50 protein-coding genes and 1 pseudogene are annotated in these 56,425 nt (G+C 73.2%); 18 read left to right on the top strand and 33 right to left on the bottom strand.

Annotated elements, in window-relative coordinates; genetic code table 11:
- The 3 genes and pseudogenes from AB0G14_RS19510 to AB0G14_RS19520 form a co-directional block, all read right to left on the bottom strand.
- A pseudogene (locus tag AB0G14_RS19510) lies at window positions 1-431 on the bottom strand (bifunctional 3'-5' exonuclease/DNA polymerase); the annotation flags it as partial.
- Between the two features lie 60 nt (window positions 432-491).
- Entirely contained in the window at window positions 492-1,712 is a 1,221-nt protein-coding gene (locus AB0G14_RS19515; RefSeq protein ID WP_357699223.1) for an MFS transporter, read from the bottom strand.
- A 75-nt stretch (window positions 1,713-1,787) separates the two neighbouring features.
- Window positions 1,788-2,270 carry a hypothetical protein gene (locus AB0G14_RS19520; protein ID WP_350686732.1) on the bottom strand — a complete coding sequence of 161 codons (483 nt, stop codon included), beginning with the start codon at window positions 2,268-2,270 and terminating at the stop codon, window positions 1,788-1,790.
- Window positions 2,271-2,433: 163 nt separating this feature from the next.
- Here AB0G14_RS19520 and AB0G14_RS19525 point away from each other — a divergent pair, with 163 nt between their 5' ends.
- Together AB0G14_RS19525 and AB0G14_RS19530 are read left to right on the top strand one after the other, a co-directional pair.
- Complete coding sequence (locus AB0G14_RS19525) at window positions 2,434-4,122, top strand: ABC transporter ATP-binding protein (RefSeq protein ID WP_357699335.1); 1,689 nt, start codon at window positions 2,434-2,436, stop codon at window positions 4,120-4,122.
- Window positions 4,119-5,849: an ABC transporter ATP-binding protein gene (locus AB0G14_RS19530; RefSeq protein WP_357699226.1), complete on the top strand. Its 1,731-nt coding sequence runs from the start codon at window positions 4,119-4,121 to the stop codon at window positions 5,847-5,849. Before AB0G14_RS19525 ends, AB0G14_RS19530 begins: the two co-directional genes overlap by 4 nt.
- Window positions 5,850-5,912: 63 nt before the next feature.
- Here the strand turns inward: AB0G14_RS19530 and AB0G14_RS19535 are convergent, their stop codons facing one another.
- From AB0G14_RS19535 to AB0G14_RS19555, 5 genes are read right to left on the bottom strand one after another with little or no spacing between them, the layout of a single operon-like run.
- Window positions 5,913-6,842: a carbohydrate ABC transporter permease gene (locus AB0G14_RS19535; protein WP_357699228.1), complete on the bottom strand. Its 930-nt coding sequence runs from the start codon at window positions 6,840-6,842 to the stop codon at window positions 5,913-5,915.
- Window positions 6,842-7,750 carry a sugar ABC transporter permease gene (locus tag AB0G14_RS19540; RefSeq protein ID WP_357699230.1) on the bottom strand — a complete coding sequence of 303 codons (909 nt, stop codon included), beginning with the start codon at window positions 7,748-7,750 and terminating at the stop codon, window positions 6,842-6,844. Before AB0G14_RS19540 ends, AB0G14_RS19535 begins: the two co-directional genes overlap by 1 nt.
- Before the next feature lie 20 nt (window positions 7,751-7,770).
- Window positions 7,771-9,207, bottom strand: coding sequence for an N-acetylglucosamine/diacetylchitobiose ABC transporter substrate-binding protein (gene ngcE, locus AB0G14_RS19545; RefSeq protein ID WP_357699232.1), 1,437 nt, complete (start codon window positions 9,205-9,207; stop codon window positions 7,771-7,773).
- A gap of 26 nt (window positions 9,208-9,233) precedes the next feature.
- Window positions 9,234-9,983: an SIS domain-containing protein gene (locus AB0G14_RS19550; RefSeq protein ID WP_357699234.1), complete on the bottom strand. Its 750-nt coding sequence runs from the start codon at window positions 9,981-9,983 to the stop codon at window positions 9,234-9,236.
- On the bottom strand, window positions 9,980-10,942 hold the full coding sequence (locus AB0G14_RS19555; RefSeq protein WP_357699236.1) for a MurR/RpiR family transcriptional regulator: 963 nt from the start codon (window positions 10,940-10,942) through the stop codon (window positions 9,980-9,982). Before AB0G14_RS19555 ends, AB0G14_RS19550 begins: the two co-directional genes overlap by 4 nt.
- 191 nt (window positions 10,943-11,133) lie before the next feature.
- Here AB0G14_RS19555 and AB0G14_RS19560 point away from each other — a divergent pair, with 191 nt between their 5' ends.
- The gene (locus AB0G14_RS19560) at window positions 11,134-12,123 is read left to right on the top strand and encodes a BadF/BadG/BcrA/BcrD ATPase family protein (RefSeq protein WP_357699238.1); all 990 of its coding nucleotides are present in this window, start codon (window positions 11,134-11,136) and stop codon (window positions 12,121-12,123) included.
- A 415-nt stretch (window positions 12,124-12,538) separates the two neighbouring features.
- On the opposite strand, the gene AB0G14_RS19565 is transcribed toward AB0G14_RS19560, so the two are convergent.
- From AB0G14_RS19565 to ngcE (AB0G14_RS19575), 3 genes are all read right to left on the bottom strand, one after another.
- Window positions 12,539-13,447: a carbohydrate ABC transporter permease gene (locus AB0G14_RS19565; RefSeq protein ID WP_357699240.1), complete on the bottom strand. Its 909-nt coding sequence runs from the start codon at window positions 13,445-13,447 to the stop codon at window positions 12,539-12,541.
- A complete protein-coding gene (locus AB0G14_RS19570; RefSeq protein ID WP_357699242.1) occupies window positions 13,444-14,352 on the bottom strand; it encodes a sugar ABC transporter permease in 909 nt (302 codons plus the stop codon). Before AB0G14_RS19570 ends, AB0G14_RS19565 begins: the two co-directional genes overlap by 4 nt.
- Window positions 14,353-14,421: 69 nt before the next feature.
- Window positions 14,422-15,837 (bottom strand): N-acetylglucosamine/diacetylchitobiose ABC transporter substrate-binding protein, encoded by a 1,416-nt coding sequence (gene ngcE, locus AB0G14_RS19575; RefSeq protein ID WP_357699244.1) that lies wholly within the window; start codon window positions 15,835-15,837, stop codon window positions 14,422-14,424.
- Window positions 15,838-16,032: 195 nt separating this feature from the next.
- On the opposite strand from ngcE (AB0G14_RS19575), the gene AB0G14_RS19580 reads away from it, so the two are divergent.
- Window positions 16,033-17,514 carry an acyltransferase gene (locus tag AB0G14_RS19580; RefSeq protein WP_357699246.1) on the top strand — a complete coding sequence of 494 codons (1,482 nt, stop codon included), beginning with the start codon at window positions 16,033-16,035 and terminating at the stop codon, window positions 17,512-17,514.
- Here AB0G14_RS19580 and AB0G14_RS19585 read toward each other — a convergent pair.
- Window positions 17,486-19,000 carry a CoA-acylating methylmalonate-semialdehyde dehydrogenase gene (locus AB0G14_RS19585; RefSeq protein ID WP_357699337.1) on the bottom strand — a complete coding sequence of 505 codons (1,515 nt, stop codon included), beginning with the start codon at window positions 18,998-19,000 and terminating at the stop codon, window positions 17,486-17,488. The genes AB0G14_RS19580 and AB0G14_RS19585 overlap by 29 nt on opposite strands.
- Window positions 19,001-19,023: 23 nt before the next feature.
- The gene (locus tag AB0G14_RS19590; protein ID WP_357699248.1) at window positions 19,024-20,331 is read right to left on the bottom strand and encodes an aspartate aminotransferase family protein; all 1,308 of its coding nucleotides are present in this window, start codon (window positions 20,329-20,331) and stop codon (window positions 19,024-19,026) included.
- Between the two features lie 271 nt (window positions 20,332-20,602).
- Here AB0G14_RS19590 and AB0G14_RS19595 point away from each other — a divergent pair, with 271 nt between their 5' ends.
- From AB0G14_RS19595 to AB0G14_RS19610, 4 genes are all read left to right on the top strand, one after another.
- Window positions 20,603-21,583, top strand: coding sequence for a hypothetical protein (locus AB0G14_RS19595; protein ID WP_357699250.1), 981 nt, complete (start codon window positions 20,603-20,605; stop codon window positions 21,581-21,583).
- A gap of 214 nt (window positions 21,584-21,797) precedes the next feature.
- The gene (locus tag AB0G14_RS19600) at window positions 21,798-22,445 is read left to right on the top strand and encodes a DUF998 domain-containing protein (RefSeq protein WP_357699252.1); all 648 of its coding nucleotides are present in this window, start codon (window positions 21,798-21,800) and stop codon (window positions 22,443-22,445) included.
- 40 nt (window positions 22,446-22,485) lie between these two features.
- Entirely contained in the window at window positions 22,486-22,857 is a 372-nt protein-coding gene (locus tag AB0G14_RS19605; protein WP_357699254.1) for a YciI family protein, read from the top strand.
- A gap of 41 nt (window positions 22,858-22,898) precedes the next feature.
- Window positions 22,899-24,128 carry an RNA polymerase sigma factor gene (locus AB0G14_RS19610; protein WP_357699256.1) on the top strand — a complete coding sequence of 410 codons (1,230 nt, stop codon included), beginning with the start codon at window positions 22,899-22,901 and terminating at the stop codon, window positions 24,126-24,128.
- A 108-nt stretch (window positions 24,129-24,236) separates the two neighbouring features.
- Here AB0G14_RS19610 and murD read toward each other — a convergent pair whose 3' ends face one another.
- Window positions 24,237-25,583: a UDP-N-acetylmuramoyl-L-alanine--D-glutamate ligase gene (gene murD / locus AB0G14_RS19615; RefSeq protein ID WP_357699258.1), complete on the bottom strand. Its 1,347-nt coding sequence runs from the start codon at window positions 25,581-25,583 to the stop codon at window positions 24,237-24,239.
- A gap of 93 nt (window positions 25,584-25,676) precedes the next feature.
- Between murD and AB0G14_RS19620 the strand changes: the two genes are divergently transcribed.
- Window positions 25,677-27,026: a hypothetical protein gene (locus AB0G14_RS19620; RefSeq protein WP_357699260.1), complete on the top strand. Its 1,350-nt coding sequence runs from the start codon at window positions 25,677-25,679 to the stop codon at window positions 27,024-27,026.
- A gap of 45 nt (window positions 27,027-27,071) precedes the next feature.
- Here AB0G14_RS19620 and AB0G14_RS19625 read toward each other — a convergent pair whose 3' ends face one another.
- The 4 genes from AB0G14_RS19625 to AB0G14_RS19640 all read right to left on the bottom strand — a co-directional run bounded on the left by AB0G14_RS19625 (window position 27,072) and on the right by AB0G14_RS19640 (window position 32,027).
- On the bottom strand, window positions 27,072-28,928 hold the full coding sequence (locus AB0G14_RS19625) for a PucR family transcriptional regulator (RefSeq protein WP_357699262.1): 1,857 nt from the start codon (window positions 28,926-28,928) through the stop codon (window positions 27,072-27,074).
- Between the two features lie 48 nt (window positions 28,929-28,976).
- Window positions 28,977-30,428: an argininosuccinate synthase gene (argG, locus tag AB0G14_RS19630; RefSeq protein ID WP_357699264.1), complete on the bottom strand. Its 1,452-nt coding sequence runs from the start codon at window positions 30,426-30,428 to the stop codon at window positions 28,977-28,979.
- 87 nt (window positions 30,429-30,515) lie between these two features.
- Window positions 30,516-31,337 (bottom strand): RNA methyltransferase, encoded by an 822-nt coding sequence (locus AB0G14_RS19635; protein ID WP_357699266.1) that lies wholly within the window; start codon window positions 31,335-31,337, stop codon window positions 30,516-30,518.
- 126 nt (window positions 31,338-31,463) lie between these two features.
- Window positions 31,464-32,027: a dihydrofolate reductase family protein gene (locus AB0G14_RS19640; protein WP_357699268.1), complete on the bottom strand. Its 564-nt coding sequence runs from the start codon at window positions 32,025-32,027 to the stop codon at window positions 31,464-31,466.
- 153 nt (window positions 32,028-32,180) lie between these two features.
- On the opposite strand from AB0G14_RS19640, the gene AB0G14_RS19645 reads away from it, so the two are divergent.
- Window positions 32,181-32,798: a thymidylate kinase gene (locus AB0G14_RS19645; RefSeq protein WP_357699339.1), complete on the top strand. Its 618-nt coding sequence runs from the start codon at window positions 32,181-32,183 to the stop codon at window positions 32,796-32,798.
- A gap of 349 nt (window positions 32,799-33,147) precedes the next feature.
- On the opposite strand, the gene AB0G14_RS19650 is transcribed toward AB0G14_RS19645, so the two are convergent.
- The 4 genes from AB0G14_RS19650 to AB0G14_RS19665 form a co-directional block, all read right to left on the bottom strand.
- The gene (locus AB0G14_RS19650) at window positions 33,148-35,361 is read right to left on the bottom strand and encodes a transglycosylase domain-containing protein (RefSeq protein ID WP_357699270.1); all 2,214 of its coding nucleotides are present in this window, start codon (window positions 35,359-35,361) and stop codon (window positions 33,148-33,150) included.
- Between the two features lie 175 nt (window positions 35,362-35,536).
- Window positions 35,537-36,340 (bottom strand): hypothetical protein, encoded by an 804-nt coding sequence (locus tag AB0G14_RS19655; protein ID WP_357699272.1) that lies wholly within the window; start codon window positions 36,338-36,340, stop codon window positions 35,537-35,539.
- Between the two features lie 148 nt (window positions 36,341-36,488).
- Window positions 36,489-37,595: an SPFH domain-containing protein gene (locus tag AB0G14_RS19660; RefSeq protein ID WP_357458993.1), complete on the bottom strand. Its 1,107-nt coding sequence runs from the start codon at window positions 37,593-37,595 to the stop codon at window positions 36,489-36,491.
- A gap of 4 nt (window positions 37,596-37,599) precedes the next feature.
- Window positions 37,600-38,073, bottom strand: a complete 474-nt coding sequence (locus AB0G14_RS19665) for an NfeD family protein (RefSeq protein WP_357699275.1) — start codon at window positions 38,071-38,073, stop codon at window positions 37,600-37,602.
- Between the two features lie 106 nt (window positions 38,074-38,179).
- On the opposite strand from AB0G14_RS19665, the gene AB0G14_RS19670 reads away from it, so the two are divergent.
- Complete coding sequence (locus tag AB0G14_RS19670; RefSeq protein WP_357699277.1) at window positions 38,180-39,493, top strand: serine hydrolase domain-containing protein; 1,314 nt, start codon at window positions 38,180-38,182, stop codon at window positions 39,491-39,493.
- Here the strand turns inward: AB0G14_RS19670 and AB0G14_RS19675 are convergent.
- The 3 genes from AB0G14_RS19675 to AB0G14_RS19685 all read right to left on the bottom strand — a co-directional run bounded on the left by AB0G14_RS19675 (window position 39,483) and on the right by AB0G14_RS19685 (window position 42,569).
- Window positions 39,483-41,096 (bottom strand): IS200/IS605 family accessory protein TnpB-related protein, encoded by a 1,614-nt coding sequence (locus AB0G14_RS19675; RefSeq protein ID WP_357699279.1) that lies wholly within the window; start codon window positions 41,094-41,096, stop codon window positions 39,483-39,485. The genes AB0G14_RS19670 and AB0G14_RS19675 overlap by 11 nt on opposite strands.
- Complete coding sequence (locus tag AB0G14_RS19680) at window positions 41,089-41,391, bottom strand: recombinase family protein (RefSeq protein WP_357699341.1); 303 nt, start codon at window positions 41,389-41,391, stop codon at window positions 41,089-41,091. The genes AB0G14_RS19675 and AB0G14_RS19680 overlap by 8 nt, the downstream gene beginning before the upstream one ends.
- Before the next feature lie 365 nt (window positions 41,392-41,756).
- Window positions 41,757-42,569, bottom strand: coding sequence for a DUF3097 domain-containing protein (locus AB0G14_RS19685; protein WP_357699281.1), 813 nt, complete (start codon window positions 42,567-42,569; stop codon window positions 41,757-41,759).
- Window positions 42,570-42,770: 201 nt separating this feature from the next.
- Here AB0G14_RS19685 and AB0G14_RS19690 point away from each other — a divergent pair, with 201 nt between their 5' ends.
- Window positions 42,771-43,565: a hypothetical protein gene (locus AB0G14_RS19690; RefSeq protein ID WP_357699283.1), complete on the top strand. Its 795-nt coding sequence runs from the start codon at window positions 42,771-42,773 to the stop codon at window positions 43,563-43,565.
- Window positions 43,566-43,640: 75 nt separating this feature from the next.
- On the opposite strand, the gene AB0G14_RS19695 is transcribed toward AB0G14_RS19690, so the two are convergent.
- From AB0G14_RS19695 to AB0G14_RS19710, 4 genes are all read right to left on the bottom strand, one after another.
- Complete coding sequence (locus AB0G14_RS19695; protein WP_357699285.1) at window positions 43,641-44,420, bottom strand: HAD-IIA family hydrolase; 780 nt, start codon at window positions 44,418-44,420, stop codon at window positions 43,641-43,643.
- 123 nt (window positions 44,421-44,543) lie between these two features.
- A complete protein-coding gene (locus tag AB0G14_RS19700) occupies window positions 44,544-45,602 on the bottom strand; it encodes a ferrochelatase (protein WP_357699287.1) in 1,059 nt (352 codons plus the stop codon).
- A gap of 113 nt (window positions 45,603-45,715) precedes the next feature.
- On the bottom strand, window positions 45,716-46,483 hold the full coding sequence (fabI, locus tag AB0G14_RS19705; protein WP_357699289.1) for an enoyl-ACP reductase FabI: 768 nt from the start codon (window positions 46,481-46,483) through the stop codon (window positions 45,716-45,718).
- 36 nt (window positions 46,484-46,519) lie between these two features.
- Complete coding sequence (locus tag AB0G14_RS19710; protein ID WP_350711402.1) at window positions 46,520-47,224, bottom strand: beta-ketoacyl-ACP reductase; 705 nt, start codon at window positions 47,222-47,224, stop codon at window positions 46,520-46,522.
- A 553-nt stretch (window positions 47,225-47,777) separates the two neighbouring features.
- Between AB0G14_RS19710 and AB0G14_RS19715 the strand changes: the two genes are divergently transcribed.
- Window positions 47,778-47,930, top strand: coding sequence for a hypothetical protein (locus AB0G14_RS19715; protein ID WP_357699292.1), 153 nt, complete (start codon window positions 47,778-47,780; stop codon window positions 47,928-47,930).
- A gap of 70 nt (window positions 47,931-48,000) precedes the next feature.
- Here AB0G14_RS19715 and AB0G14_RS19720 read toward each other — a convergent pair whose 3' ends face one another.
- From AB0G14_RS19720 to AB0G14_RS19730, 3 genes are read right to left on the bottom strand one after another with little or no spacing between them, the layout of a single operon-like run.
- The gene (locus AB0G14_RS19720) at window positions 48,001-48,951 is read right to left on the bottom strand and encodes a VWA domain-containing protein (protein ID WP_357699294.1); all 951 of its coding nucleotides are present in this window, start codon (window positions 48,949-48,951) and stop codon (window positions 48,001-48,003) included.
- Complete coding sequence (locus AB0G14_RS19725; protein ID WP_357699296.1) at window positions 48,948-49,952, bottom strand: DUF58 domain-containing protein; 1,005 nt, start codon at window positions 49,950-49,952, stop codon at window positions 48,948-48,950. Before AB0G14_RS19725 ends, AB0G14_RS19720 begins: the two co-directional genes overlap by 4 nt.
- On the bottom strand, window positions 49,931-51,037 hold the full coding sequence (locus AB0G14_RS19730) for a MoxR family ATPase (RefSeq protein ID WP_357699298.1): 1,107 nt from the start codon (window positions 51,035-51,037) through the stop codon (window positions 49,931-49,933). The genes AB0G14_RS19725 and AB0G14_RS19730 overlap by 22 nt, the downstream gene beginning before the upstream one ends.
- 278 nt (window positions 51,038-51,315) lie before the next feature.
- On the opposite strand from AB0G14_RS19730, the gene AB0G14_RS19735 reads away from it, so the two are divergent.
- Genes AB0G14_RS19735 through AB0G14_RS19745 form a run of 3 tightly spaced genes read left to right on the top strand, consistent with a single transcriptional unit; the run spans window position 51,316 to window position 53,721 of the window.
- The gene (locus tag AB0G14_RS19735) at window positions 51,316-51,546 is read left to right on the top strand and encodes a hypothetical protein (protein WP_357699300.1); all 231 of its coding nucleotides are present in this window, start codon (window positions 51,316-51,318) and stop codon (window positions 51,544-51,546) included.
- 22 nt (window positions 51,547-51,568) lie between these two features.
- Entirely contained in the window at window positions 51,569-52,108 is a 540-nt protein-coding gene (locus tag AB0G14_RS19740; RefSeq protein ID WP_357699302.1) for a PH domain-containing protein, read from the top strand.
- Window positions 52,105-53,721, top strand: coding sequence for a PH domain-containing protein (locus AB0G14_RS19745; RefSeq protein ID WP_357699304.1), 1,617 nt, complete (start codon window positions 52,105-52,107; stop codon window positions 53,719-53,721). Before AB0G14_RS19740 ends, AB0G14_RS19745 begins: the two co-directional genes overlap by 4 nt.
- A gap of 117 nt (window positions 53,722-53,838) precedes the next feature.
- On the opposite strand, the gene AB0G14_RS19750 is transcribed toward AB0G14_RS19745, so the two are convergent.
- Window positions 53,839-54,870: a phosphatase PAP2 family protein gene (locus AB0G14_RS19750; protein WP_357699306.1), complete on the bottom strand. Its 1,032-nt coding sequence runs from the start codon at window positions 54,868-54,870 to the stop codon at window positions 53,839-53,841.
- 191 nt (window positions 54,871-55,061) lie between these two features.
- Here AB0G14_RS19750 and AB0G14_RS19755 point away from each other — a divergent pair, with 191 nt between their 5' ends.
- Entirely contained in the window at window positions 55,062-55,466 is a 405-nt protein-coding gene (locus AB0G14_RS19755) for a hotdog domain-containing protein (RefSeq protein ID WP_357699308.1), read from the top strand.
- Window positions 55,463-56,293, top strand: coding sequence for an MBL fold metallo-hydrolase (locus AB0G14_RS19760; RefSeq protein WP_357699310.1), 831 nt, complete (start codon window positions 55,463-55,465; stop codon window positions 56,291-56,293). The genes AB0G14_RS19755 and AB0G14_RS19760 overlap by 4 nt, the downstream gene beginning before the upstream one ends.
- Window positions 56,294-56,425: the final 132 nt, after the last annotated feature.

Here is a 56,425-nt window from a genome sequence, read left to right on the forward strand (position 1 = left end):
CCGCCGGTCGGGACACCCGGGCCAGCAGGTCCAGCGGGCCGGCGCTGAGCAGCCCCCACCACTCCGCGCGCTGCATCGCCAGCCGCTTCGGGGCCTGGGCACCCGGGACTGCTCGGTGCAGCGCCGGTGAGCCGCGCCCACGCCGCGGCGAGCGCGCGGGGCTCGCCCCAGCGGCCGGCGTGCCCGAGCAGCAGGGCCTCGGTCAGCTCCACGTCGTGGCAGCGCTCCACCCGCACCCCGGCGCGCAGCAGCGCAGGGTAGACCGTGGCGCCGGACGCCCACACCCAGCGCGGGTGGGCGGCCCGCTCGCGCGCGGCCACCGCGGCGGCCAGGTCGGCCGCCGGCTCGACCGGGCCGACAGGAGCCCCGGCAGCGTCGAGGGGTTGCAGGGCTCCCCCGCCCCGCTCATCCGACACCACCGCCACCAGCACGAACGCGATTCTGCCTCGTTCCTACGACACTCCCCGCGACCCACCCCACCGCAACAACGTCTACTGCTGTGACCGCACAGGTGGGCGGGGTTGGCTGCCGAAGCAGTTGGTGGACGCGGTTACGCTCCGCCGCATCGGTGAGCGGTAGAAGATGGTTACGACAGAAGTCAGGCAGATCCCGGCAGCTGCGATGAGTGACGGGCGGCTGCCGAGGTGAACAGCCGCGGAGCCGAGCGGGATCGCCAGAGCGATCGGCCCGAACATCACGGTGTTGGCCGTCGCGGCGACTCGCCCGAGCAACGCCGTCGGTGTGTGCGTCTGCACTGCGGTCACCGCTGCGACCAGGGTCCAGGGCAGGCCGATGCCGGCGACCACCGAGGCGGCAACCGTGACCGGCCACCAGGGCAGGCAGCGTGCCAGGCAGCCGGCTGCGAACAGCACCGTGCCGGCGATGCCGACAGCAACTGGGCCCCGACGAGCGATGAGTGGGCCGACGATCAGTCCGCCGAGGATGGACCCGGCGCCCTGGGCACCGGCCAGCACGCCGAGGAACGCAGGCGGCAGGCCAAGCACCCCGATGACGATCGCGTAGACGGCCGCGGTCGTGAAGCCGGACATGGCAATGGACACTGCGGCGAGTGCGACGGTGACGCGCACCACCGGTTGCCCGAACAGGATGGCGAGCCCTGCGCGGAGGCCGCGCTGCCGCTCCTGCGGACGGTCGGCTGGCGTACGGGTCAGTCGCACTCTCGCGTACAGGATGGCGACCAGGACGGGCACGGCCGCGCTGAGGACGGCCACCACGTGACCACCGTGCCATGCGTAGAGGCCCGCGCCGGCCAGTGGAGCCACGAGCTTCATGCCTTCCTGAGCACTCGAACGCCAGCCGTTGACATGGCCGAGTTCCGCAGGTGACAGCGATGACGGCAGCAGCGCGGTCTCGCCCGCCTCAATCACCACGTGGCCGAGCCCGTAGGCGCACAGGACGGCGAAGATCAGCCAGGTTTCGCCGGGTCCCCGCACCGCGAACAGACTCAGCAGGACGGCGGCCAACGTGAGGTTGACTGCGATGATCAGTGGTCGCGCCGGCGCCCGGTCGAAGAGACCTCCCAGCCACGGGCCAGCAAGTACCGGGGCATACACGCATAGCCCGGCGAGGGCCGCGAGGCTGCTGGAACCGGTGAGGTCAAGGAGCCAGATCCCGGCTACCAGGGACATGGCGCTGCCACCGAAGCCCGACAGCAGCGATATCGCCACGAAAAGTCCAGCATTGCGGCGCATGAGGCCTCCAAGGTTGAGCCGAGGTGACTCATCCTCATTACTTGAGCCTCAGCAAGGCAACGCCGCTGGCGGCTGTCAAGCTTTCGTTGACAGCCCCGCCTCCAGGCTCGCGGCGACCGCTCGAACGGGCCTCGGCAACCGTTGGCACCCCGCCTCGGCGAGGTCGGCGGCGACATGCGATGCCAGCGCGTAGAGCGAGCCCGGAGCGGCATCGAGCGCGGCCTCTGCCGTACTTCGTATGAGCGCCGCCCGCCGGAACCGGTTATCCCAACCTCGATCCACATCGATCCAGCGATGAAGATCCGCTATCGCGGTCCGCAACGCCGCGATCCGCGGCGAATAGTGAAGATCGAGGTTCTGCCGCCGGGACCACCGGGCTGCCGCCAGACGTTGGCGACGCTGCTCCGCAGCCTGCCGACTACCGAGTCCCAGCGCGGCAGCGATCTGCGCCCATGTCGCACCCTGGTAGCGGGCGCGGTCGATGAGCTCCAACTCTTGCTCGTCGAGTCGGCAACGGGCAGCTCGGATCTCGGCCAACTGACCCATCTCCGGTGTCACACGTCAACGCTACGTCGACGGTGGAAACGGGTCGATGCGGCGACAGCCGGCTCGGTAGCGTGGGCGGGTGCCACCACGGATCCCCCATCCCGACCCAGGAATTCCGGACACCAGGGGGCCGCTGCGGTACCTGTGGTGGCTGGCCCGCTGCCAGCCGTGGCGGGTGCTGCGGGGCGCACTGCTCGGCACGGCCTGGATGACCGGGCTGTCGGTCCGGCCCTACCTGATCTCCCGGGCCGTGGACGACGGGCTGCGTCCCGGCGACACCCGGGCCCTGACCCTGTGGGTCGCCGCGATCGTCGTCGCCGGCGCGGCGCTGGCCTACCTGGGCATCATGCGGCACCGCACGATGACCTTCATCCGGGAGGACGCGAAGGCCCGGTCGGCCGCCGTGGTGCTGCGCCACCTGTCCCGGGTCGGCGCGGTGCTGCCCCGCCGCAGCGCGGCGGGCGAGGTGGCCACGGTCGGCGGCACCGACGTCGACCGGGTCGCGCAGGTGCTGACGATCACCGGACCCGGCGTCGGCGCGGTGGTCGCGTACGTGGTCGTCGCCGTCGTGCTCTGGTCGATCTCACCGCTGCTCGCGCTCTGCGTGCTGGTGGGCGTGCCGACGGTCGGCCTGGTAGTCGCCCCCCTGCTGCGCCGGCTGGACCGGGTGGAGTCGGCCTACCGGCAGCAGCAGGGCGAGCTGACCACCCGCTCCGGCGACATCGTGGCCGGGCTGCGGGTGCTCGCCGGGGTGGGCGGCCGGGGCCTGTTCGCCCGCCGGTACGCCGCCCGGTCCCGGGACCTGCTCGCCGAGGGCTACCGGGTGGGGGCGGTGAACAGCTGGATCGACGCGGCCACGGTCGCCGTCCCGGGGCTTTTCCTCGCCGCGGTGGTGTGGCTGGCGGCCCGGATGGCGGTGACCGGCGAGATCAGCGTCGGGGAGCTGGTCGCCGTCTACGGCTACGTCGCCACGCTCATCGTGCCGGTCTGGTTCCTGCTCGAGGGCAGCCACCAGCTGATCCGGGGCCGGGTCGCCGCCCGTCGGATCATCGCCCTGCTCGCCGTGCCGCCGGACGGTGTCGGCGGCCCGCGCCCCCTGCCGTCCTCCCTCGGCGCGGCACCGGTTCCCGACGCCCGGCGGCCGGTGCGGGCCGCCGCCCCGGACGGCCCCGCCGACCTGCACGACCCGGCGAGCGGGTTGACCGTGCCCGCCGGCCGGCTCACCGCGGTCGCCGCCACCGATCCGGCCGACGCCGTCGCGCTGGCCGACCGGCTCGGCCGGTACGTCGTCGGCGACGTGACCTGGGGCGGGGCACCGCTGACCGGCGTCGGACTCGACGAGGTGCGAACTCGCATCCTGTTCGCCGAGCACGACGCGTACCTGTTCGCCGGGACGCTGCGGGAGATGCTGCGCGGGGCCCGCCCCGACGCCGACGACGAGCGGATCGCCGCCGCTCTGCACGCCGCGTCGGCCGAGGACGTGGTCGACGCGCTGCCGCACGGGCTCGACACCCCGCTGGACACCCGGGCCCGTTCCCTCTCCGGCGGTCAGCGGCAACGGGTGCGGCTGGCCCGGGCCCTGCTCGCCGATCCGGAGGTGCTGATCCTCGTCGAGCCGACCTCGGCGGTGGACGCGCACACCGAGGCCCGCATCGCCGCGCGGCTGCGGGAGGCCCGGGCCGGCCGTACCACCGTCGTGTTCACCACCTCGCCGCTGCTGCTCGGGCGGGCCGACCGGGTCGCACACCTGGACGCGGGGCGGGTCGTCGGCGCCGGCGGGCACGCCGACCTGCTGGACGCCGACCCGGGCTACCGGCGGCTGGTGGCGCGCGACGACGCCGACGCCGAGCGGGTGCCGCGGTGAACGGGCTGCCGGTCGCCGACCGGGCCGCCGTACGCCGGGCGACGTGGGAGCTGATCAGCCGGGACCGGCGCGCCGTCGCAGCCGTGCTGGCGCTGCACGTCGCGGCCACGGTCGCGGGGCTCGCCCCGCCGTGGCTGCTCGGCGCCGTCGTCGACCGGGTTTCCGCCGGGACGGGCGTCGGCACCGTCGACCGGCTCGCCCTGGCGATCGTGGCCTGCGTGCTGGTGCAGACGCTGCTGTCGCGCTACGCGCAGTACGCCGGCCACCGCTTCGGCGAGCGGGCCGTGGCCCGGCTGCGCGAGGAGTTCGTCGACCGGACGCTGAACCTCCCCGTCGCCGTCGTCGAACGGGCCGGGTCCGGGGAGCTGGCCACCCGCAGCTCGGTCGACGTGGCCACCGTCGGCATCACGGTCCGGGACGTGGTGCCCACCATCGTCATCGCCTCGGTGCAGCTGACGCTGCTGTTCGGGGCGGTCTTCCTGCTGCACCCGGTGCTCGGGGTGGCCGCCCTGGCCGGGCTGCCGACGATCGTGGGGGTGACCCGCTGGTACCTGCGGCGGGCCAGCCCCGCCTACCTGGCCGAGGGGGCGGCCGCCGCCGAGCTGACCGAGACGCTGACCAGCACCGCCGAGGGGGCCCGTACGGTCGAGGCGTTCCGCCTCGCCGACGAGCGGCTCGGGCACGGCGACGCGCGCATCGCCCGGGTGTGGTCGGCCCGGCGGGCCACCCTCGCGCTGCGCTCCGTCTTCTTCACCGCGATCGAGGCCAGCTACCCGCTGCCCGTCGCGGCGGTGCTGCTGGCCGGTGGCTTCCTGCTCACCCGGGGCGAGGTGTCGCTCGGCGCGGTGGTCGCCGCGGCGCTCTACCTGCAACAGGCGATCGACCCGCTGGACCGGATCCTGCAGTGGACGGAGCAGGCGCAGCGCGGCTTCGCCTCGTTCGCCCGGGTGCTCGGCGTCGGCGAGGTGCCACCGGAGTCGCCCGGCCGGGCCGCCGCGCCGGCCGGCGAACGGCTGGTCGTGCGCGGCGCCCGGTTCGGGTACGGGGACGGGCCCGATGTGCTGCACGGCATCGACCTGGCGGTGCGCCCCGGCGAGCGGCTGGCGGTCGTCGGGCCGTCGGGGGCCGGGAAGTCCACCCTGGCCCGGCTGCTCGCCGGCATCGACCCGCCCCGGGAAGGGCAGGTCAGCGTCGGCGGCTGCCCTGTCACGGACCTGGACCCGGCCGAGCGGCGGCGACGCATCGCACTGGTCACCCAGGAGCACCACGTCTTCATCGGTACGCTGCGCGACAATCTCGCCTTCGCCGCCCCGGAAGCCACCGACGACCGGATGCGCGCGGTGCTGGCCACCGTCGGCGCCGACTGGTACACCCGGCTGCCCGACGGCCTCGACACCCGCCTCGGCGACGGCGCGCATCCGCTCGGCGCGGCCGAGGCCCAGCAGCTCGCGCTGGCCCGGCTGGTGCTCGCCGACCCGCACACGCTGATCCTCGACGAGGCGACCGCCGCCCTCGACCCGACCACGGCACGGCGTACCGAGCGGGCCCTGGCCGCCCTGCTCGGCGGGCGGACCGTGATCGCCATCGCGCACCGGCTCAACACCGCGCACGACGCCGACCGGGTGGCGGTGCTGGAGGACGGCCGGATCACCGAGCTCGGCAGCCACGACGAGCTGATCCGCGCCGGCGGCCCGTACGCCGCCCTCTGGCGCTCCTGGCATTCCTGACGTCGGCCCCGCCCGGCCGGGCGGTCGACGTCGGCGGGCACCGCGTCGACCGCCCGGGTCAGGTCACTTCACCGCGCCGGAGGTGAGGCCGGACTGGATCTGCCGTTGGAAGATCGCGTAGACGACGATCATGGGGAGGATGGCGATGGTCAGGGCCGCGAAGAGGCCGGACCAGTCGGCCTCGTAGCCGGCGTTGACCGAGATGTCCGCGATGCCCTGGGTGAGCACCCACTTGTCCTTGGCGTTGGAGAGCAGCACGAGCGGCAACTGGTACTGCGCCCACTGGCCGATGATGTTGAAGATCCCCACGCTGATCAGACCCGGCTTGGCCATCGGCAGCATCACCTGGAAGAACAGCCGGGTGTGCGAGCAGCCGTCGATCATCCCCGCCTCGGCGACCGACGCCGGCAGCGTCTTGAAGAACGCGGCCAGGAAGAAGACCGTGAACGGCAGCGAGTAGGCGATGTAGACCAGCACCAGCCCGGTGTGGGTGTCCAGCAGCCCCATGTTCTTCACCACGAAGAACAGCGGCACCAGGGCCAGGAACACCGGGAAGGCCAGCCCCGAGACGAACAGGTAGTAGATCGCCCGGTTGCCCCAGAACTTGTAGCGCGCCAACACGTACGCGGCCATCGAACCGAACAGCATGGTGCCGAAGGTGCTGCACGTCACCACGATCACGCTGTTGAGGAAGTAGCGGCCGACGTTCGCCTTGTTCCACGCCCGGGCGTAGTTCTCGAACCGCAGCTCCGCCGGGAGCGTCCACGGGCTGCTGAAGATCTCCGTGGTGTTCTTGAACGAGGCGAGGAAGGTCCAGAGGATCGGCACGATCACGATCACCGCCCAGACCGCGAGCGCCACGTGCCCGAGGCCGGCGAACAGCCGGGCCTCCGAGCGTCGGTCCCCGCGCCCGCGCCCACCCGCGGCGCCCGGCTTGACGGTCTTCGGCGGTAGCGCCGCCGGTGTCGGCGGCAGCTTCGTCTGCGGGTTCATCAGTACTCCACGCTTTCCCGCTTGGTCAGCCGCAGCGTCAACGCCGCGAACGTGATGGTGAGGAAGAACAGCGCCACGCCCATGGCCGAGGCGTAGCCGTACTTCGAGTAGACGAAGGCGTTGCGGTAGATCTCCATGGCCAGCACGGTGGTCGCGCCGTCCGGGCCGCCGCCGTCCACCGAGAGCACGGAGACGATGGCGAACGCGTCGAACGCGGCGATGCCCAGGTAGACCCAGGCCACCTGGAGGGTGTCCCAGAGCAGCGGCAGGGTGACCCGGAAGAAGAGCGTCACCCGGCTCGCCCCGTCGATCTCGGCGGCCTCGTAGATCTCGCCGGGGATGGAGGCCATGCCCGCCGAGAAGAGCACCACGTAGAAGCCGACCGCCTGCCAGACCAGCACCGCGAGGATCGACCAGAGGGCCAGGTTCGGCCGGACCAGGAAGAGCACCGGGTCGAAGCCGAGCTTCATCAGCACGCCGTTGATCAGGCCGGACTCGTTGGGCCGGTAGACCGTCTGGAACAGCACCGCGATGATGGCCACCGCCAGGACCTGGGGGAAGAAGAACACCACCCGGTAGAACTTCGACCCCCAGACCCCCTGGCGCTGCCCGCCACTGCTCTTGCCGCCCACGTTGAGCAGGAACGAGAAGAACAGCGCGATGGCGATGGTGATCAGCGGCAGGGCAAGCAGCAGTACGCCGTGGTGCTGGACCGCCTTCCAGAAGTTGTCGTCGTCGAACAACCTCCGGAAGTTGTCGAAGCCCACCCACTGCGGGGCGGAGAGCCCCCGCCAGTTGGTCATCGAGATCTGGAACGCCTGCGCGTACGGCGCGATGACGAAGACCACGTACAGCGTGACCGGGACGAAGAGGAACCCGATCACGAACGGATACTTGCCGTGCCGCATGACCCCTACGCTCCGTTCGATCAGCGCTTGAACTTGGTGACGGAGCTGTCCTTCTTGATCGCGTCGGCGCGCTTCTGGATCCGCTCCACGAAGGCGTCCGCCTTGATCCGGCCGAACATCAGCTCGTTGGTGGCCGTCCGCGCCTCCGTGTCGAGCTCCTTGTACCAGCCGTCGAAGTACAGGTTGAACACGTCCTGGCCGGCGGCCTTGAGCGCGGCCTGCGAGCTGGCCACACCCGGCGGGAAGGCGAAGCCCTCCGAGCCGGCGGTCAGCACCGTCGGGGCCTTGACCACCTCGGTGAAGCCCTTCGCGCCGGCCACCGAGAGCATCTGGCGCATGTACTCCAGGCCGCCCTTGGGGTTCCTGCTCTTGGCCGAGACGAAGTAGCCCTCACCGGCGGTCGCCCGCAGCGCCGTCGCCGGCAGCTTGTCCGAGGCGGACAGGCTCGGCACCGGCATCAGCTGGTACTCGAAGCCGGACGGGGTGTCCTTCTTCTGCTCGCCCTCCAGCCAGTCGCCGCTGGGGTAGAGGGCCAGCTTGTACTGGTTCTGCCGCAGCTGCACGTCGGTGTGCTTGAGCCCCTCGAAGCTCTTGTCGACGTACTTGGCGCCGATCTCGGCCCACGCCTCGGCGGCCTGCTTGACCGCGTCCTGCTGCCAGGCGCCGTCCTCCAGGTTGTCGATGTTCTTCAGCACGTCCGTGCCGCCGATCTTCGCCGCGTGGGTGAGGATCACGTTCCACTGGTAGTAGGCCGCGTTCGCGCCGGCGTAGCCGTACGGCGTGATGCCCTTGGCCTTGATCTGGTCGAGCAGCGCGGTGAACTCGCCCCAGTTCTTCGCCGGTGCCCAGCCGTTGTCCTTGAACAGCTTGCCGGAGTACCAGATGCCGAAGACGGTGGAGACGTAGTACAGGACGTACGGCTTGCCGTTGAACGACCCGGCCTCGACGGTGCCCGGCACCACGGTGTCGCGGACCTTCTTGTTGGGGTCGTCGACCGACGGGGCGTCCCACAGCTCGGTGAGGTCCTGGAGCTGGCCGTCGGCGACCAGGGCGCCGAAGTCCATCAGCTTCTCGCCGGAGTTGTTCACGAACTCCGGCGGGTTGCCCGAGGCGAACCGCGGCTGGAGCACCGTGGACACGGCCTGGGTCGACTGGTGCTTGACCTCGGCCTTCGGGAACGCCTTCTTGTAGAGCGGCTGGTGCACGTCGGTGGCGTACTTCTCGCCGTAGCCGCCGTTGAAGATGACCACCTCGATCGGGGCGTCCTCGGGGACGCCGAGCGGGTTGGTGGCGCTCTTGGTGCCGCCGGCGACCTGCTCGTTCTTCTCGTCGCCACCGCTGGTCGCGCAGGCGCTCAGCAGGCCGGCCGCCGGGGTGGCGAGCAGGCCCACTGCGGCGGCCCGGCGCAGCACGGTCCGGCGGCTCAGGTCGGCCGGGTTGTCGGGGGTAATCGACATCGTCGTCTCTCCTTGTGGTGTTCGGGTCAGGCGGTCCGCCGGAGACGCCCGGCGTACCGCGACTCGAGGGCGTGGTTGTGCTCGTCCCCGCCGGGGACGTTGGCGGAGAGGTAGATAGGGGGTACCTCACCGGCCTGGTGGAACCGTCGTACGACCTCGGCGGTCAGCAGCTGCGCCAGCAGCGCCGCGGTGACCGAGGAGACCGCACAGACCGCGCCGCCGCCCTCGAGCGGCAGCAGTGCGTCGCCGTACGGCGCGCCGTTGTCCAGCACGACGTCGGCGAGATCGGCGAGTCGCCGGCCCGACGGGTGCCGTGGGGCGACCCGGGCGGTGTGCTCGACCGAGGTGACCGCGATCAGCGGGTGGCCGCGGTCGGTGACCAGCGTCGCCAGCTCGACCACGGAGCCGTTGATGCCGGACTGGGACGCCACCACGAACACGTCCTGCGGCTGCGGGGCCGCCAGTGCGTAGAGCTGGTGGGCGATGGCGGGGTCGCGCTCCAGCTTCGGATCGGCGAGCAGGTCGCGCGGGGCGTCGCCGTGCAGCACGAGGTCGTGGATGGCGAGCCGGTTGGTGGGCACGAGTCCACCCGCCCGGGCGACCAGTTCCCCGGCGAACGCCTCGGAGTGGCCGGCGCCGAACGCCTGGAGCACCCCGCCGGCGCGCAGGCTGGTGGCGATCAGGTCGGCGGCGGCGCCGATCCCGTCGGCGCTGGTGTCGACCAGCCGGTCGAGCACCGGACGGACCGCCTCGGCGTACCCCTGGGCGCTGATCATGCGGTGGCCCCCTTGGCGGCCTTGTGCCCGTCGACGGCCTGGGCGGTGCGCCGGAAGGCCGCGTGGGCGCGGTCGTGGGTGCGCTGGGCGACGGCGATGTAGAGCAGGTCGAGCACGACCAGCTGCGGGTGCCGGGCCGACAGCGCGTCGGGGCGGAACGTGGTGGCCTGGCTGGCGGTGAGCAGCACGATGTCGGCCAGCTCGGCCAGCGGCGAGCGCGGGAAGCCGGTCAGCGCCACGGTGGTCGCGCCCCGGCTGCCGGCCTCGGCGAGCATTTCGATGGTCTCCCGGGTCTGGCCGGTGTGCGAGATGCCGAGCGCCACGTCGCCCTGGCGCAGCAGGGCCGCGCTGGCGAGGCCCTCGTGGACGTCGTTCCAGGCCCAGGCCGCCACGCCGATGCGGTGCAGGCTGAACTGCATCTCCTCGCCGACGAGGGCGCTGCCGCTGGCGCCGAAGATGTTCACCCGGGACGCCCCGGCGATGGCGACGGCGGCGCGTTCGACCTCGGCGAGGTCGAGCAACGCGGCGGTGTCGTGCATGGCGCGGGTGTCGGCGGCCATGATCTGGTCGAGCACCCGGGAGAGCGGGTCACTCGGCTGGATTTCGCGTCCGATGTCGACGGTCCAGCCCGCCGAGCGGGCCCGGCCGGTCTCGGCGGCGATGCCCAGCCGCAGGTCGGCGTAGCCGTCGAAGCCCATCGCCCGGCAGAACCGGGTGATCGTGGCCGGGGAGGTGCCGCTGCGCTCGGCCAGCTCGACGATGGTCGCCCGGGCGGCCGCCTCCGGGTCGCTGAGCACGTGTTCGGCGACCCGGCGCAGCGCCCCGGTCAGCTCGCCCGCGCCGGCCCGGACCCGCGCCAGCACACCGTCGGAGGGGATCCCGAGCGCGGCCCGCCGGTCGACCGCGTCGGCGTCGACCACCGCGGTCCCCGCGGAGATGTCCACCTCGTGATCAACCATGGGACGCCTTTCCGAAAAGATTGTTTACCGTTAGTGGTAAAAGTTCTTACTGAAGGCCCCTCCATGTCAAGGCCGTGGTCGAAGTTTTCAAACTGTTACCTGGCGCACAGCCCGCCACGACCCCCGGCCCTTGCCCTCCGACGCCGGGCCGACCAGCATGAACGCGGCGTTGATCAAGGAGGTGGGTGCCGATGTCCGACACCGTCGTGGTCGGTCTCGACGTCGGAGGTACGTCCACCCGGGCGGCCGCCCTGAGCCTGGACGGGCGCCGACTCGGCACCGGCCGGGCCGGCGGCGGCAACCCCACCAGCCACGGCGCCGAGCGGGCCGCCGGCGAACTCCTGGCCGCCCTGCGGGAGGCGCTCGCCGACGTCGACCCCACCCGGGTCCGGGCCGGCACCATCGGCCTGGCCGGGGCCGGCCGGCTGCTCGCCGACCCCGCCGGCCGGGACGCCTTCGACCGGGCCTGGCGCGACGCCGGCCTGCGCTGCCCGTACGACGTGCACGGCGACGCCCTGGTCGCGTACGCCTCGGGCACCGCGAGCCCCGAGGGCACCGTGGTCATCGCCGGCACCGGCGCGATCGCCGCACAGGTCCGCGAACTGCGGCTGGACCGGGTCGCCGACGGTCACGGCTGGCTGCTCGGCGACGCCGGCTCCGGCTTCTGGCTGGGCCGGGAGGCGGTCCGCCGGCTGCTGGCCGACCTGGACCGGGGGCAGGCCCCGGGGCGGTTGGCGACGGCGGTGCTCACCGAGCTGATGGGCTCCGCCGAGGTGGCGCCCCGGCCCCGGGACACCGGCGACGCGCTGATCCAGGCGGTGACCCGACGGCCCCCGGTAGAGCTGGCCCGGCTCGCGCCCCTGGTGGTCGCCGCCGCCGTCGACGGCGAGCCGGTCGCCCGCGGGCTGATCGACGAGGCCGCCACCCACCTGGCGGAGAGCACCGCCCGGATCCGCCCGGCCGGCGACGCCTCCCCGATCGTGCTCGGCGGCGGGCTGCTGACCGGCGACACCCCGCTGGCGGCGGCGGCCCGGGCCGAGGTCGCCCAGCGGTGGCCGGACGCGGTGCTGCGCTCGGCCGGCGACGGCGCGGCCGCGGCGGCGTGGCTCGCCGCCCGCGACCTGCCCGAGGTGACCGATCCGGTCGCCCTGCACGCCCGCCTGGTGCCACCGGCCCCCTGACCGCCCCCTGCCCGGCCTCCTGACCCTTGACCGGCCTCCTGACCCGGCCCCGCCGCCTCTTCGCGCCGCGGCTGTGGCGCGAAACGAGGTGACGTGAGGTGACGTGAGGTGAGCGGCGGCGAGAGGGCGTGAAGTGACGTGAGGTGGGCGACGGCGAGAGGCGTGCTGTCGAGCTGCCCCGTCTGTGAGACCACCGTCGCCCGAAGCCCACCGATCGGTGCCACCGGACCGAGCCGTCCGGCCACCCGTCGGAGCCACCCAGCTTGAGCCGTCCGGCCTCGCGTGGTCCCACCGCTGGGGCAGCTCGACAGCGAGCGCGCCCCGACCGTCGCCCTCCTGCCCGTCGGTCAGGGGCGGGAGGGCGACGGAGCGAGCCGCGCCAGCCGCCCGACCGGGTAATCAGTAACGGACGCGGCTACTTGAGCTGGCCGGCGGTCAGGCCCGACTGGATCTGCCGCTGGAAGATGACGTACACGACCAGCACCGGCAGCGTGGCGATCGTCAGGCCGGCGAAGAGACCGCTGTAGTCACCCTGGTAGCCCTGGCTTACCGCCAGTGCGGTGAGCCCCTGCGCCAGCACCCACTTGGAGTCGTCGCCCTGCATCAGCACCTGGGGCAGGATGAACTGGTTCCAGTGACTGAGGAAGTTGAAGATCGCGATGCTGATCAGTCCCGGTCGCGCCATCGGCAGCATCACCCGGAAGAAGAGCCGGAAGTGACCGCACCCGTCGATGAGCGCCGCCTCCGCGACCGCGGTCGGCAGGGTCCGGAAGAAGGCGGTGAGGAAGAAGACGGTGAACGGCAACGAGTAGGCGGCGTACACCAGCATCAGCCCGGTCCAGGTGCCGAAGAGACCGGCGTTGCGCACCACGAAGAACAGCGGCACGAGGGCCAGGAAGACGGGGAACATCATCCCGCCGACGAACAGGTAGTAGAGGAACTGCCGGCCCCGGAACTCGTAACGGGCGAAGACGTACGCCGCCGTGGCGCCCATCAGCATGGTCAGGGTGAGCGATCCGGTCACCACGATCGCGCTGTTCAGGAAGTACTGGCCGATGTGCGCCTCGGTCCAGGCACGCGCCCAGTTCTCGAACCGCAGCGCACCGGGCAGCCCCCACGGGTCGGAGAGGATCTCCCCGTCGCTCTTGAACGAGCTGAGGAACATCCAGAGCAGTGGCAGCACGGTCAACGCGCCCCAGAGCAGCAGGAACCAGTGCGAGAAGATGTTGGCGACGCCGACGTCGCGGCGGAGCTTCCGGTCCCGCGGCGCCGGCCGGTCCGCTGCGGCCGTGCCGTCGGGCGCGGTCCTGTCGAGGGTTGTCACGAGTACTCGATCCGATCACGCCGGGCGGCCCGCAGCGCCAGCGCCGCCACCGAGAGGGTCAGGAAGAACAGCACCACGCCGATCGCCGAGGCATAGCCGAACTTGCTATCGCTGCCGAACGCGGTCTCGTACATCCGCAGGCCGATGACGTCGGAGGAGAAGTTGGGGCCGCCGTTGGTCATCTGCTGGATCAGGATGAACCCGTCCAGGGCCGCGATCGCGAGGTAGATCCAGGCGACCTGCACGGTGTCCCAGAGCAGCGGGATGGTGATCTTGCGCAGGGTGGTCCACCGCGACGCCCCGTCGAGCATCACCGCCTCGTAGATGTCGCGCGGAATCGCCGACATCGCCGCGCCGAAGAGCACCACGTAGAAGCCGACGTTGCTCCAGACCATCACCGCCAGCACGCACCAGAAGGCGAACCGGGGATCACCCAGCCAGGCCGGCGTGGGCAGGCCGACGGCACCGAGGGCACCGTTCAGCAGGCCGCTGTTGGGGTGGTAGACCTCTTTCCACAGCAGGGCGATGATGACCACGGAGAGCACCTGCGGGAAGAAGTAGACCATCCGGTACACGGACGTGCCGCGTACGCCGGTCACCCCCGCCCGGCCCTTGCGACCGCCCATGCTGAGCATCGTGGCGAAGAAGAGGCCGAGCACGATGGTCACCACCGGCACCACCGCGAGCAGCCACGCGTTGTTCTTGAGGGCACTCCACACCCGGTCGTCGTCCAGCAGCCTCTCGAAGTTGGCCAGGCCGACGGAGTTGGCCTCGGCCGAGTAGCCGAGCCAGTCGGTGGTCGAGATCTGGAAGGCCTGCAGGTACGGCGAGAGCACGAAGATGCCGTAGAGCAGCAGCGGTGGCACCAGGAACGTGACGATCAGCGGGTACTTGCCATGTTTCACGAGAAAGGACCTACTCCCACAGCCGTGGGCCGGTGGGGACGGCGCGAACCCGTCCCCACCGGCCGGATGTCACGCGGCCCGCTTGTACTTCTTGATCGAGCTGTCCTGGGCGATCGAGTCGGCGCCCTTCTGGCACAGGTCGAGGAACTCGGCCGGGCCGATCCGACCGCTGAAGAACTCGCCGCACGCGGCGTCGACGAGCTCACGCTCCAGCTTCCGGTAGTAGTTGTTGTAGACCCAGTTGAAGCCGTTGCTGCCGGAGGCCTCCAGCGCCTTGCTCACGGTGCTGAGGCCGAACGGCAGCTCGATGCCTTCGGTCGACCCGGCCACCACGGTCAGGCTGGAGACCTTCCTGGTGAAGTCCTGGGCGCCCTTCTTCGACAGCATGACCCGGAAGTACTCCAGGCCGCCGGCGAGGTTCTTCGCCTTGGCCGGGACCATGAACGGCTCGCCGGCGGTGCCGCGAATCGCCTCGAACGGCAGCTTGTCGCCGCTGCCCAGGCTGGGCGTCGGCTGGATCGTCATGTTGAAGCCCTCAGGGGTGACCTTCTTCTGCTCGCTCTCCAGCCAGGAGCCGCAGGAGATGAAGGCGGCCTTGCCCTGGCACCACGCGGTCTGCGACTGCACGTGGTCGAGGCCCGGCGAGCCGGCAAGGATGTAACCGTCCTTGACGATCTGGTGCCACGCGTCCGCCGCGGCCTTCATCGCGTCGGACTTCCACGCGTTGGGCTCCAGGTTGTCGATCGCCGTGGCGACGGACGCCCCGCCGAACTTGATGGCCGTGGCGATCACCGGCCAGCTCATGTAACGGGGGTGCTTGCCCGCGTACGTCCACGGCGCGATGCCGGCCGCCTTGATCTTCTTGCACAGCGCGATGTGCTCGTCCCAGGTCTTGGCGTACTCCCAGCCCCGGTCGGCGAAGAGCTTGGTGGAGTGCCAGATGCCGTAGGCGGTGTAGGTGTAGTTCATCACCATGAACTTGCCGTCGTACGAGCCGACCTCGACGGCGCCCGGCAGCAGCGTGTCCTTGACCGTCTTGCCGGGGATGTCGAGGCTCGGGGCGGCGAGCAGCTCGCCCAGGTCGGCGATGGCGTTCTGGGAGACCAGGCCGTTGAAGTCGATCTGGTCCTTGCCGGAGTTGTTGACCACGTCGGGCGGGGTGCCGTCGACGAAGCGCGGCTGGAGCGTCTTGCCGATCTCCTGCGTCGCCGAGTGGTTGATCTTCGCCTTCGGGTACTTCTCGGTGTACATGGCCTCGTGGGCCTTCGCGTACTCCTCGCCGAAGCCGCCGTTGAAGATCACCACCTCGAGGGGCGCGTCCTCCTTGACCCCGAGCGGGTTCTGCTCGCTCTTGGTGCCCTTGTAGGTGCCGGCGTCGCCCTTGTCGTCGCCACCGCCGGTGGCGCAGCCGGCGAGCAGGCCGGCGGCAGGGGTGGCCAGCAGGCCGGCGGCGGCGCTGCGCCGCAGGATGTCACGCCTGTTCATGGTCTCTCCTCGGATCGGGTCCGGGCGGGCGCCGGATGGGGGAAGGCGGCCGCCGCACGAGGCACAGGGGGAAGTTGTCTTCAGTTTGTCAGTTGTTGCTGAAGAATTTCTACGGCAGTAACCGGCGGACTTCAAGACCGCAGACCGAACCGTTATCACCACCGGTCGGTTCGCGTCTGACATACCCTCGGGGCCATGCGCCGTCTGCGGCAACTCGCCGCGCGCACGCCGGCCGGTCGGGAACGCTACGTCGATCTGCTCCGGGCGCTCGCGATCGTCATGGTCGTGCTCGGCCACTGGGCGGTCGCCGCCATCGGTGAGGACCCTACCGGCCGACCGACGGCCCGCTCGGCGCTGCCGGACCTGCCCTGGGCGTACCCACTGACCTGGGTGGCCCAGGTGATGCCGGTGTTCTTCCTGGTCGGCGGCTACGCCAACGCGGCCTCGCTGACGGCCCGCCGGGCGGCCGGCGGCGACGCCGTCTCCTGGCTGCTGGGCCGGGGCGCGCGGCTGCTGCGCCCCACGACCGCGCTGCTGCTGGTGATCGCCGCCGGCTCCGCCGTCGCGTCGCTGGCCGGCGTCGGGGCGACGCTGGTGCGTACCGTCGCGTGGTTCGCCACCATCCCGCTGTGGTTCCTCGCGGCCTACCTCGTGGTGGTGCCGCTGACCCCGGCGATGTACGCCCTGCACCGGCGCTTCGGCCTGCTCGTCCCGCTCACGCTGGCCGTCCTGGTCGCCGCTGGCGACCTGGGGCGCGCGCTGGGGCCGGCCGAGCTGGCGCTCCCGAACTACCTCTTCGGGTGGCTGGCCGTCCACCAGCTCGGCTTCGCCTGGCGCGACGCCCACGCCGAGCCGCCCGGACGCCCCGACGCGCCCGTTCGGCGCGGCGTCCGGGCCCACCGGCTGCCGCTGTCGCGGCGGGCCGGCGGAACGGCGCTGCTGGGCGGGCTGGCCGCGACGGTGCTGCTGACCGCCGGGCCGTACCCGGTCGCCATGCTCAACGTGCCGGGCGAGCGGCTGGACAACGCCGCGCCGCCCAGCCTCGCGCTGCTGACCCTGACCACGGCCCAGCTCGGGCTGATCCTGCTGCTGCGCGACCCGGCGGAACGCTGGCTGCGCCGCTCCCGTCCCTGGCAGGCGGTGATCGCGGTGAACGCGGTCGTGCTCACCGTCTTCCTCTGGCACCTGACGGCCGCGATCCTGCTGGTCGGCGCGCTGGACGCGGCCGGGGAACTGCCGACCCCGCCCGTGGGCTCGGCCGCCTGGCTGGCCTGGCGGGTGCCCTGGGTGCTGATGCTGACCGTGGTGCTGGCCGCCCTGGTCGCCGTCTTCGGCCCCGTCGAGGCCCGCACCGGCCCGACCGGCCGCGCCCGGGACCGCCGGCGGGCCGACGGCGGCGGGGCGCCCGCCCAGGGCCCCGAGCCGACCGGCCGGCCGCGCGACGCCGGTCAGCCGCGCGACGCCGGTCAGCCCGCCGGTCCGGGGTGGCGGGGCACCGCCCGCGCCGCGGTCACCGCCGCCGGTTTCGCCGCCGTGGTGTACGCCCTGGTCGTCAACGCCGAGACACCGAAGTCGGCCCCCGAGCCGCTGGGGGTGCCGGCCTCGGCGCTGGCGGCCTACCTGGCCGGGGCCGGCGCCCTGCGGCTGCTCAGGTCTGGGTGGGGAAGCCGAGGTTGACCCCGCCGTGGCGCGGGTCGAGCCAGCGGCTGGTCACCACCTTGCCCCGGGTGAAGAAGCGCACCCCGTCCTCGCCGTGCGCGTGCAGGTCGCCGAAGAGCGAGGACTTCCAGCCGCCGAAGGAGTAGTACGCCATCGGCACCGGGATCGGCACGTTGATGCCGACCATGCCGACCTCCACCTCGTGCTGGTAGCGCCGCGCCGCGCCACCGTCGTTGGTGAAGATCGCCGTGCCGTTGCCGTACGGGTTGGCGTTGACCAGGTCCACCGCCTCGTCGTACGAGCCGACCCGCACGACGCTGAGCACCGGGCCGAAGATCTCGTCGGTGTAGATCGACATGTCCGGGGTGACCCGGTCGAACAGCGTCGGGCCCAGCCAGAACCCGTCGGCGTCGCCGTCGGGCTCGACGTCGCGGCCGTCCACCACCGGCACCGCGCCGGCGGCCACCCCGGCCGCGACGTACGAGCGGACCTTCTCGGCGTGTGCGGCGGTGACCAGCGGGCCCATGTCGCAGCCGCGCCGGCCGTCGCCGGTGCGCAACCGGGCCATCCGCTCGGCGATCCGGGCGACCAGGGCGTCGCCGACCGGCTCCACCACGACCAGCGCCGAGATCGCCATGCACCGCTCCCCCGCCGAGCCGAACCCGGCGTTGACCGCCGCGTCGGCGGCCAGGTCCAGGTCGGCGTCCGGCAGCACCACCATGTGGTTCTTCGCGCCGCCGAGGGCCTGCACCCGCTTGCCGGCGGCGCTGCCGCGCTGGTGGACGTACCGGGCGACCGGGGTGGACCCGACGAACGACACCGCCTTCACGCCCGGGTGGTCCAGCAGCGCGTCGACGGCCTCGGCGTCCCCGTTGACCACGTTCAGCACCCCGTCGGGCAGGCCGGCCTCGGCGAACCACTCGGCCAGCAGCAGCGCCGCGCTCGGGTCCTTCTCGCTCGGCTTGAGCACCACCGCGTTGCCGCAGGCCACCGCCACCGGCACGAACCACAGCGGCACCATGACGGGGAAGTTGAACGGGGAGATCACGGCGACCACGCCGAGCGGCTGGCGCAGGCTGTACGAGTCGACCTCCGTGGAGACGTTCTCGCTGAACCCGCCGCGCAGCGCCGAGGGGATGCCGCAGGCGTACTCGATCACCTCCAGGCCGCGCTGCACCTCGCCGGCGGCGTCCGCGAGCACCTTGCCGTGCTCGGCGGTGATCACCCGCGCAAGCCGGTCGCGGCGGGCGTTGACCAGCTCGCGGAAGGCGAAGAGCACCGCCGTCCGCCGGGCCAGCGACGCGTCCCGCCAGGCCCGGGCCGCGCGCTCGGCGGCCTCCACCGCGACCGCGACGTCCGCCGCCGAGGCCAGCGCCACCTGACCGGTACGCCGGCCGGTGGCCGGGTCGAAGACGTCCCCGTGCCGGGCCGACGTGCCGCCGAACCGCTTGCCGTCGACGAAGTGCGACACCGTGGCCGGGTCCGTGGTGGTCGCCCGGTCCATGCCGGGCCCGCCGTTCGCCGCGCTCACGCCTGGACCTCCGCCGCAGTGCAGGAGCGGATGGCGTCGACGATGACGGCCAGGCCCTCGCGGGCCTCGTCCTCGGTCAGCGTCAGCGGCGGGCCCATCCGCAGCACGTTGCCGTACAGGCCGCCCTTGCCGACCAGCAGCCCGCCTGCCCGGCACGCCTCGAGGACGCGGACGGTCAGCGCCGGGTCCGGCTCCGCGGTGCCCGGGCGGACGAACTCGACGCCGAGCATCAGCCCCTTGCCGCGTACCTCGGCGACGCAGTCGAGACCGCCCACGGCGGCCCGCAGGCCGTCGGCGAGGATCGCGCCGGTGCGGGCCGCGTTGGCCTGCAGATCGTGGTCGAGCAGGTAGTCCAGCACCGCGTTGCCGGCGGCGGTGGAGACGGGGTTCCCGCCGAACGTGCAGAAGCTGATCGCCGGCACGGACTCCAGCACCTCGGCCCGGCCGACGACGCCGGCCAGGGCGAAGCCGTTGCCGATGCCCTTGGCGAAGGTGAGCAGGTCCGGGGTGACGCCGTGCGCCTGGTAGCCCCAGAAGTGCTCGCCGGTGCGCCCCCAGCCGGTCTGCACCTCGTCGGAGACGAACAGGATGCCGTGCTCGTCGAGCACCTTCTTCCAGGCGGCGAAGAGCCCGTCCGGCGGGTGCACGAAGCCGCCGACGCCCTGGATCGGCTCGGCGATCAGGCAGGCCACGTCGCCGGCGGTCTGGGTGGCGAGCACCTCACGCAGGTCCTCCACCGCCGCGTCGACGCGCTGCGTCTCGTCGAGCCGGGCGAGCAGGCCGCGCAGCCGCTCCCCCGAGTGCAGCCAGGCCACCTGGAGCGGGTTGAGCGCGCTGGCCGACCAGCCGCGGTTGCCGGTCACGCCCATCGTCGCGTACGACCGGCCGTGGTAGCTGTTGCGCACCGCGAGGATCTGCGCCGAGCGGCGGTGGTTGGTGGCGAACAGCAGCGCCGCCTCGTTCGCCTCGGTGCCGGAGTTGGCGAAGAACACCCGCGCGTCCGGGATGCCGGAGAGCCGCGCAACCTTCTCGGCCAGCTCGACCTGCTGTCGGATGAGGTAGAGCGTGGAGCTGTGCACGATGCCGGTGCGGATCTGCCGCTCGACCGCCTCCCGGATCTCCGGGATGTCGTAACCGACCATCGAGGTGAGCACGCCGCCGAAGAAGTCCAGGTAGGTGCGCCCCCGGGCATCGGTGACCCGGCGGCCCGAGCCGGAGACCAGCTCGATCGGCTCGTCGTAGTAGAGCGGCATCCAGGACGGGAGCACGGCCCGGTGCCGGGCCAGCAGATCGTCGGCGGTCATCGTCGCACCCTCTCAGCGGCGTTGGCGGTAACCCGCACGCTCTCATCACCGGACGGCAGGGACAACTGTCACTGTGTAGCGCAGCGGCGGTCCCCGCCTGACAGCGCGTCAACCTGGGGTGCTGCGGTTTCCGGCGCCGGGGACGGGCCGGCACCCGGTTTTCGGTGGCCGATGCGGACTCACACGACTCATTTCGCACCCGGTGAGCCTGTTCCACGATGACGCGCCGTCCCTACCGGCTCCGGCGCCCGGCCGCCGGTACGATCCGGCGGTGCGGATCGGGGAGGTGGCGCTGCCCACCGGTGCGGCGGGCACCGGCGCCGGGGAGATCACGGCCGGCGTACGGGCCTGGGTGGACTCGGCGCCGCTGCGCACCCTGGTCGGGCACTTCGGCGGCGACTGGCCGGGCGGGGACCTGGCGGCCGTGCTGGCCGGCCTCGACGAGTTCTCCGCCCGGCACTGGGACTTCCGGGGCGGCCGGGAACGCCCCGACGCCCGCGAACCGGCCTTCGACCCGGCCACCGCCGGCCTGGTGCTCGGCGCCGCCGCCGCGCTCGGCCTGGTCCACCCGGTGCCGCCGGCCCGGTCCGAGTACGCCCACCTGGTGGTGCTGGGCGGGCTGTCGAACGCCTGCCAGCGCCGGGTCGCGTACGCGGCGCACCTCCTGCGCGCCGGCACCCGGGTCGCCGGCGAGGTGGCCGTGCTGGGCAGCTTCCGCCCGCTGTCCGAGGTGGAGTGCGCGGGGCTGGCGGCGGCCAGCGTCCCGCCCTGCGACACCGAGGTGGAGGCCCTGGACGCGGCGGTGCGGCGCGAGTTCGGGGTGGCCGCCCCGGCCGAGGAGGACGGTCACGACGGGGACCATCCGCACCACTCCTGGTCGTCGCGGACCTACCGGCCCGCGGGCGGCCCGCCGGTCCGGGTGCTCGCCGCCCCGTCCAGCGATCCCGCGCGACGACGGGCGCACACCGCCGACACCCAACGGTTCTGGGCGGAACACGTCCACCTGCGCACCGGCGACCCGGTGCTCATGGTGACCGCGCCGATCTACGTGCCGTTCCAGCACTGCGACGCGCTGCGCACCCTCGCCGTGCCGTACGGCTGCGGGATCGAGACCGTCGGCGTCGACCCGGCCCTGCCCGACCTGGCCGGGCTGCCCGAGCCCACCCTCACCCCGGGCCGCTACCTCCAGGAGATCCGCTCGGCGATCCGGTCGATGCGCGCCCTGCACGCCGCCCTGATGCCCGCCGGGTAGGAACGTACCCCGGCGCCGGCCAACTCTTGGGTCGGTGTCGAGTTGCTCATCGGGGCCCCGCCCCCGCACGATGGTGTGTTCTGGTTGTGATCACCACCAAAACGGCACACCGATCACGAGGAACAGGATCTCGAAAAAATCTTGAAGACGTGTGTCGGATCCGGGGCGCCCCGTTCGAGGCCTAGGTAGAGACCTCGAATCAAGGAGACAGGCCATGAACCCGAACTGCACCCCGGCGGCCCGGATCACCAAGTCGCTGCTCGGCTACGGCGTCATCGCCGGCCCGATCTACGGCGTCGTGGCTCTGGCCCAGGCACTGACCCGGGAAGGCTTCGACCCGATCCGGCACGCCTGGAGCCTGCTCGCCAACGGCGACTTCGGCTGGATCCAGATCACCAACTTCATCGTCACCGGCCTGATGACCGTGGTCGCTGCGGTCGGCCTGCGCCGGGCGTTGACGCCCGGCCGGGGCAGCACCTGGGGACCGCTGCTGATCGTCGCCTACGGGCTGAGCCTGGTGGGAGCCGGGATCTTCCGCGCGGATCCCGCGCAGGGCTTTCCCGCCGGTGCACCGCAGCCCTCGACGATCAGCTGGCACGGCATGCTGCACTTCATGGTCGGTGGCGTCGGCTTCCTGTGCCTCATCGTGGCCTGCTTCGTCCTGGCCAGCCGGTTCACCCGCGACGGACAGCGCCGGCTGGCCTGGTTCTCACGTATCACCGGAGTGGTCTTCCTGGCCGGATTCGCCGGCATCGCCAGCGGCTCGCACGGACCCACCACGCTGGCCTTCGTCGCGGCAGTGCTAACCGTCTTTGCCTGGCTGACCACGGTTTCCGTCCACTTCTACCGCACCGCCGCCTAACCACACCATCGACGACAGTCAACGACCGAGAGGACCGATCATGCGGTACATGATCCTGCTGAAGGCAGCCCGGCCCGCAACCCCGCCCCCGGCGGAACTGATGGACGCGATCATGCGGCTCGGCGCGGAGGCAACCGCGGCCGGTGCGCTGCTCGACACCGCGGGCTTGGCCCCGAGCGTCGCCGGCGCCCGGGTGGGACTCTTCGGCGGCAAGCTCAGTGTCACCGACGGCCCGTTCGCCGAGGCCAAGGAGACCATCAGCTACGCGCTGTACCAGGTGCGGTCCAAGGAGGAGGCGGTGGAGTGGGCTTCCCGGTTCCTGAAGCTCCACCGCGACCTGTGGGAGGGCTGGGAGGGGGAGGCCGACGTGCTGAAGGTCTTCGGCCCCGAGGACTTCGGGAGCCCCGCCTAGATAGACCCCGGCGTTCAGGCGGGGTGCGAGGATCGGTAGCCGTGACAGCTACCGATCCTCGCCGCGTCGTCGAGACGGTGTGGCGCATCGAATCCGCCCGGATCATCGCCGGCCTCGCCCGCATCGTTCACGACGTCGGGCTCGCCGAGGAGCTGGCGCAGGACACGTTCGTCATCGCCCTCGAACAGTGGCCGGTCACCGGGGTTCCGGACCATCCAGGATCCTGGCTGATGGCCACCGCCAAGCATCGCGCCATCGACCTGGTGCGCAGGCGGAGTCTGTACCAGAAGAAGTTGGAAGCGATCGGACGAGCGACGCCGGACGCGGAAGAGCCCGACCTCGCCGCGGAGCTGGACGACTACATCGGCGACGACCTGCTGCGACTCATCTTCACCACCTGCCACCCAGTGCTGTCGACCGAGTCCCGGGTCGGTCTCACCCTCCGGCTGCTGGGCGGGCTCACCACCGACGAGATCGCGCGGGCCTACCTGGTCCCGGAGTCCGCAGTCGGCCAACGCATCACCCGGGCCAAGCGGACGCTCACCGAGAAGCAGGTGGCCATCGAGCTGCCGCCGCCAGCCGAGGTGGTCGAGCGGCTGGCCTCGGTGCTCGAGGTCGTCTACCTGATTTTCAACGAAGGGTACGCGGCGACGGCCGGCGACGACTGGATGCGGCCCACGCTCTGCGAGGAGGCGCTGCGCCTGGGCCGGCTGCTGGCCACACTGGCGCCGCGCGAACCGGAGGTGCACGGGCTGGTGGCCCTGATGGAACTCCAGGCGTCACGAATCCCGGCGCGCACCGCCCCGGACGGCACCCCGATCCTGCTGCACGATCAGGATCGGCGGCGCTGGGACCGGCTGCTGATCCGGCGGGGCCTGGCAGCGCTTGCCAGGGCTGGGGACACCTTCGGGCCGTACGCCCTGCAGGCGTCCATCGCGGCCTGCCACGCCCGCGCGCCCCGCGCCGAGGAGACCGACTGGGAGCGGATCGCGGCGCTCTACGCGGTACTGGCCCACGTCTCGCCGTCACCGGTGGTGGACCTCAACCGGGCGGTCGCGGTTGGCAACGTCCACGGCCCCGCCCGTGGACTGGAGATCGTCGACGCTCTGGTGCTGCCGAACTATCCACTGGTGCCAGCGGTCCGCGGCGACCTGCTGGCCAGACTGGGCCGCACCGTCGAGGCGCGGCGCGAGTTCGAACGCGCCGCCGGGATGACCCGGAACGCCCGTGAACGCGGCCTGTTCGAGGCCCGGGCGGCCGCGCTCGAATGAGCGTCGGGTCTTGTGCTGTCGGTGTCGAGGCGCCCGGCAGTACCGGCAGCCAGGGCCGGACCAGCGCATAGCTGTGTCAACTACGCCGCCCTGCCGGCCGAGCCGGCGTCAGCCGGCGGTGTCCCGGACGGCCTGGGCGAAGACCTCGGAGCGGTGCTCGAAGTTGCGGAACCGCCCGTAGCTGGGCGCGGCCGGGGAGAGCAGCACCACCCCGTCGGCCGGGGTCAGCCTGCGGGCCAGCCGAACCGCGTCCACGAGGTCGTCGACCACCTCGGCGCGTACCTTCGGCAGCCCGGCGAGCGCCTCGACGATCCGGGCGCCGCTGTCCGGGATGCCGATCACGGTGATCTCGCGCTCCGCGAGGTGCTCGCGCAGCGGCGTGTAGTCCAGCCCCCGGTCGGTGCCGCCGACGATCACCGTCAACGGCCGCCCCTCGTACGCGTCGATCGCGTGCATCGCCGCGTACGGGCTGGTGGCGAGGGTGTCGTCGACGAACGTGAGACCGGACGGGTCGACGATCTCGGTGAGCCGGTGGGCCAGCCCCTGGAACCCCGCCACCGCCACCGCCAGGGTGTCCCTGCGGGCCACCACGTCGACGCCGAGCGCGTCGAGCACCGCGAGGGCGACGCAGAGGTTGCCCTCGTTGTGCCGGCCGACCAGCGGCAGCACCGCACGCGGGAACAGCGGCCGGTCGCCGAGGTGGAACCAGGGCGTGCCGTCGGGGCCGCCGGCCACGTGGGCGGTGTCGGGCAGGCCGGCGCGCACGGCCGCCCGGTCGCCCAGTTCGAGGGCGAGTCGCGGGTCGGCGCCGTTGACCACCACGGTGCGCGGCCCGTGCGCGAGGAGGTTGAGCTTGTCCCGGTAGTACTCGGCCTCGCCGCCGTGCGCGTCGAGGTGCTCGGGGAAGAGGGCGGTGACCACCGCCACCCGCGGCGAGTCGGTCAGGTCGCTGCACTGATAGCTGGAGAGCTCCAGCACGTACAGATCCGCCTCCGGCAGGTCCAGCGTCGGCACGCCGATGTTCCCGCCGAAGACGTTCGGCCGGTCCACGGCGGCGAGCAGGTGGCTGATCAGGCTGGAGGTGGTGCTCTTGCCCTTGCTGCCGGTGACGCCGACCGTGCGCTCGGCGTGGTCGGCCATCCACAGGGCCGTGCCCTGGGTGACAGTCACACCACGCCGGCGCAGTTCCACCAGCCACGGGTGGGTCTGCGGCACGCCGGGCGAGCGGACCACCACCTCGGCGGCGGCCAGCCGGGCGAAGCCGTCCTCGCCGGTGACCAGCGGCGCCGCCTCGGCCAGCGACCCCTCCCAGGGCAGGCTGAGGAAGTTGGCGCTGTCGTCGACGGCGACCAGGTCAGCCGGGCCGTGCGCGGCGATCGCGGTCACGGCGGCCCGGCCCTCCCGGCCGGCGCCCCAGACGGCGACGGTACGTCCGCGCAGGTCAGACAGGCGCACGGGGCTCTCCTCAGGGGGTGTCGGCGGGTCGTGGCAGGGGCGGGGTCCGGCGCAGCCGGACACGGCCGGACGAACCAGGGCCTAGTATGGCGTGTGCCCAACGAGCAGCTCCGGCGGATGGACGCCTTCACCTTCCCGTCCTACTCGATCGATCTCTCCACCGGGGAGGTCCTGTTCGACTACGCCCTCACCGGCCCCGACGGCGAGCAGCGGTTCACCGAGGTGATCACCCTTCCGCTGCCCGACGCGCCGCCGTCGGACGAGACCGTGGCGACCCTCGGCCGGGTCCTGGAGCTGCTGCACGTGGTCGCCGGGGTCAGCTACTACAAGGCCGCCGCGCCGCCCCGCGTGGTGCTGCCGGCGCCGCTGGGCGCGGCCGCCGCCGAGCTGGTCACCGCCCTCTACACCAAGGGCCTGGCGGAGTACGCGTACCGCAACCAGCTGCCGCACGTACTGGAGCTGCGCCCGGAGGTGCCGGCCGGCACGGTCTCCCCGGCCCGGGTGTACGACGACTCCGACCGGCGTCCGCTCTCGGCGGTGGGCGGGGGAAAGGACTCGATCGTCAGCCTGGAGGCGCTGCGTCGGGCCGGGTTCGACCCGGTGCCGTTCTCGGTCAACCCCAACCACGTGATCGTCTCGGTGAACGAGGCGTCCGGGCTCACCCCGCTCGCCGCCCGGCGGCGCATCGACCCGGTGCTGTTCGAGCTGAACGCCGCCGGGGCGCTCAACGGCCACATCCCGGTCACCGCGATCAACTCGCTGATCGCGGTCGCCACCGCGGTGCTGCACGGGCTGGGCCCGGTGGTGATGTCCAACGAGCGGTCGGCGTCGGACCCGAACCTGGTCTGGAACGGTCACGAGATCAACCACCAGTGGTCCAAGGGTGTGGAGGCGGAGGGGCTGCTGCGGGCGGCGCTGGCCGAGCACGCCGGGCTGACCGAGCCGTACTTCTCGCTGCTGCGCTCGCTGTCCGAGCTGCACATCGCCCGCCTGTTCGCCGAGATCGACCGCTACGACGACGTGGTGACCAGCTGCAACGCCGCGTTCAAGCTGCGTGACGCCAGCGAGCGCTGGTGCCGCGACTGCCCGAAGTGCCGGTTCGTCTTCCTGGCCATGGCGCCGTTCATGTCGCGCGAGCGGATCACCCACATCTTCGGCGGCGACCTGCTCGCCGACCCCGCGCAGGTGCCCGGCTACCGGGAGCTGCTGGGCGTGGACGGGCACAAGCCGTTCGAGTGCGTCGGCGAGGTGGAGGAGTCGGTGGTGGCGTTGAGCCTGCTCGCCGAGCAGGACGAGTGGCGCGACGCCCCGGTCGTCCGCGCCCTCGTCAACGCGGTCCCGGCCACGGCCTGGTCGGCCGCCGCCAACTCCGACGTCTTCACCCCGGGCGGCCCGAACCACGTCCCCCCGCCGTACGCCAAGGCCCTCACCGCCCTCACCTGACCGCTTCCTCGCCTCCCCCGCCCCGGGCCACGCCGGCGGTGATCGTCAGGGGGTTCGGATGGCGTCCAGGGCCAGCAGGGCGACGTGGAGGGAGAGACAGGCCTCGACCGAGTCGAGGTCGACGTCCAGCACGCGGCCGATCCGGGCCAGCCGCTCGTAGAACGCCGGCCGGGACAGGTGTGCCGCGGCGGCCGCCGCCGACTTGTTCCGGCCCTGCTCCAGGTACGCCCGCAGGGTGCCGAGCAACTGCTCGCGGGGGTGCTGCGCGTCGTACGTCAGCAGGGCGCCCAGTTCCCGCTCGACGAAGGTCTGCACCCGGGGCTCGTCGCGCAACAGGTGCAGCAGCCCGGCCAACCCGACGTGCGGCAACCGGAAGATCGGCAGGTCCCGCCGGTCCCGCCGGGCGGCGTCGGCGACCTGCCGGGCCTCGACCAGCGACCGGCGCGCCTCCCGCAGGCTGCCCACCCCGGAGCCGGCCGCGATCAGCACCGCGCCGCCCGACGGCGGCCGGGCCGCGCCGTTGCCCGGGACGTCCCGGGGCGGGCCGTCGAGGCGTCCGGAGGCGGCGACACCGACCCGGTCGGTCGGCGCGGCGGTGTCCGGGCGGCCCCGGCGCAGCGCGGCGGCGAACGCGGCCAGCGCCCGCTCCTCGGCGGCCGGGTCGGGCAGGGCGAGCAGCACGCCGACGGCATGGTCGTCGACGGCGCTGGTCAGCCCGGTCAGCTTCGCCTCGTGCAGCGCCTGGCCGACGGCCTCGGCGAGGTCACGCAGCCGCGCCGGACCCGACTCCGGGTCGCCCGCGCCCGGATCGCCCGGGTGTCCGGCCTCGCTGGCCGGGCCGCCCTCCCCCGCCGGGTCGTCGGCCCGGTGCCGGACCACCACGCCGACGAGGTGCCGCCGTTCCAGCACCACGCCGAGCGCCCGGGCCCGCAGGGCCACCTCGTCCACCGGGCGGGAGTGGTCGAGCAGGGCGGTGAGCAGCGTCCGGTGGATCTGCCGTTCCAGTCCCTCGGCGTCGCGCCGGATCAGCCGGCCCAACGCCAGCGTCGAGGCGGCGCGTTCGACCAGGATGGTCAGCCGGGTGGGCGGTCCGGCCGGCGGGGCACCGGCGACGCCCACCCCGACCTCGGCCGCCGGGTCGAGCACCCGCCGGCCGGCGGCCAGGTCGCCCCCGCCGGGCCACCGCAGCAGCAGCCGGCCCCAGTCGTGCCCCCGGGCGCCGACGGTGGTCACCAGCCAGCCGCTGTCCGCGTCGTACGCGGTCCGCCCCGCCGGCCGGATCCGGCGGGAGTGCTGCTCCCAGCCGTCCAGCAGCAGCTCGGCGCTCTCCCCCGCCGGGTCGTACGCGAGCACCTGCCGGGAGAGGTTCTCCAGCACCACGGGGCAGCCGGACAGTTCGGCGGCCTGCCGGACCACCTCGCCGGGGCCGGCGCCCTCCACCGACAGCTCGGTGAAGCGCTGGTGGATCTCCTCGGTCGCCCGCAGCTCGGTGAGCTGGGCGTCGACGATCAGCGCGTGCACCGCCTCGGTGATCCGCACGAACGGGGTGGCCCGCCGCAGCTCGACCAGCGGCAGCCCGCGCCGCTCGGCGACGGCCGCCATCACCCGGGGCACCCCGCTGACGTACCGGCGGCCCAGCTCGACGACCAGGCCGGAGACCCCCACGTCGGCCAGGTCGCCGACGAAGGCGCGCAGCCCGGGGTCGTCGGCGGGCAGCCCGATGCCGGTGGTGAGCACCAACTCGCCGCCGCCGAGCAGGGTGGCGATGTCGGGCACCTCCGCCACGTGCACCCAGCGCACCGGGCGGTCGAGGCCGGCGTCCCCGGCGACCAGGCGCGGGGCGCCGTGGCGGACGGGGTCCAGCGCGAGGACCTCACGGACGGTAGGGAACACGGGCGACACGCTACCGTCCGTGACCCCGATTCTCGACCGCCCGCCGAACGCAAGGGCTCAGTCGACGCCGAGCTCCATCGCGGCGCGGTCGAGTGCCTCGTCGGCGGCGGAGGAGACGCCCCGGGAGGCGATGGCTTCCGCGCCGCCCTGCGGCATCGCACCGATCAGCCCGGTCGACGCCGCCTGCGCGGCGCCGACCATCCGCTGGGGGGTCGCGCCGCCGACCATGCCGAGGGTGGCGTACTGCTCCAGCTTCGCCCGCGAGTCGGCGATGTCCAGGTTGCGCATGGTGAGCTGGCCGATCCGGTCCGACGGGCCGAACGCCGAGTCCTCGGTACGCTCCATCGACAGCTTGTCCGGGTGGTAGCTGAACGCCGGGCCGGTGGTGTCCAGGATCGAGTAGTCCTCGCCCCGGCGCAGCCGCAACGTCACCTCGCCGGTGACCGCCGTGCCGACCCAGCGCTGCAACGACTCGCGCAGCATCAGCGCCTGCGGGTCCAGCCAGCGCCCCTCGTACATCAGCCGACCGAGGCGGCGGCCCTCATTGTGGTAGTTCGCCAGGGTGTCCTCGTTGTGGATGGCGTTGACCAGCCGTTCGTACGCGGCATGCAGCAGCGCCATGCCGGGCGCCTCGTAGATGCCCCGGCTCTTGGCCTCGATGATGCGGTTCTCGATCTGGTCCGACATGCCCAGGCCGTGCCGGCCGCCGATGGCGTTGGCCTCCAGCACCAGGTCGACGGGGCTGCCGAACTCCTTGCCGTTGATCGTCACCGGGCGGCCCTGGTCGAAGCCGATCGTGACGTCCTCGGTCGGGATCTCCACCGACGGGTCCCAGAACCGGACGCCCATGATCGGGTTGACCGTCTCGATGCCCGTGTCGAGGTGCTCGAGGGTCTTCGCCTCGTGCGTGGCGCCCCAGATGTTGGCGTCGGTGGAGTATGCCTTCTCGGTGCTGTCCCGGTACGGAAGGCCGCGTTCGAGCAGCCACTCCGACATCTCCTTACGCCCACCCAGTTCGGTGACGAAGTCGGTGTCGAGCCACGGCTTGTAGATGCGCAGCTGCGGGTTGGCCAGCAGGCCGTACCGGTAGAACCGCTCGATGTCGTTGCCCTTGAAGGTCGAGCCGTCGCCCCAGATCTGGACGTCGTCGGAGATCATCGCCCGCACCAGCAGGGTCCCGGTCACGGCCCGACCCAGCGGGGTGGTGTTGAAGTACGCCCGCCCGCCCGAGCGGATGTGGAAAGCCCCGCAGGTCAACGCTGCCAGGCCCTCCTCGACCAGGGCGGCGCGGCAGTCGACCAGTCGGGCGACCTCGGCGCCGTAGCTGAGCGCGCGACCGGGCACCGAGGCGATGTCGGGCTCGTCGTACTGGCCGATGTCGGCGGTGTAGGCGCAGGGAACGGCGCCCTTGTCGCGCATCCACGCGACCGCGACCGAGGTGTCGAGGCCGCCGGAGAAGGCGATGCCGACACGTTCGCCGATGGGGAGGGAGGTGAGAACCTTGGACACGAGGATGATTATTCAGCATTGCGCATGACCATGCAAGCGGACGTGATCGGCGGTGCTGGTGGAGACCTCAGGTCGACCCTGCGGGGGCTACCCGTCGCCGAACGGTGGATCGGCGCGACCCAGTTCCCAGAACGCCACCGCCGCGGCAGCGGCGACGTTCAACGAGTCCACCCCGCGCCGCATCGGGATGACCACCCGCACGTCGCTGGCGGACTGGGCCGCCACGGTGAGGCCGGGGCCCTCGGCTCCCAGCAGCAGCGCCGCCCGCTCGCGCTGCGCCGGAGTCAACCGCTGGATCGGTACGGCGTCCGGAGCCGGCGTCATGGCGAGCACGGTGAAGCCCGCCTCCCGCACCTGCTCCAAGCCCGCCGGCCAGCGCTCGATCCTGGCGTACGGCACCGCGAAGACCTCCCCCATGCTGACCCGCACGCTGCGCCGGTACAGGGGATCGGCGCAGGACGGCGACAGCAGCACCGCGTCGATGCCGAGCGCCGCGGCCCCCCTGAAGACCGCACCCAGATTGGTGTGGTTGTTGACGTCTTCCAGGACGACCACCCGGCGGGCGGCGGCGAGCACCTCGGCGGCGGCCGGCAGGGGCTTGCGCCGGAACGACGCCAGCACCCCCCGGTGCACGTGGAAGCCGGTGGCCCGTTGCAGCACGTCCGGGGTGGCCGCGTAGACGGGGGTGTCGCCGGTGTCCAGGTCGGCGAGCTGGTCGACCCGCTTGGCGTCCACCAGGTACGACCTGGCCGGGTAGCCGGCCCGCAGCGCCCGGCGCAGCACCAGCTCACCCTCGGCGATGAACAGGCCGTGGGGTGGCTCCCAGCGGGTGCGCAGCTCGACGTCGGTCAGCGCGCGGTAGTCGGCGATCCGCTCGTCGTCGGGGTCGGTGATCTGGTGGATGGGCACCCGCACGATTCTGCCGGACGCGCGGACGACGTCCCGGGACCCGTCCCACCGGAACGGCCGGCGGAGTTCTGTCCGGAGAAGAATCGCGACCGGAGGCGGATCGACGGAAGGACCAGCAGGCCGGCGTCAGCCGGCCCGGTGGTACCGCAGCAGCACGGACCGGCCGTCGAAGGTCCGCGACTCCACGAGACGGAGGTTCAGCCGCTCGGTGACCGAGAAGACCGGCTTGCCGCCACCGAGCACCACCGGGTGCACGAAGATCTGGTACTCGTCGATCAGGCCGAGTTCGGTCAGCGCGGCGGCGGCGTCGGCACCGCCGTTGAGCAGCAGATCGCCGCCAGACTGCTCCTTGAGCGCGGTGACCTCCTTGCCGAGGTCGCCGCCGCCGACCACCTGGGCGCCGTGGTCGGCCTCGGTGAGCGTGCGCGAGACCACCACCTTCGGCGTCCGCCGCCAGATGGGCACGAAGGCGAGGTCGTGCGGGTGGTCGGAGATCGACTCCGCCTGCGGCCAGTAGGCGGCCATGAACTCCCAGACCTTGCGGCCGTAGAGGAAGGCGCCGGAGCGGTCGCACTGCTCCAGCGAGTACGCGGACAGCTCCGGGCCCATCTCCGGCCAGTCGAACTCGCCGTTCGGCCCCTCGATGAACCCGTCGAGCGACTGGTGCACCCCGTAGACGATCTTCCGCATGACTGTTCCTCCTGGCGTCGGTCGCTCGCCCGTCGTGGGCGTTCTCGCCAGGTGGTCGGAGCGGCGTCGCCGGATCCGACAGCTCCGGCCGAATTTCTCCAGGATTCTTTCGCCGGGTTGCCCGCCGCCGCTAACGTGCCGCTCGTGCGCCCGATGATCATCGCCCTGGTCGGCATCGACGGGGCCGGCAAGACCACTCAGGCGAAGGCGCTGGCCGGCCGGCTCCGCGCGGCGGGAGTGCCGGCCACCTACTTCGAGAACGCCGGCGGCCGGCCGCTGTGGAACCGGCTCGCTCGCGCCCTGGGCCGCCGGGACGGCCCGCACCTGTTCGGCCGCACCGGCTACGCGGCGCTGGAGGCGACCGTACGCTGGCTCGCGATCGCCCGGGCGGTGCTGGTGTCCCGGCTGACGGGCCGGACGGCGGTGATGGACCGGTGGTCCTGGTGCCAGTACGTGGTGATGCGGGTCCGCCGCGACCGGGGCGGGCGGCTGGTCCGCCTGGCGTACGGGATCTTCCCGCCGCCGAGCCTGGTCTGCTTCCTGGCGGTCTCGCCCGAGCGGGCGCAGCAGCGGGTGCTGGCCCGGGGCATCGACACCGAGGAGCTGCCCTACCTGCGCGAGTTGGACGCCGGCTACCGGGAGCTGCCGGAGTTCGGCACTTTCACCGTCGTCGACGCGGACGGCGGGCCGGCCGAGGTCCGCGCCGCCCTCGACCGGGTGGTGCGCACGGTCCTCGACCGGGCGGTGCGGACCGTCGCCCGCTCCGACTGACCGCCCCGTCCCCGGTCGAGTGGTGGGCGACTGGTGGCCGACTGGTGGGCGGCACCAGGGCCGGCTCGGTCATCGGCATCATGGCCGGCCGACGGTCCCGGTCGTGGCCCTGTCGAGCTGCCTCCACAGATGGGGCAGACGGCACCGGCGAAGCGTCATCGGAGCCGGCCGGCGCGCCGAAGCCGTGCGCCCGCCGGGATGGTCCTATGGGTGGGGCAGCTCGACAGTGGTGTTTCCGGACCCTACCGGGAGAGACGGCAGCCGACGCCCACACCGCGTGCGGGCCGCCGTCGGCCGCGGGCACACGTGGCGGGCGTCGACCCGCGACGCACGTGGCGGGCATGGGGCGTCAGCCGCGACCCTGGAGCCAGCGCCGCAGGTCGGAGAGGCGCTGCTCGCCGGAGGGCCGCCGCTCGTCGGTGGGCTGCCGTTCCTCGGCCGGGCGGCGCTCCACCGGGCGGCGCGGGTCGCCGACCAGCTCGCGGCTGGGGGCCGCGAAGGTCTTCTCCGGCTGCCCGTCGACGGCGGTGACGATGACCCGGGCGACCGCGTCGATCACCTTGGCCTGCACCGCGGCGCCCACCGAGTCGGTCGGGTCGTCCGGGTTGGCGGCGATGCCGGCGACCGCCACCTGCGGGGTGAAGCCGACGAACGTCTCCGTCGCGTTCCGCTCCGAGCTTCCGGTCTTGCCGGCGACCGGGCGGCCGTCGAGGATCCGGTTCACCGAGGTGGCCGTGCCGCCGTTGCACTGCCCGAACGCGGACTGCTGGCCCACCGGGCAGCGCGCCGCGTCGGTGGCGGCCCGGGCCACGCCGGCGTCGAGCACCCGGCGGCAGGACGGGTCGCCGACCGGCACCCGCTCACCGTCGGGGGTGGTCACCGAGACCACCGGCAGCGGCGCGCAGTACGTCCCCTCCGCGGCCACGGTGGCGTACGCGTTGGCCAGGTCGAGCGGCGTGGTGGCGGCCACGCCGAGGGTGAACGAGCCCCAGTTGGCGGGGTCCTCCTCGGCGAAGGCGGCGTCGGCGTCGGCCCGGAAGGTGATGCCGAGGCGCTGCGCCATCTCCACCACCTTCTCCTGCCCGACCTGCTCGGCCAGCCAGACGAAGTACGTGTTCACCGAGCGGCCGAAGCCGTCCCACATCATCCGGTACCCGTCCATCCACTCGGGGTTGGCGTTGGCCGGGCACCACCGGCCCTCGCAGCTCCCCTCGCCCTCGGCCGCGTACCGGGTGGGCAGCCGGCTGGGCGCGTCGAAGCCGGTCGCGAGGGGCTTGCCGGCCTCCAGCGCGGCGAGCATGGTGAACAGCTTGAACGTCGAGCCGGCCTGGTATCCGTCGACGCTGTCGCCGCCGGAGATCAGGGGGTTGACGGTGTTCGGGTGGTTGGGCTGCCCGTCCGGGTTCGCGTCGAGGCTGTAGTGCCGGTTGACCGCCATGGCGAGGACCCGGCCGGTGCCCGGCTCGACGGCGGCGATGGGCAGGGCGCGCTTGTTGCCGTACCCGTAGACACTGGTGGCCTGCTTCTGCGCGGTGGCCTGGACCTGCGGGTCCAGCGAGGTCACCACGGTGTAGCCGCCCCGGCGCAGCGCCTGCTCGCGCTCCTCGACGCTCTCGCCGAACGCCGGCTGGGCGAGCCACCACTGCCGCAGGTAGTCGCAGAAGAAGCCCCAGTCGTCGTGGCCCTCGGCGACGGCGGTGCAGCCGTTGGGCTGCGCGGTGGGCTTGAGCGCCAGCTTCTCGGCCTTGGCCCGCGCCGCCTGGTCGGCGGTGATCGCCCCGGTCTCGACCATCGCGTCCAGCACGTAACCGCGGCGCTCCAGCGCGGCGTCCGCGTCGCCGTCGATCGGGCTGTACGCCTCCGGCGACTGCACCAGGCCGGCGAGCAGGGCCGCCTCGCCGAGGGTGAGGTCCGCCGGGGCCTTGGCGAAGTAGCGCTGGCTGGCCGCCGCGATGCCGTACGCCCCGGAGCCGAAGTACGCGATGTTCAGGTAGCGGTTGAGGATCTCGTCCTTGCTCAGGCGCTGCTCCAGCGCCGTGGCGTACCGGATCTCCTGGATCTTGCGCCCGACGGTCTGCTCGGTGGCCGCGGCGCGCTCCTCGGCCGTGCGGCCCGGGTCGGTCTTGAGCACGTTGCGGACGTACTGCATGGTCAGCGTCGAGCCGCCCTGCGCGGTGCCGCCGCCGGACACGTTCGCCACCAGCGCCCGGAGCAGGCCGCGCAGGTCGGCGCCGCTGTGGTCGTAGAACCGCCGGTCCTCGGCCGCGATGATCGCCTGCCGCATCACCGGGGCGATCTCGTCCAGCCCGACGTCGGTGCGGTTGACGTCGTAGAACGTGGTGATGAGCGTCTTGCCGTCGTTGGCGTAGAGGTAGGAGCGTTGTGGTGTGGCCGGGGTGCGCAGCGCCTCGGGCAGCGCGGCGTACGAACCCAGCGCCGCCTTGGCGCCCCACCCGAGCAGCAGGTTGCCCGGCAGCGCGGCGACCGCCAGGACGAGGCCGGCGAGCACGCCGGCGAGCAGCACGGTGAACAGCCGCGACAGCGGCGAGCGGGGTGGGGCCATGGTCCCCAGGATTGCCGTGAAAGCCGCCAACCGACCACCCCCGCGGCCCTCCTGTCAGCAACTTCACCGCCCGCTGCCAGCGACTTCCCATCCCAGCGGCCCCGGTGTCCCCCGCCGCCCCACCCGTCCCGCCGGCCAGGGCCGCGCCGGGCCGACCAGGGCGGCCGGCGAGGGCTCAGCCGGTGGCCAGCGGGCCGTTCGGGCCCGGGCCGGTCGGCGCGGCGGTGGCGAGGCTGGCGCTGGCGGCGTCGCGCGCGATGTCCCGGGGCACCAGGCGCCCGGAGCGGTAGGCGATGCCGATGCCGGCGATCAGCACGAAGATCGCACCGAAGGTCTGCAACGAACCGATCAACGCGCCGCCGAGGCCCAGCAGCGGGGCGGCGATCATCAGCATCGTGCCGTCGCCGATGCTGAACGCCCCGGAGCGGGCCACCGACCAGCCGGTCAGCAGCCAGCCCAGGGTGTAGCAGGTGGCGCCGACGAGCACGAGCCCGCGGGCGGTGGTGCCGAAGACCGGGGTCTGCTCCGCCAGGCCCGCGAAGGGCAGCATGAGCACCGTGCCGGCGATGGACACCAGCAGGCCGGCGACGGCGACCCGACGGCTGCGCGTCGCGGCCAGCAGCCCGGTCAGCGCGAGCAGGGCGAGCAGCCCGAGCCAGACCGACGCCACCCAGCCCACCAGGTAGAGCGGTCGGCCGTCGGCCGGGTACGGGTCGTTGCCCACCCCGCCGTCGCTGGCCATCGCCACCACGCCGTAGAGCACGGCGTACGCGGGGAGCAGCCACACCGCGGCCCGGGCGAACCGGCGCAGCGACCAGGCCCAGCTGGCGTTGGTGGCCGGCCCGGCCGGTGTGGGCTCCCCGACGAACGGCAGCACCCCGAACCCCCCGCCGGTACGCCGGCTGCCGAGCGGCCCGGTGGGGTCGTGCGCGCCCGGGACCGGGGCCGAGGACCACACCCGCTTCGCCGGATCCTTCATGCGTCACCTCGCTCGTCCGCGAGCGGTGCGGGACGCGCCGGGGCGCCCCGATGCCTGGTCACCACCCGTCCTAGAACCGATGGTGGCAGGCGCCGGAGCGCCCCATGAGCATTTCTCGCATTTCTCCGGGCTCGTCGGCCCGCGCCGCTCAGCCCCGTTCGCGCTGGTCGGCCGGGTCGTTCAGCAGGCTCGCCGGCGAGACCGGCTCCGGCGCCGGCAGCCCCTGCGGCTTGCCGCCGGTGGCCTGCGCCTCAGCGACGCGTACCTCGTCGTGGATCTGCTGGGCGGCGGCCGCCGCGGCCTGCGCCGCCGCGGCCGCCTCGCGCTCCACCTCGCTCGCGCCGTCGGCCGCCTCCGGCGCCGGCTCGTCGCCGACCATCCGGCTCAGCCCGCCGAGCGCGCCGCCCATCCCCTCGAGGGCCTTGGTCAGCTCGGCCGGGACGATCCAGACCTTGTTCGCGGTGCCGTTGGCGATCTGCGGCAGCGCCTGGAGGTACTGGTAGGCGAGCACCTTCTGGCTCGGGTTGGCCTGGTGGATCGCGTCGAACACCGTCCGGATCGCCTTGGCCTGACCCTCGGCCTGGAGGATCCGCGCCTGCCGGTCACCGTCGGCGCGCAGCACCGCGGCCTGCTTCTCACCCTCGGCCGTGAGGATCTGCGACTGCTTGTGCCCCTCGGCGTTCAGGATCGCCGCCCGGCGGTCCCGCTCGGCGCGCATCTGCTTCTCCATCGAGTCCCGGATGCTCGGCGGCGGCTCGATGGCCTTGATCTCCACCCGCGTGACCTTGATGCCCCACCGGCCGGTGGTCTCATCCAGCACGCCGGAGAGGTGCCGGTTGATCTCCTCGCGGCTGGTCAGCGCCCGCTCCAGGTCCAGCGAGCCGATGACGTTGCGCAGCGTCGTGACGGTGAGCTGCTCGATGGCCTGGAGGAAGTTCGAGATCTCGTACGTGGCGCGGACCGAGTCGACGACCTTGAAGTAGAGCACCGTGTCGATCGAGACCACAAGGTTGTCGGAGGTGATCACCGGCTGCGGCGGGAAGCTGACCACCTGCTCACGCATGTCGACCTTGGTGCGGACCGCGTCGATGAACGGGACCAGGAGGTTCAGCCCCGGGTTCAGGGTGCGCTTGTACCGACCCAGCCGCTCGACCACGTCCTGGCGCTGCTGCGGCACGATCCGCACCGCCTTGGCCAGAGTGATCACCCCGATCAGCGCCACGGCCATCAACAGGACCGGGATCACGAGTTCCATGTACTCACCTTTTCGCTTCGGGTAGCTCGTCGGAGGGGGAAACGTCGTCCCGCCAGACCAGGGCGGTGGCGCCCCGGACCTGGATCACCTGCACCCGCTCACCGGGGGCGAAGACCTGGCTGGCGTCGTAGGACCGGGCCTGCCACAGCTCACCGTCGATCTTGACCATGCCCTGCCCGGCGTCGATCCGCTCCAGCACCAGCGCCGTGCTGCCCTCGATCGCCTCCACGCCGAAGGGCTGCTCGCCGCTCTCCAGGGCGGAGCGCCGGTGCTTGCGCAGCGTCGGGCGTACGCCCAGCACCGTCAGCGCCGACACCCCGGCGAAGACGATCGCCTGCACGCCCACCGGCGCGCCGAGCGCCGCGGCTCCGGCGGCGGCGAAGGCCCCGGCCGCGAACATGATCAGGAAAAGCGTCGTCGTGAGGATCTCGGCGACCGCCAGCACCACACCCAGCACGATCCACAGCACGGCGTCCACCCCACGATCGTGACACGGTAATGCACGCGCGGCCCACCCCTGAAGATCAGTAAGCTCGGCGGCACGTCAGCGGCCCGCCCCACCGGGCCCGGAGGGAGGAGCGCCCGTGTCCCTGCTGCCCGCCACCGCCCGCCACGTCGACACCCTCGTCGCCGAGGCGCAGTCCGCCGGCCGGACGCCGTCCCTGGTGATCGGCGTGGTACGCGACGGCGCGCTGACACACCTCGCCACCGCCGGCGAGCACCCGCGCCCGGACGGCGACCTGCAGTACCGGGTCGGGTCGATCAGCAAGACCATGACCGCGACCCTGGTCATGCAGGAGCGCGACGCCGGCCGGCTGGCCCTGGACGACCCGCTGGAGAAGCACCTGCCCGGCACCGCCGTCGGCGCGCTCACGCTGCGGCAACTGCTCGGCCACGCCAGCGGCCTGCAGCGCGAGCCGGAGGGGCCGTGGTGGGAACGCGCCGAGGGCGTCGACCTGGAGACCCTGGTGGCCGGGGTGACCGCCGAGAAGATCGCCTACCCCGCGCACCGGTCCTACCACTACTCCAACCTGGCGTACGGGCTGCTCGGCGGGGCGCTGGAGCGGATCACCGGCACGCCGTGGGCCGAGCTGCTCCGCCAGCGCGTCCTGGCGCCGCTCGGCATGCGCCGGACGACGTACGCGGCGACCGAGCCGTTCGCCCGCGGCTACATGGTGCACCCGTGGCACGACACGCTGCGGGAGGAGCCGCGTACCGACACCAGGGCGATGGCCCCGGCCGGGCAGCTCTGGTCGACCGCCGAGGACCTGGCCCGGTGGGCGGCCTTCCTGGCCGACCCGGCGCCGGAGGTGCTGGCGGCGGAGACGCTGACCGAGATGTGCGCCCCCGTGGTGATCAGCGACCTCGACTCGTGGACCGGCGGGCACGGCCTGGGGCTGGAGCTCTACCGGCAGGGCGAGCGGGTGTACGTGGGGCACGGCGGCTCGATGCCCGGCTACGTGGCCGCCCTGACCGTGCACCGCCCCTCCCGCACGGCCGTGATCGGCTTCGCCAACTCGTACGGCTTCCGCACCGGCGGGATCGGCGAGCTCGCGCAGCGGATCCTCACCGCCGTGCTGGACGCCGAGCCGGCGCTGCCGCGGCCCTGGCGGCCGAGTGCCGCCGCCCCGCCCGCCGGGACCGCCGAGCTCGCCGGCCGCTGGTGGTGGATGGGGGTGCCCCTCGACCTGACCTGGGACGCGGCCACGGGCGGCCTGACGGCGCACGTGCGCGGAGAGCGGATGAGCTGTTTCGCCCCGGAGGGACCGGACCGCTGGCGGGGCCGCTCCGGCCCGGAGAACGGCGAGATCCTCTCCGTGCTGCGCGACGAGGCGGGGCGGGCGGTGGCGCTGGACATCGCCACCTTCGTCTTCACCCGCACCGTTCCTAGAGACTGAGCATGGGTTGTACAGGCTCAGTCGCGTGCCCCGAACGGTGTTGGGCGCGCTGGTCTCCCGCGTTCGCTCCGCGTCCGGCGCCATCGGATCGTGTCCGTGGTCCGGGAATGTGGGGGCGGGTTCCCTCACGTCCTCGGGCGCCGGGTTCGGCCTGGGCGGTCCGATGCCCGCGACGATCGGTCTGGTCGTTGCGGGGCGGTGCCGTCCGTCGCCGGATCGGGTGTCCGAGGGCGCGTCGTCCGATCGCGACGCCGGCGGCGTCGTGACGGGTGGTCTTGCGGTTGGTGCTGGTCAGTGGGCGCTGCCAATGCTGGGCACCCCACTTGGAGGTGTAGGCGGGATCGACAGCGACGACAGTGATGCCCAACTCGGCTGCCATGCTGACGAGCCGGGACCGCAGCTTGGCCACGGGCATGCCGCAGATGAGCTTGCGGAACCGTTTGCGGCGGCCGTGTTTCTCCCGCGTTTTCTGCGCTGCGAAGTCGAGGTCTTCGATCGCGATGTTCAGCCCGTGCCGTTTGGCCCAGTGCAGAAGCCGGATCAGGGCGTGCCGCACCTGTGCGTCACGATGGTCCGCGTTACCTGACAGGTCGTAGGAGAAGCGGCGCGGCTCACCCACGGGATTGCCGTGCTCGTCCAGGCGCCAGGCGGCGAGATGGTCGGCGTTGGTATCCACACCGATGATCCCGTTCACTCTGGCGGCGGTCAGTGGCATGGTCCGGGCCGTAGGGATCGTCCACGACGCGGTCAGGTACCAGCGGCACCGGTCCACGTCTTCGTGGATGCGGTACGCCACCGCCCGGTTGGCGGTGATGCGGTCGCGCCAGGCATCGCCACGGTGTGGGAATGACACCTTCGCGGCGAGCACGTACCGGCCGTGCTTCGCGTTGGCCAGGTGTGCCAGCGGGGCCGGAAGCTTGATGGAGACCTCACCGCCGCAGGTGACGCGGATCGTCTCGTTGCCATACCGCTTCCCCGACTCGCCGTCGGCCTGCAGGAACCGCCGTTCGGCCCGCCACCGCTGCCGCCACTCGACTTCGGTGAGCTGCGCGGCGTCGAGGTGGTGACGGTTGCGCAGCAGCCGCTTCCCGCCCCGGACAACACGGACCCGACCCTCGGCGCGGTCGCCCCGCTCACGCTCAAGCCGGTCCAGGAGCACACGCAGACGCCGGGACTTGACGAACCACTCCTGTCTGGTGCGGTAACCGCCCGGAGCCCGTTTGCTGCCCTTCTCGCCGAGCGGCAGCGACAGTCGATGCGCGATCGTCTTGATACCGGCTTCCAGGCCCTGGATGTGGGCGAGCTGGGCGCGGCGCGACAGCGCCCACTGGTCGTGCGTGGCCTTCGTGATCGACCCGGCCCAACGGGAGGACGACTCAGCCGTCAGGGCGCGTTTCCGCTCTGCCCAGGCGTCGGTGTCATGGTCGAGGCCGGTCCCGCAACGGGCCTTGAGATCCTTCCCGGCAAGCGTGCCGAGATGGTCACCGACCAGCCGCAGAACCTTCTCATCCTCGCCGGTGAGGCCCTTGAGCCGGTCGCGAATCGCGACACCGGACGGGCCGAGCACGACAAACGGCACATCGATCGGGCGCAGGTCAGCCATGCTGCGCGGCCTCCACCGCCTTGCGCGCCCGATAACCAGCCGAGCGACGGCCATGCGCGGACAAAGTGGCCTCAACCAGCTCCACCTTCATCCGCCCAAGGCGGTCCTTGTGCTCCACCGCCACGGTCGTCACGTCCGGATCGGCGAGGAGCCGACGGGCCTTGCTGCGGCTGCCGTTCATCCCGGAGCCGATCTCCGCCTCCACACGCACGATGCGGTGACCGGCCTTCACCGCCCACGTCGACAACCGGGCGACCTGGCGCTCCAAGTCAGACCTCTGATCATGGGACGACACACGGGCATACAGGCCCAACCCACCGACAGCTTCCGCAGTGGAATGGCCTCGACGTTCATCAGAATCGTGTGCGGCCCGACCCGCTGAGCGGGCACGGGAAGCGTCCCGTTACGAAACCAGCGATACGCCGTGTGAGGACTAATCCCCTGCGCACGCGCCCACTCAGACAGATTCACGGCCACGACCATAACACCACTCGAATAACCTCACGCACGCTAATACACAACTCATTCGGGAGCAGTTCCGACCCCCCGACCAGGAGCCCTGACCACGCCCGTTCGGACCCGCGGCAGTCCGCGATCCGAACGCGAGGCAGGACGGACGTGCGAGGCCGTCACCCGACGCGCCGGGGGCCGCAACCACGCTCAGTCGGGCTCGGTGACGAAGTCGATCAGGCGTTCCATCGCGTTGATCAGCGGGGTCTCCACGTCGGCGAAGCTGTCCACCCGGGACAGGATGTGCCGCCACATGTCGGCCGGCTCGGCGACCCCGAGCGCGGCGCAGACCCCCTCCTTCCACGGCTGCCCCGGCGGCACCACGGGCCACGCCCGGATGCCCAACGCCGCCGGCTTGACCGCCTGCCACACGTCGACGTACGGGTGGCCGGTGACCAGCACGTGCGGGGAGGTCACCTTCGCCACGATCCGGCTCTCCTTGGAGCCGGGAACCAGGTGGTCGACCAGCACACCGAGGCGGCGACCCGGGCCGGGGGCGAACGCGCGCACCTCGGCGTCGAGGGCGTCGATGCCGTCCAGCGGCTCCACCACCACGCCCTCGACACGCAGGTCGTCGCCCCAGATCCGCTCGACCAGGGCCGCGTCGTGGATGCCCTCCACCCAGATCCGGCTGGCCTTGGCGACCTGGGCGCGGACCCCGTCCACGGCGATCGAGCCGGAGGCGGTGCGCCGGCGGGCCGCCGGGACGGGGGCGCGGGCCGGCCGGCGCAGCGTCACCGGCTGCCCGTCGAGCAGGAACGCCGCCGGCAGCAGCGGGAAGTTGCGCCGCCGGCCGTGCCGGTCCTCCAGCACCACCGCGCCGGCCTCGAAGCCGACCACCGCGCCACAGAAGCCGGAGTCGGCGTCCTCGACCACGAGATCCGGTTCGGCGTCCACCTCGGGGGTGACCTTCCGTCGCCGCCAGTCCCCCGCCAGCACGTCGTCCGCATACCGCCGCCCCATGGAGATCACGCTATCCGCCCGCCCCCGCACCCGCACCCGACACGCCGCGACCAACCCCGGCGCGCCGATCACGCGGTCATGGCGCCCCCCAAAGCCGCACAGCTCGACGTTCCGCCCACCACAATTGCATGATCGACATGGCGGGGGACGGGCGGAGCGGCAGTCGAGACAGGGACGGCGATGACCACGTACCCTTTCGGCATGTCCACCCCCGCAGCGGGCGCGGCCACTCTCGCGCCGCGCCGGTCCAGCCGGTTCGTTGCCTGGGTGCGCGCGTGGCGCGCCGGGCTGGTGCCCTTCGACGAGGTCGCCGACGCCATCGCCGGCGACGAGGAGCACCTGGTCGCGGACGCGCCCGGCACCTGGACCGACGTCCCGCTGCCGCAGGCGCTGCCCACCCTGGCGAAGCTCTCGCCGGACGAGATCCGCCTGGTGCTGCCCGCACCGGGCGATCCGCGCGGGCTGCCCGGCCCGGGCGACTTCGCCGGTGCGGCGCTGCTGGCCGGCGAGGCGGTCGTCGCGGGCAGCCTCGGTCTGATCCCGCACGTGCGCACCCACACGTCCGGCTCCGGCGACACCTTCGAGACGGTGCTCTGGCGGGTCTACCCGCTGCCGGCCGACGCTCCGGCCGCGTCGCTCGCGCTGCCCGGCGCGGCCGAGGCCGAGGCGGAACTGGCGGCGGCCCTGCACCACACCACCGCCGCGCTGACCCGGCTGGACGTCGCCCAGTGGCGACCCGAGCTGGCCGGGGCCCTGGAGGAGCTGCGCCGACCCAACGGCGCCACCGACCTGCCGCCCGGGTTCGACCCGCGGGCCCGGCGGCTCTTCGCCCGGGCCGCCGTGCTCGACCGGGTGCTCGCCCTGGCCGGGCACGCCGCGCCCGGCGGCGCGATCAACAACTACGAGGCCCAGCAGCGCGACGCCGCGCTGCGCCCGCTGACCGCCGCCTGCCGGCAGGCCCTGGTGGCCGCCTGCAACGCCCCGCTGCGCCCCTGACGGCGGGCGGGCGCACCGCTGCGGCGGGTGGCCGGCGGCGGGCGCGCGGCGGCCGGGCCGCGCGGCGCCCGCGCGTCAGACCTCGTCGACCAGGTCGGCCACCGAGTTGACGATCCGCGACGGGCGGTACGGGTAGCGCTCCGCCTCGGTGCGGCTGCTGATCCCGGTCAGCACCAGGATCGTCTCCAGACCGGCCTCCAGCCCGCAGAGGATGTCGGTGTCCATCCGGTCGCCGATCATGGCGGTCGTCTCGGAGTGCGCGTTGATCGTGTTCAGCGCCGAGCGCATCATCATGGGGTTGGGCTTGCCGACGAAGTACGGCTCCACCCCCGTCGCCTTCGAGATCATCGCGGCGACCGAACCGGCGGCCGGCAGCGCGCCCTCCACCGACGGCCCGGTCACGTCGGGGTTCGTGCAGATGAACCGCGCCCCGTCGTTGATCAGCCGGACCGCCTTGGTGATCGCCTCGAAGCTGTAGGTGCGGGTCTCCCCCAGCACCACGTAGTCCGGCGCGTAGTCGGTCAGCACGTAGCCCACCGCGTGCAGCGCCGTGGTCAGCCCGGCCTCCCCGATCACGTATGCGGTGCCGCCCGGCCGCTGGTCGGCCAGGAACTGGGCGGTGGCCAGCGCGGACGACCAGATGGCGTGCTCGGGCACGTCGAGGCCCATCCGGCTCAGCCGGGCCTGCAGGTCCCGCGGCGTGTAGATCGAGTTGTTCGTGAGCACCAGGAACGGCTTGCCCGAGGCGCGCAGCCGGGAGACGAACTCCGGCGCGCCGGGCACGGGCTGGCCCTCGTGCACCAGCACGCCGTCCATGTCGGTCAGCCAGCTCTCCACCGGCTTGCGATCCTGCATCGTCACTCGTTCCAGGGGTGTCGGGGACGCCGGCGGAGCCGGCGTGGCGGTCAGGAGTCGGATTCGGGGGGGCGGGTCGGCGGCCGTCAAGAGCCGGGCCGCCGAGGGCGGGGTCGGCGGCGGTCAGGAGCCGGGCCGCCCCGGGGTCGGGGCGGCGGGGCGGCGGGCGGGGACGCAGCACACCGTCGGGCAGGTGTCCCACATCGGCAGGTCACCGAGGCGGCGGCGCAGGGTCACCCCGTCCGGCTCGGTCCGCTCCCGGACCAGCTCACGGACCATCGCCACGAACCGCGGGTCCGTGCCCGGGGTGGCGGCCCGGACGAAGTCCAGGCCGAGCTGCCTGGCCGTCTGGCGCGCCTCGGTGTCCAGGTCCCACACCACCTCCAGGTGGTCGGAGACGAACCCGATCGGGCTGACCACCACGCCGGTGGTGCCGGCCTCGGCCAGCGTGGCCAGGTGGTCGTTCACGTCCGGCTCCAGCCACGGCACGTGCGGCGGGCCGGAGCGGCTCTGCCAGACCAGGTCCCAGGGCAGGTCCGGGGCGGCCGCCGCGTGCACCAGCCGGGCCACCTCGGCGAGCTGTGCCTCGTACCGGCCGCCGTGGGGGCCTGCGGTGGCGGCCATCGAGTTCGGGATCGAGTGGGCGGTGAACACCAGCCGGGTGCTGTCCCGCTTCGCCGGGTCGAGCTGCGCCAGCGCCGCCCGTACCGCGTCGACGTGCGGCTCGACGAACCCGGGATGGTCCCAGAACTGGCGGATCTTGTCGATCAGCGGGGCGTCCGGGCCGACCGCCGCCCGGGCGGCGGCGATGTCGTCCTGGTACTGGCGGCAGGAGGAGTAGCCGCCGAGGGCGCTGGTGACGAACGCCAGGGCGTGCCGGACGCCGTCGTCGCGCATCCGTGCCACGGTGTCGGCGAGCATCGGGTCCCAGTTCCGGTTGCCCCAGTAAACGGGCAGGTCGACGCCGTGGGCGGCGAAGTCCTCCCGGACCGCCGCGAGCAGCTCACGGCACTGCTGGTTGATCGGGGAGACGCCGCCGAAGTGCTGGTAGTGCTCGGCGACCTCCGCCAGCCGTTCCGGCGGCACGCCCCGCCCCCGGGTCACGTTCTGCAGGAACGGCATCACGTCCTCGGGCCGCTCCGGCCCGCCGAAGGACACCAGGACCACCGCGTCGTACGCCATGGGGCCATTCTTCCCGGTCGGCGGTCCCCGCCGGGCAAGGGCCCCTCGCCCCGGCCGTTAGGAAGGGCCCCCTGCTATGCAGAATGCGATTGCAGGGGGCCCTTCCTTACACCTCAGGCGCCGATGGCGTGGTAGCCGCCGTCGACGTGGACGATCTCGCCGGTGGTGGCCGGGAACCAGTCGGACAGCAGCGCCAGGCAGGCCCGGGCGGCCGGCTCCTGGTCGGTGAGGCTCCAGCCCAGCGGCGCGCGCTCGGTCCAGGCGTCCTCGAACTGCTCGAAGCCCGGGATCGACTTGGCGGCGATGGTGCGCAGCGGCCCGGCGGCGACCAGGTTGCTGCGGATGCCCTGCTTGCCCAGGTGCAGCGCCAGGTAGCGGGAGGCCGACTCCAGCCCGGCCTTGGCCACGCCCATCCAGTCGTAGACGGGCCACGCCTTGGTCGCGTCGAAGGTCAGGCCGACCACCGCGCCGCCGGCGGACATCAGCGGCAGCGCCGCCATGGCCAGCGACTTGTAGGAGTACGTGGAGACCTGCAACGCGGTCGCCACGTCCTCCCACGGCGCGTCGAGGAAGCCGCCGCCGAGGCAGCTCTGCGGGGCGAAGCCGATCGAGTGCACCACCCCGTCCAGGCCGTCGACGTGCTCGCGCACCCGGTCGGCGAGCCCCGCGAGGTGCTCGGCGTTGGTCACGTCCAACTCGATCACCGGCGCCGGCTCGGGCAGCCGCTTGGCGATCCGCTCGACCAGGGACAGCCGGCCGTAGCCGGTGAGCACGACCTGCGCCCCGTTCTCCTGGGCGAGCTTCGCCACCGAGAAGGCGATCGAGGCGTCGGTGATGACGCCGGTGACGAGCAGCCGCTTACCGGCGAGCAGTCCGGACATGCAGGGATTCCTCCATAGCTTCTTCAGTGACCGCTGTCAGTGACCCATGCCGAGGCCGCCGTCGACGGGGATGACGGCGCCGGAGATGTAGCCCGCGGCGTCCCCGGCCAGCCAGGTGACCGCGCCCGCGACCTCGTCCGGCTGCGCGAAGCGGCCGGCGGGGATGACCTTGCGGTACTCGGTCTTGCGGTCCTCGGGCAGCGCGGCGGTCATGTCGGTCTCGACGTAGCCGGGCGCGACCACGTTGGCGGTGATGTTGCGGCTGCCCAGCTCGCGGGTGATGGAGCGGGCCACGCCGACCAGTCCGGCCTTGCTCGCCGCGTAGTTGACCTGGCCGGGGCCGCCGTAGAGGCCGACCACCGAAGAGATGAAGATCATCCGGCCCCACTTCGCGCGGAGCATCTTGGTCGAGGCGCGCTTGGCACACCGGAACGCGCCGGTCAGGTTGGTGTCCAGCACGCGGGTGAACTGCTCCTCCGACATGCGCATCAGCAGCGTGTCGTCGGTGATGCCGGCGTTGGCGACCAGCACCTCGACCGGCCCCAGCTCGGCCTCGATGGCGGTGAAGGCCGCGTCGACCGAGTCGGAGTCGGTGACGTCGCAGCGCACCCCGAACAGCCCCTCGGGGGCGTCGCCGCTGCGGTGGGTCACCGCCACCCGGTCGCCCTGCTTGGCGAAGGCCTGCGCGATCGCCAGGCCGATCCCCCGGTTGCCGCCGGTCACCAGGACGGTACGGGCCACGGGTCCCCCCTCTGCTCAGTGATCTCCCGGTCGGTCGGAGCCTAGGCGTTACCGGCAGGTAAGCGCTAACGGCGGGCACGTCAGGCCGGCTTACGACGCCCGGATCACCCGTTCCCGGCCGCGTCGCGCCGGGGGCCGCCGGGAGCGGGTTCGCCCGGTGGAGCCCTGTGGGCGGACCGCCGGCGGACACTCGCCGCCCCCGCGCGAGGGCGGCGACGGCGGCGGCCCGAGCCGGACGGGCGGTCGACCGGAGCCGATGGGCCGAGTGCGGCAACGGACGCCGGCGGGTGTACGATCATCGGCGTTTGCGGGCCGGTCGCGGCCCGCGTTCCGGGCCCGCCGACCACAGGAGGTGATCGCTGTGCGAGATAGCGATCCTCCCAGTCGTGGCCGGGCCGTCCGTCAGCCCCGCTGAGCCACGACTCAGCAGGTGAGCTGACCCAGCTCCGCTCCCCGCACCCGCCCGGTCCCCGGCCCCGCGCCGGGTGACCGCGCCGTGCCGCCCGCCGCCCGGGCGGCCCGCCGGGAGCCGCCCCCCGGTCACGACTTCTGTGTGCGCGTCCTGATCCAGCCCTGCGGTCCGCTCCCCGCTCGCGGACCGTCCAGTCGCCACCCGGAGCCGTCCATGAGCCGCTACGTCGCCCCGCTGGGCTTCACCCTCGCCGCCGTCTGGGTGGCCGTCATCTTCGTCCTCGCCGGCCACTGACACCCGCTGCCGGCCGTGGTCGTCCGCGCCGGCGGCGGGCGTCGACCGCCCGCCGCCGGCGTCCCGGGTGTCAGAGCATACGGGAGGACCACAGCAGGCTGAGCGCGCCGGCGCACAGCGCCAGCAGCAGGGCCACGCCCGCGTACCACTGGGTGACCTCGCGGGGCTCCGTCCGGAACCCGATCGAGCTGCCCATGTCCTGGTAGACCTGCTTCAACTCGGTCACCGAGGCCGCCTCGTAGAAGTAGCCCTCCGTGGCCTCGGCCAGGTCGGCCAGGGCCAGCCGGTCCACCGGCACCCGCTGCAACTGCCCGCCGATGTCCACCTGCCCCGAGTCGGTGCCGAAGGCGATCGTGGAGACCGGCACGTTGGCCGCCTGCGCCGCCGAGGCCGCCTCCTCCACCGACCGCCCCGAGGTGCGGTAGCCGTCGGAGAGCAGCACGATGCGGGCCGGCGGGATCTCCGCCGCGCCGTCGGCCGGCACCGACCGGATCGCCTCCAGGCAGGTGAAGACCGCCTCCCCGGTCGCCGTCGCCTCGGCCAGCACCAGCCCGTCGATCGCGCTGGTCACCGCCTCCCGGTCCTTGGTCGGCGGCACCAGCACGTTCGCCGCCTTGGCGAACGAGACCAGCCCCAGGTTGTAGCTCTCCGGCAGCTCGCCGACGAACTGCTTGGCCGCCTCCTGCGCCGCCTCCAGCCGGTTCGGCGCCACGTCGTCGGCCTGCATGGACAGCGACACGTCGATGGCCAGCATCACGGTGGCCCGTTCCAGCGGCTCCCGGGTGTCGACGGCCGGCCGGGCCAACGCGGTCGCCAGCACCAGCAGGCAGAGCAGGAACGCGGTCGCCGGCACGTGCCGGCGCCAGCCCAGCCCCTTCGGCGCCAGGGTGCGCAGCAGGTCCACGTTGGTGAACCGCATCGCGTACGCCCGGCGGTTGCGCTGCCGCCAGACGTAGAGCGCGGCGAGGGCCAGCACCGGCAGCACCGCCAGCAGCCACCACGGTTGCAGAAAACGGATCATCGTGTCGTCCCCCTGGTGCGGGCGTGCCGCTGCGCGGCCACGAAGCGCACCATGTCGAGCAGCCAGTCTCGGTCCGTACGCAGCCGCAGGTGGGCCGCGCCCGCGCCGCGCAGCGCGGCGGAGATCTCCGCCCGCTGGGCGGTTGCCGCCTCGGCGTAGCGGTGCCGCAGCAGCGGGTCGGCGGTCTGCACCTCGTGCAGACCGCCGGTCTCCGGGTCGACCACCGGCAGCACCCCGACGTCGGGCAGCTCCAGCTCCCGGGGGTCGACCACCTCGATCGCCAGCAGATCGTGCCGCACGCGCAGCTTGCGCAGCGGCCGGGCCCAGCGGTCGATCGGGGCGAGGAAGTCGGAGATGACCACCGCCACCCCGCGCCGCCGGGGCGGCCGGTTGAGCATGTCGACCAGCGTGCCCAGGTCGCTGCGCCCCGGACGGATCTCGGTGCCGGCGACCGCCCGCAACAACGCCTGGGCCTCCTTGCGACCGGAGCGGGCAGGCACCCGGGTGAACACGTCCGGAGCGGGGACCGGCGGCGCGCTCCGCCACCGGCGCGCCGGAGCGCTCGTGCCGCCGCCGCTGCCGATCACGGCGCCGATCCGGTTGCCACCGCGCACGGTCAGGTGGGTCAGCGCCGCCGCGGCCGCCACCACGACGTCGCGCTTGAGCCACCGGCCGGTGCCGAAGTCCAGGCTGGCCGAGAGGTCCACCGCCAGCCACGTCTCCAGTTCCCGGTCGGCCACCGTACGCCGGACGTGCGGCATCGTCGTGCGGGCGGTGACCGGCCAGTCCATCCGGCGTACGTCGTCGCCGGGGCGGTACTCGCGGGACTCCCCCGCCTCGCTGCCCGGGCCCGGCAGCAGGCCGGCGTAGTCGCCCTGGAGCAGGCCGTCGAGTTTGCGGGTGACCATCAGTTGCAGCCGCGACAGGACGGCTTCGGTGCGGTCCGAGGGAATGTCGGCGGGCCGCCGGACGGGTGAGGTCACGGCCGCTGCCCGGGCCAACCGGCGCCCGGCGGCGCGGCGGTCGGCGTCGGTGTGGCCTGCTGACGGGGCGCGACCGAGGGCAGCGGAATGGTGGACATCACCCGGTGCACGACGTGGTCGGCGGGCACGTCGTCGGCGAGCGCGTCGTAGCTGAGCACCAGCCGGTGACGCAGGATGTCCGGCGCGATGTCCTGCACGTCCTGCGGCAGGGCGTAGTCCCGGCCCCGCAGCAGCGCCAGCGCGCGGGTCGCCCGGACCAGGCCGAGCGAGGCACGCGGGCTGGCGCCGTACTGGATGAGCTGGGCGACGTCCGGCATCCCGTGCTCCGCCGGGGCACGCGTGGCCAGCACCAGCCGGACCGCGTAGTCGACCAGGGCGTTGTGCACGAAGACCTGGTCCGCCTTGCGTTGGAGGGCGACCAGGTCGGCGGTGGTGAACACCGGCGCCGGCTCCGGCGGGGCGACCCCCATCCGGTAGACGATCTCCCGCTCCTCGGCGTCGGTCGGGTAGCCGACGAGGATCTTCATCAGGAAGCGGTCCCGCTGCGCCTCGGGCAGCGGATAGACCCCCTCCTGCTCGATCGGGTTCTGCGTCGCCATCACCAGGAACGGGTTGGGCACCCGGTGCGTCTCGCCGCCGATCGAGACCTGCCGCTCGCTCATCACCTCCAGCAGCGCCGACTGCACCTTGGCCGGCGCCCGGTTGATCTCGTCGGCGAGCAGGAAGTTGACGAAGACCGGGCCCAGCTCGACGTCGAACTTCTCGCTCGACTGCCGGTAGATGCGGGTGCCCATGATGTCGGCCGGCACCAGGTCCGGGGTGAACTGCACCCGGGCGAAGGAGCCACCGACGACCCTGGCGAGCGTCTCCACGGCGAGCGTCTTGGCCACCCCCGGGACGCCCTCCAGCAGGCAGTGGCCCCGGGCGAGCAGCGCGACGAACATCCGCTCCACCATCCGGTCCTGCCCGACGATCACCCGCTTGATCTCGAACAGCGCCCGCTCCAGCAGGGTCGCGTCCTCGGCCGGCGTGGTCACCGGCACGGGTGTCTGCGGGCCTGTCCCGTTGGGCGTCGGGGCGTCGGGCGTGGTCGGCTGGGCCACCGGTCCTCCACAGCATGATCGGTTGTCGTGCGGCTGGTGCGTGTCAAGACTCGCATGCCCGGCTGAGTGCCGAGGTGGGGAGAACCCGATTATCGCCGCGCCGTCCCGAGTCGCCGGATCGCCGGCCCGCCACGCCGTCCCACGTCGCGGAATCGCCGTTCACAGGTGGACACGAACGGCCCCGACGTGTGTACGATTCACCCCGTCGCCGGGCGGCTCCCCCCGTGGCCGCCCGGCGCTCACCTCTTCGGCTCTCCCGCCGCCCTAGACTGGGCGGGATGAGCGACCCCCTTCCCGCCGACGAGCCGCTGATCTGCTCGTCCCGCGGCTGTCGTGCCCCCGCCCGGTGGGCGCTGCGGTGGAACAATCCCCGGCTGCACGACACCGACCGGCGCAAGACCTGGCTGGCCTGCGCCGAGCACCGCTCCACCCTCGGCGACTTTCTGGAGGCCCGCGGGTTCCTGCGGGAGGTCGTACCGGTGGTCGGATCGCCTACGCTCGAAGGGTGAGCGCGCACAACGGATTCCCTCGGTGAGCGGTGACGGATTCGCCGGCCCGCCGCCGGCACCGCCCCGCCCTCCGGCGGGCCCCCTGGAGCCGTGGCCGGACACCGTCCGCTGGCAGCCGATCTCACCCGACCTGATCTGGGTGGAGCTGCTCCGGCTCGCGATGGTGCTGGTCGTCGTCCTGCTCGGGCTGGGCGTCGGCTGGGCGTTCAGCGGGGCCTGGCCGTTCGGCGCGGCGGGCGGCGCGGTGCTGCTGCTGGGCGCCCTGCGGGTCGTGACCATCGTCCGGGCCGTACGGGCCTGGGGATACGCCGAGCGGGAGGACGACCTGCTGGTCCGGCACGGCCTGCTGGTGCGGCGGCTCTCCATCGTGCCGTACTCGCGGATGCAGTTCGTGGACGTCAGCGCCGGACCGCTGGAGCGGGCGTTCAACCTGGCCACCGTCCAGTTGCACACGGCCGCGGCGGCCAGCGACGCCCGCGTGCCGGGGCTGCACCCGGCGGAGGCGTCCCGGCTGCGCGACCGGCTCACCGCGCTCGGCGAGGACCGAGCGGAGGGGCTGTGAGCGACCCGGCCGGCCGCGCGACGGACCGGACCGAGCCGCCCCGGGTGGAGCCCGGCCTCCGGCCGGCGGCGATGCCGCCCGTCGCGCAGGGCCCTACCGCGGCACCCGGACCGGCGCCGTACGACCCGCACCCGCCCGCCGGCCCCGCGCCGGACATCCCGCACGGGATCGCGGGCCCGCCGGCCGGGCCGGGCACGGTGCCGGCGCCGGACGCCCCGCCCCCACCACCCGGCCCGCCGGCGCCTCCCCCGGTCGCCGGGCCAGTGCCGGGTACGGCGCCGGAGCACGCCGAGCCCCGGCAGCGGCTGCACCCGCTCAGCCCCGCGCTGCACGGGGCCAAGTCGCTGGTCGTGGTCATCGCCGGCCTGTCCTGGTCGACCCTCTCCCGGGTCGGCTTCGGCTGGTTCGCCCTGATGGCGGTCGTGCTGGCCCTGGGCGCCACCGTGCTCGCGGTCGTCAGCTGGTACCACACCGGCTACCACGTGGTCGGCCGCGAACTTCGGGTGCACGAGGGGCTCCTCTGGCGGCGCACCCGGGCGATCCCGCTGGAGCGGCTCCAGGCCGTCGAGGTGGTGCGCCCGCTGCTCGCCCAGCTCACCGGCCTGGCCGAGCTGCGGCTGGAGGTGGTCGGCGGCGGCAAGACCGAGGCGCCGCTGGCATACCTGAGCGTCGCCGACGCGACCGCGCTGCGTCGGCGGCTGCTCGCACTCGCCGGGCGGGCGACCGCCGGCGGGCCTGCTCCGGCGCCGGTCGAGGGAACAGCGGCGACCGGGGCGGTCCCGGCCGAGGCGCCCGCGCCGCCCGGCCGGCCGCTGCACACCGTCGCGAACAAGGACCTGCTGGTCAGCCAGCTGCTGACCCCGCAGGCGTTCATGATCCCGTTCGGCGTGGCGTTCGTGCTGGCGCAGTTCCTCTCCGAGGACTCGTGGTCGTTCATCGCGGTGGCGAGCACCCTCACCGCGATGGCCGGCGTGCTGCTGCAACCGGTGCGCCGGGTGCTCGACGACTGGAACTTCCGGCTCGCCCGGGACGAGGGCACGCTACGGATCCGCAACGGGCTGCTGGAGACCCGCGCCCAGACGGTCCCGCTGGACCGGGTGCAGACGGTCGGGGCCACCTGGCCGCTGCTGTGGCGGGTCAAGGGGTGGCTGCGGCTGCGCCTGGAGGTGGCCGGCTACTCCGCCGGCGAGAGCGACGACCGCAACCGGCCGGACCGCCTGCTCCCCGTGGGCGACCTGCCGACCGGCGAGGCGATCGTGGCCGAGGTGCTGGCCGGGGTGTGCCTGACCGCGCTGCCGTTGACCCCGCCGCCGGAGCGGGCCCGCTGGCTCAACCCGCTGAGCCGGGGCGTGCTCGGCGCCGGCCTCGACGCCCGGGTCTTCGCGGTCCGGTCCGGCCTGCTCACGCGGCAGGTGGCGCTCGTGCCGTACGCCCGGATCCAGAGCGTGCGGGTGGTGCAGGGGCCGGCGCAGCGGCGGCTGCGGCTGGCGACGGTGCACGCCGACACGGCCGGCGGCGCCGGCGCGGCCGCGCGGGACCGGGACCTGGCCGAGGCCTGGGCCCTGGCGGCGGAGCTGACGGCCCGGGCGCGCGCCGCCCGGCAGGCCGGCTGACCGCTTCCCGCATCGGCACTCAGCCCGGCCGACCGCCGCACGGCCGCCGCACGGTCCGTGGTCACCCGACCGCGCACGGGTCGCGGGCCGCCCCGCCGCCCGCCGCGGGGTCGACGCTCAGCGCGTCGCCGGCACCGCCGGCGGCTCGGCGGAGGTGGGCGGTTCGGTCGGCTCGGGGTCGCCCTCCGCCACGGCGCGGCGGGCCCGGCGCGCCGCCCACCAGCGCTCCGCCAGGCCGACCACCAGGAAGGTCATCCCGACGTACGCCCAGCCGACCAGCACGTCGATGACGTAGTGCTCGCCGCTGTAGACCAGCGTGAAGGTCATCGCCAGCGGGTACGCCAACAGCAGCGGCCACCAGCGGCGGCGGGTCTGCCGGAGGAAGAACAGCACCACGAACAGGGCGAACGCGGTGTGCAGCGACGGCATGGCGGCCACCGGGTTGGAGGCGATCTGCCCGGCGTTGAGCAGGTTGCCGGCGCCGTGCATGCCGAACGCCTTCCAGCCCCGGGTGGAGATCCGGGCGACCTCCTCCAGCAGCCCGTTCTGCGCCGCCCACCAGGGCGGGGCCGCCGGGTAGAGGAAGTAGGTGACCAGGCCGGTGGCGCACAGGAAGCCCCAGCGACGCATGAACGCCGCCCAGCGCCCCCGGTCGCGCAGCCAGAGCACCGCCGCGGCGGCCAACGCCACCACGAAGTGGGAGAAGTAGACCCAGCTGACCAGGACATCCCACCAGTGCACCTCGGGCCGGTAGAGGTGCTGCTGGAGCCAGACCGTCGGCACCTCGCCACCGGTCGCCCAGCCGAACATGACCCGGTCGGCGACGATCAGCTCGTACGCATGCGGGGTCGCGCCGTTGTCGGCGAAGCCACGGGAGAGGTTGTAGACCGCGAGCAGCAGCACCACCGGCACCCAGTCCCGGGCGAAACGCAGGTGGCTGCGCCACGGCCGGCTGCTGTTCCAGGCGACCGTCGCCGCCCAGATCCAGAGGAACGCGTACGCCGGGTCGGTCGGCAGGCCGATGCCGAGCCAGCCGGCGACGAAGGCGACCCCCCAGACGGTCATCGCGACCACGCGACGACGCCCGCCGTCGGGCGAGGCGGGCGGGCCGGTCCGGGCGGGGGGCTGGGGGTCGGTCGCGACAGACATCGCGGTCAAGGTTAACGGCGCGGACGGCATCGACCGACGCCGACCACCCGCTGCGCCAGGGGCACGGCGGGTGGCCGGCCGGTGGTGGCCGGCGCGCGAACCTCAGACCGGCGCTCGGCCCCGGAACCGGTGAACCGTCGGCGCGGCACGGACGCCCGCCGGGCCCGGCCCGCCTCGTCTAGGCTTTGGCCATGCAGGAGCAGCCGGAGCCCGCCCTGACGCCGGGCCTGACCGCCCGGGTGGAGCTGACCGTCGCCGACACCGACACCGCCCAGGCGGTGGGCTCCGGGGACGTGCCGATGCTGGGCACGCCCCGGGTGCTCGCCCTCGCCGAGGCGGCCACGGTGGCGGCCACCGCCCCCCGGATACCCAGCGGGTCGACGACGGTCGGCACCCGCGTGGAGCTCGACCACCGCGCGGCCACCCCGGTGGGGCGGACGGTGGTGGCGCAGGCCCGGCTGGCCGCGGTCGAGGGGCGACGGCTGCACTTCGAGGTGAGCGTGCGCGACGGCGACGAGACGATCGCCGAAGGCCGGGTGGAGCGCGTGCTGGTCGACCGGCAGCGCTTCGTGGAACGCGCGGCCCGGTCGTCGTGACCGGCCGCTTCGTACAGGTCGCCGACGGGGTGCACGTGCTGCGCGAGCCGCTGCTGCACGTCAACGTCACGCTGGTCGTCGGCGACGGGGCGGCGCTGCTGGTCGACACGCTCTCCACCGCCGGGCAGGCCGCCGAGCTGGCCGCCGCCGCCCGGGCGGTCACCACCCATCCGTGGACCGTGGTCAACACCCACCACCACTTCGACCACTGTTTCGGCAACGCCACCCTCGCCGCCGACCCACCCCGCCCGGTGTACGCGCACGAGGTGGCCGCCGAGGCGATGCGCCAGGAGGCGGACCGGCTGCGCCGGGAGGCGTACGAGGAGATGCGCGACGAGCACCCCGCGCTGGCCGAGGAGCTGGCCGGCACCACGCTGCTGGCGCCGACGCACACCGTCCACGGCGAGACCGCGCTCGACGTGGGCGGCCGGCGGGTCGTGCTGCGCCACCCCGGTCGCGGGCACACCGCCGGTGACCTGGTGGTGCAGGTGCCGGACGCCGACGTGCTGGTCGCCGGGGACCTGGTGGAGCAGAGCGGGCCGCCCGCCTTCGAGGAGTCCTACCCGTTGCAGTGGCCGGACACGGTGGCCGAGCTGCTCCGGATGACCACCCCGGCCACCGTCGTCGTGCCGGGGCACGGCGACCCGGTGGACGCCGCGTTCGTCCGCGCGCAGCACGAGCAGCTCGTCGAGCTGGCCTGGCTCATCCGCGCCGGGCACACCGGCGGCGCCCCGCCCGAACGCGTCGCCGCCGAGGCACCCTTCGGCGCCCGGCCCGCCCTGCACGCCGCCCGCCGCGGCTACGCCGAACTAGACGGCACCACCTGACCCCCTCCCCCGCACCCCGCACCCCGCACCCCGCACCCCGCCGATCTTGCAGTTGTCGCCCCGACGGAAGCGGCACATCCCCCAGATCGCGGGCACAAAGTGCAAGATCGCGGGGAGAAGAGGGTGGGGTGG

This window comes from Micromonospora sp. NPDC023814, assembly GCF_040639595.1.
Taxonomy (GTDB): domain Bacteria; phylum Actinomycetota; class Actinomycetes; order Mycobacteriales; family Micromonosporaceae; genus Micromonospora.

Coding starts and splice junctions, on each gene's coding strand:
- AB0G14_RS19690 (WP_357699283.1), top strand. CDS start 42,771: ATGTCCACCCCCGCAGCGGGCGCGGCCACTCTCGCGCCGCGCCGGTCC.
- AB0G14_RS19755 (WP_357699308.1), top strand. CDS start 55,062: ATGCAGGAGCAGCCGGAGCCCGCCCTGACGCCGGGCCTGACCGCCCGG.
- AB0G14_RS19720 (WP_357699294.1), bottom strand. CDS start 48,951: ATGATCCGTTTTCTGCAACCGTGGTGGCTGCTGGCGGTGCTGCCGGTG.
- AB0G14_RS19695 (WP_357699285.1), bottom strand. CDS start 44,420: ATGCAGGATCGCAAGCCGGTGGAGAGCTGGCTGACCGACATGGACGGC.
- AB0G14_RS19685 (WP_357699281.1), bottom strand. CDS start 42,569: ATGGGGCGGCGGTATGCGGACGACGTGCTGGCGGGGGACTGGCGGCGA.
- AB0G14_RS19675 (WP_357699279.1), bottom strand. CDS start 41,096: ATGGCTGACCTGCGCCCGATCGATGTGCCGTTTGTCGTGCTCGGCCCG.
- AB0G14_RS19535 (WP_357699228.1), bottom strand. CDS start 6,842: ATGAACCCGCAGACGAAGCTGCCGCCGACACCGGCGGCGCTACCGCCG.
- fabI (WP_357699289.1), bottom strand. CDS start 46,483: ATGTCCGGACTGCTCGCCGGTAAGCGGCTGCTCGTCACCGGCGTCATC.
- AB0G14_RS19555 (WP_357699236.1), bottom strand. CDS start 10,942: ATGGTTGATCACGAGGTGGACATCTCCGCGGGGACCGCGGTGGTCGAC.
- AB0G14_RS19655 (WP_357699272.1), bottom strand. CDS start 36,340: ATGAAGGATCCGGCGAAGCGGGTGTGGTCCTCGGCCCCGGTCCCGGGC.
- AB0G14_RS19640 (WP_357699268.1), bottom strand. CDS start 32,027: ATGCGGAAGATCGTCTACGGGGTGCACCAGTCGCTCGACGGGTTCATC.
- AB0G14_RS19515 (WP_357699223.1), bottom strand. CDS start 1,712: ATGCGCCGCAATGCTGGACTTTTCGTGGCGATATCGCTGCTGTCGGGC.
- AB0G14_RS19585 (WP_357699337.1), bottom strand. CDS start 19,000: ATGGACCGGGCGACCACCACGGACCCGGCCACGGTGTCGCACTTCGTC.
- AB0G14_RS19750 (WP_357699306.1), bottom strand. CDS start 54,870: ATGTCTGTCGCGACCGACCCCCAGCCCCCCGCCCGGACCGGCCCGCCC.
- AB0G14_RS19580 (WP_357699246.1), top strand. CDS start 16,033: ATGCGCCGTCTGCGGCAACTCGCCGCGCGCACGCCGGCCGGTCGGGAA.
- AB0G14_RS19540 (WP_357699230.1), bottom strand. CDS start 7,750: ATGCGGCACGGCAAGTATCCGTTCGTGATCGGGTTCCTCTTCGTCCCG.
- ngcE (WP_357699244.1), bottom strand. CDS start 15,837: ATGAACAGGCGTGACATCCTGCGGCGCAGCGCCGCCGCCGGCCTGCTG.
- AB0G14_RS19650 (WP_357699270.1), bottom strand. CDS start 35,361: ATGGCCCCACCCCGCTCGCCGCTGTCGCGGCTGTTCACCGTGCTGCTC.
- AB0G14_RS19645 (WP_357699339.1), top strand. CDS start 32,181: ATGATCATCGCCCTGGTCGGCATCGACGGGGCCGGCAAGACCACTCAG.
- ngcE (WP_357699232.1), bottom strand. CDS start 9,207: ATGTCGATTACCCCCGACAACCCGGCCGACCTGAGCCGCCGGACCGTG.
- AB0G14_RS19735 (WP_357699300.1), top strand. CDS start 51,316: ATGAGCGACCCCCTTCCCGCCGACGAGCCGCTGATCTGCTCGTCCCGC.
- AB0G14_RS19590 (WP_357699248.1), bottom strand. CDS start 20,331: ATGACCGCCGACGATCTGCTGGCCCGGCACCGGGCCGTGCTCCCGTCC.
- AB0G14_RS19700 (WP_357699287.1), bottom strand. CDS start 45,602: ATGGCGTACGACGCGGTGGTCCTGGTGTCCTTCGGCGGGCCGGAGCGG.
- AB0G14_RS19560 (WP_357699238.1), top strand. CDS start 11,134: ATGTCCGACACCGTCGTGGTCGGTCTCGACGTCGGAGGTACGTCCACC.
- AB0G14_RS19550 (WP_357699234.1), bottom strand. CDS start 9,983: ATGATCAGCGCCCAGGGGTACGCCGAGGCGGTCCGTCCGGTGCTCGAC.
- AB0G14_RS19605 (WP_357699254.1), top strand. CDS start 22,486: ATGCGGTACATGATCCTGCTGAAGGCAGCCCGGCCCGCAACCCCGCCC.
- AB0G14_RS19660 (WP_357458993.1), bottom strand. CDS start 37,595: ATGGAACTCGTGATCCCGGTCCTGTTGATGGCCGTGGCGCTGATCGGG.
- AB0G14_RS19600 (WP_357699252.1), top strand. CDS start 21,798: ATGAACCCGAACTGCACCCCGGCGGCCCGGATCACCAAGTCGCTGCTC.